The sequence below is a fragment of the Cellvibrio sp. ATLC23 genome, from assembly GCF_057196725.1.
Genome location: NZ_JBXUOS010000001.1, coordinates 57,672 through 115,342 on the forward strand (window position 1 = coordinate 57,672; position 57,671 = coordinate 115,342).

46 protein-coding genes and 1 pseudogene (1 of these 47 only partly in view) are annotated in these 57,671 nt (G+C 47.7%); 32 read left to right on the plus strand and 15 right to left on the minus strand.

Annotated elements, in window-relative coordinates; genetic code table 11:
- Positions 1-179: 179 nt before the first annotated feature.
- The 16 genes from pyrH (at position 180) to AC2CG4_RS00345 (ending at position 18,604) form a co-directional block, all read left to right on the plus strand.
- A complete protein-coding gene (gene pyrH, locus AC2CG4_RS00270; protein WP_062060579.1) occupies positions 180-914 on the plus strand; it encodes a UMP kinase in 735 nt (244 codons plus the stop codon).
- The gene (frr, locus tag AC2CG4_RS00275) at positions 911-1,468 is read left to right on the plus strand and encodes a ribosome recycling factor (RefSeq protein ID WP_062060581.1); all 558 of its coding nucleotides are present in this window, start codon (positions 911-913) and stop codon (positions 1,466-1,468) included. Before pyrH ends, frr begins: the two co-directional genes overlap by 4 nt.
- Before the next feature lie 148 nt (positions 1,469-1,616).
- Entirely contained in the window at positions 1,617-2,351 is a 735-nt protein-coding gene (uppS, locus tag AC2CG4_RS00280) for a polyprenyl diphosphate synthase (RefSeq protein ID WP_484484351.1), read from the plus strand.
- Positions 2,344-3,198, plus strand: a complete 855-nt coding sequence (locus tag AC2CG4_RS00285) for a phosphatidate cytidylyltransferase (protein WP_484484352.1) — start codon at positions 2,344-2,346, stop codon at positions 3,196-3,198. The genes uppS and AC2CG4_RS00285 overlap by 8 nt, the downstream gene beginning before the upstream one ends.
- Entirely contained in the window at positions 3,199-4,398 is a 1,200-nt protein-coding gene (ispC, locus tag AC2CG4_RS00290; RefSeq protein ID WP_484484353.1) for a 1-deoxy-D-xylulose-5-phosphate reductoisomerase, read from the plus strand.
- A gap of 22 nt (positions 4,399-4,420) precedes the next feature.
- Positions 4,421-5,773, plus strand: coding sequence for a sigma E protease regulator RseP (gene rseP / locus AC2CG4_RS00295; protein WP_484484354.1), 1,353 nt, complete (start codon positions 4,421-4,423; stop codon positions 5,771-5,773).
- 72 nt (positions 5,774-5,845) lie between these two features.
- Positions 5,846-8,500, plus strand: coding sequence for an outer membrane protein assembly factor BamA (gene bamA, locus AC2CG4_RS00300; RefSeq protein ID WP_484484850.1), 2,655 nt, complete (start codon positions 5,846-5,848; stop codon positions 8,498-8,500).
- A gap of 37 nt (positions 8,501-8,537) precedes the next feature.
- Complete coding sequence (locus AC2CG4_RS00305; protein ID WP_484484355.1) at positions 8,538-9,050, plus strand: OmpH/Skp family outer membrane protein; 513 nt, start codon at positions 8,538-8,540, stop codon at positions 9,048-9,050.
- 17 nt (positions 9,051-9,067) lie between these two features.
- Entirely contained in the window at positions 9,068-10,093 is a 1,026-nt protein-coding gene (gene lpxD / locus AC2CG4_RS00310) for a UDP-3-O-(3-hydroxymyristoyl)glucosamine N-acyltransferase (RefSeq protein ID WP_484484356.1), read from the plus strand.
- Positions 10,094-10,122: 29 nt separating this feature from the next.
- On the plus strand, positions 10,123-10,560 hold the full coding sequence (gene fabZ / locus AC2CG4_RS00315) for a 3-hydroxyacyl-ACP dehydratase FabZ (protein ID WP_484484357.1): 438 nt from the start codon (positions 10,123-10,125) through the stop codon (positions 10,558-10,560).
- Between the two features lie 33 nt (positions 10,561-10,593).
- The gene (gene lpxA / locus AC2CG4_RS00320) at positions 10,594-11,364 is read left to right on the plus strand and encodes an acyl-ACP--UDP-N-acetylglucosamine O-acyltransferase (RefSeq protein ID WP_484484358.1); all 771 of its coding nucleotides are present in this window, start codon (positions 10,594-10,596) and stop codon (positions 11,362-11,364) included.
- Positions 11,365-11,430: 66 nt separating this feature from the next.
- Positions 11,431-12,576 (plus strand): lipid-A-disaccharide synthase, encoded by a 1,146-nt coding sequence (lpxB, locus tag AC2CG4_RS00325; protein WP_484484359.1) that lies wholly within the window; start codon positions 11,431-11,433, stop codon positions 12,574-12,576.
- A 19-nt stretch (positions 12,577-12,595) separates the two neighbouring features.
- Positions 12,596-13,204, plus strand: a complete 609-nt coding sequence (rnhB, locus tag AC2CG4_RS00330; protein WP_084618153.1) for a ribonuclease HII — start codon at positions 12,596-12,598, stop codon at positions 13,202-13,204.
- A 26-nt stretch (positions 13,205-13,230) separates the two neighbouring features.
- Positions 13,231-16,764, plus strand: coding sequence for a DNA polymerase III subunit alpha (gene dnaE, locus AC2CG4_RS00335; RefSeq protein WP_484484360.1), 3,534 nt, complete (start codon positions 13,231-13,233; stop codon positions 16,762-16,764).
- Positions 16,765-16,950: 186 nt separating this feature from the next.
- Positions 16,951-17,403 carry a CBS domain-containing protein gene (locus AC2CG4_RS00340; RefSeq protein ID WP_484484361.1) on the plus strand — a complete coding sequence of 151 codons (453 nt, stop codon included), beginning with the start codon at positions 16,951-16,953 and terminating at the stop codon, positions 17,401-17,403.
- 253 nt (positions 17,404-17,656) lie between these two features.
- Positions 17,657-18,604 (plus strand): acetyl-CoA carboxylase carboxyltransferase subunit alpha, encoded by a 948-nt coding sequence (locus tag AC2CG4_RS00345; protein ID WP_062060610.1) that lies wholly within the window; start codon positions 17,657-17,659, stop codon positions 18,602-18,604.
- Between the two features lie 67 nt (positions 18,605-18,671).
- Here the strand turns inward: AC2CG4_RS00345 and AC2CG4_RS00350 are convergent, their stop codons facing one another.
- The 9 genes from AC2CG4_RS00350 to yciH all read right to left on the minus strand — a co-directional run bounded on the left by AC2CG4_RS00350 (position 18,672) and on the right by yciH (position 28,414).
- Complete coding sequence (locus AC2CG4_RS00350; RefSeq protein WP_484484362.1) at positions 18,672-20,864, minus strand: protein kinase domain-containing protein; 2,193 nt, start codon at positions 20,862-20,864, stop codon at positions 18,672-18,674.
- Positions 20,865-20,986: 122 nt separating this feature from the next.
- A complete protein-coding gene (locus tag AC2CG4_RS00355) occupies positions 20,987-23,500 on the minus strand; it encodes a YgiQ family radical SAM protein (protein ID WP_484484363.1) in 2,514 nt (837 codons plus the stop codon).
- A gap of 71 nt (positions 23,501-23,571) precedes the next feature.
- Positions 23,572-24,093, minus strand: a complete 522-nt coding sequence (locus AC2CG4_RS00360; protein WP_484484364.1) for an FMN-binding protein — start codon at positions 24,091-24,093, stop codon at positions 23,572-23,574.
- A 62-nt stretch (positions 24,094-24,155) separates the two neighbouring features.
- Entirely contained in the window at positions 24,156-25,382 is a 1,227-nt protein-coding gene (locus tag AC2CG4_RS00365; RefSeq protein ID WP_484484365.1) for a porin, read from the minus strand.
- Positions 25,383-25,609: 227 nt separating this feature from the next.
- Positions 25,610-25,936 carry a rhodanese-like domain-containing protein gene (locus tag AC2CG4_RS00370; RefSeq protein ID WP_484484366.1) on the minus strand — a complete coding sequence of 109 codons (327 nt, stop codon included), beginning with the start codon at positions 25,934-25,936 and terminating at the stop codon, positions 25,610-25,612.
- Positions 25,937-25,974: 38 nt separating this feature from the next.
- Complete coding sequence (locus AC2CG4_RS00375) at positions 25,975-27,060, minus strand: AI-2E family transporter (protein ID WP_484484367.1); 1,086 nt, start codon at positions 27,058-27,060, stop codon at positions 25,975-25,977.
- Between the two features lie 186 nt (positions 27,061-27,246).
- Positions 27,247-27,783: a hypothetical protein gene (locus AC2CG4_RS00380; RefSeq protein WP_062060632.1), complete on the minus strand. Its 537-nt coding sequence runs from the start codon at positions 27,781-27,783 to the stop codon at positions 27,247-27,249.
- Between the two features lie 77 nt (positions 27,784-27,860).
- Positions 27,861-28,082 carry a DUF3820 family protein gene (locus AC2CG4_RS00385; protein ID WP_484484368.1) on the minus strand — a complete coding sequence of 74 codons (222 nt, stop codon included), beginning with the start codon at positions 28,080-28,082 and terminating at the stop codon, positions 27,861-27,863.
- A gap of 2 nt (positions 28,083-28,084) precedes the next feature.
- Entirely contained in the window at positions 28,085-28,414 is a 330-nt protein-coding gene (gene yciH, locus AC2CG4_RS00390) for a stress response translation initiation inhibitor YciH (protein WP_484484369.1), read from the minus strand.
- A 99-nt stretch (positions 28,415-28,513) separates the two neighbouring features.
- Here yciH and AC2CG4_RS00395 point away from each other — a divergent pair, with 99 nt between their 5' ends.
- From AC2CG4_RS00395 to AC2CG4_RS00405, 3 genes are all read left to right on the plus strand, one after another.
- Positions 28,514-29,701: a serine hydrolase domain-containing protein gene (locus AC2CG4_RS00395; RefSeq protein WP_484484370.1), complete on the plus strand. Its 1,188-nt coding sequence runs from the start codon at positions 28,514-28,516 to the stop codon at positions 29,699-29,701.
- A gap of 36 nt (positions 29,702-29,737) precedes the next feature.
- Positions 29,738-29,959 (plus strand): SlyX family protein, encoded by a 222-nt coding sequence (locus AC2CG4_RS00400; protein ID WP_484484371.1) that lies wholly within the window; start codon positions 29,738-29,740, stop codon positions 29,957-29,959.
- A gap of 195 nt (positions 29,960-30,154) precedes the next feature.
- Positions 30,155-32,722, plus strand: coding sequence for a putative bifunctional diguanylate cyclase/phosphodiesterase (locus tag AC2CG4_RS00405; RefSeq protein WP_484484372.1), 2,568 nt, complete (start codon positions 30,155-30,157; stop codon positions 32,720-32,722).
- 17 nt (positions 32,723-32,739) lie between these two features.
- On the opposite strand, the gene AC2CG4_RS00410 is transcribed toward AC2CG4_RS00405, so the two are convergent.
- On the minus strand, positions 32,740-34,224 hold the full coding sequence (locus tag AC2CG4_RS00410) for a M48 family metalloprotease (protein WP_484484373.1): 1,485 nt from the start codon (positions 34,222-34,224) through the stop codon (positions 32,740-32,742).
- Positions 34,225-34,437: 213 nt separating this feature from the next.
- Here AC2CG4_RS00410 and AC2CG4_RS00415 point away from each other — a divergent pair, with 213 nt between their 5' ends.
- The 5 genes from AC2CG4_RS00415 to AC2CG4_RS00435 all read left to right on the plus strand — a co-directional run bounded on the left by AC2CG4_RS00415 (position 34,438) and on the right by AC2CG4_RS00435 (position 43,726).
- Positions 34,438-34,698, plus strand: coding sequence for a sulfurtransferase TusA family protein (locus AC2CG4_RS00415; RefSeq protein WP_484484374.1), 261 nt, complete (start codon positions 34,438-34,440; stop codon positions 34,696-34,698).
- Positions 34,699-34,820: 122 nt separating this feature from the next.
- On the plus strand, positions 34,821-37,715 hold the full coding sequence (locus AC2CG4_RS00420) for an insulinase family protein (protein WP_484484375.1): 2,895 nt from the start codon (positions 34,821-34,823) through the stop codon (positions 37,713-37,715).
- Between the two features lie 451 nt (positions 37,716-38,166).
- Positions 38,167-40,818: a pyruvate dehydrogenase (acetyl-transferring), homodimeric type gene (gene aceE, locus AC2CG4_RS00425; RefSeq protein WP_484484376.1), complete on the plus strand. Its 2,652-nt coding sequence runs from the start codon at positions 38,167-38,169 to the stop codon at positions 40,816-40,818.
- 95 nt (positions 40,819-40,913) lie between these two features.
- Positions 40,914-42,524 carry a dihydrolipoyllysine-residue acetyltransferase gene (aceF, locus tag AC2CG4_RS00430; RefSeq protein WP_484484377.1) on the plus strand — a complete coding sequence of 537 codons (1,611 nt, stop codon included), beginning with the start codon at positions 40,914-40,916 and terminating at the stop codon, positions 42,522-42,524.
- A gap of 188 nt (positions 42,525-42,712) precedes the next feature.
- A complete protein-coding gene (locus AC2CG4_RS00435) occupies positions 42,713-43,726 on the plus strand; it encodes an alpha/beta hydrolase fold domain-containing protein (protein ID WP_484484378.1) in 1,014 nt (337 codons plus the stop codon).
- A 40-nt stretch (positions 43,727-43,766) separates the two neighbouring features.
- Here the strand turns inward: AC2CG4_RS00435 and AC2CG4_RS00440 are convergent.
- The 3 genes and pseudogenes from AC2CG4_RS00440 to mobA form a co-directional block, all read right to left on the minus strand.
- Positions 43,767-44,309: pseudogene (locus AC2CG4_RS00440) on the minus strand (DUF1287 domain-containing protein); the annotation flags it as partial.
- Between the two features lie 56 nt (positions 44,310-44,365).
- The gene (locus AC2CG4_RS00445; protein ID WP_484484379.1) at positions 44,366-44,749 is read right to left on the minus strand and encodes a VanZ family protein; all 384 of its coding nucleotides are present in this window, start codon (positions 44,747-44,749) and stop codon (positions 44,366-44,368) included.
- A 97-nt stretch (positions 44,750-44,846) separates the two neighbouring features.
- Positions 44,847-45,470: a molybdenum cofactor guanylyltransferase MobA gene (mobA, locus tag AC2CG4_RS00450; protein ID WP_484484380.1), complete on the minus strand. Its 624-nt coding sequence runs from the start codon at positions 45,468-45,470 to the stop codon at positions 44,847-44,849.
- A 264-nt stretch (positions 45,471-45,734) separates the two neighbouring features.
- Between mobA and AC2CG4_RS00455 the strand changes: the two genes are divergently transcribed.
- From AC2CG4_RS00455 to tadA, 6 genes are all read left to right on the plus strand, one after another.
- Positions 45,735-49,082, plus strand: a complete 3,348-nt coding sequence (locus AC2CG4_RS00455) for a CPBP family intramembrane glutamic endopeptidase (RefSeq protein ID WP_484484381.1) — start codon at positions 45,735-45,737, stop codon at positions 49,080-49,082.
- Positions 49,083-49,187: 105 nt separating this feature from the next.
- On the plus strand, positions 49,188-49,832 hold the full coding sequence (pdxH, locus tag AC2CG4_RS00460; protein ID WP_484484382.1) for a pyridoxamine 5'-phosphate oxidase: 645 nt from the start codon (positions 49,188-49,190) through the stop codon (positions 49,830-49,832).
- A gap of 13 nt (positions 49,833-49,845) precedes the next feature.
- Positions 49,846-50,823 (plus strand): NAD(P)H-quinone oxidoreductase, encoded by a 978-nt coding sequence (locus AC2CG4_RS00465; protein WP_484484851.1) that lies wholly within the window; start codon positions 49,846-49,848, stop codon positions 50,821-50,823.
- Between the two features lie 22 nt (positions 50,824-50,845).
- Positions 50,846-52,054, plus strand: coding sequence for a CaiB/BaiF CoA transferase family protein (locus AC2CG4_RS00470; protein WP_484484383.1), 1,209 nt, complete (start codon positions 50,846-50,848; stop codon positions 52,052-52,054).
- Positions 52,055-52,064: 10 nt separating this feature from the next.
- Positions 52,065-52,334, plus strand: coding sequence for a DUF1653 domain-containing protein (locus AC2CG4_RS00475; protein ID WP_484484384.1), 270 nt, complete (start codon positions 52,065-52,067; stop codon positions 52,332-52,334).
- Positions 52,331-52,891, plus strand: a complete 561-nt coding sequence (gene tadA / locus AC2CG4_RS00480) for a tRNA adenosine(34) deaminase TadA (protein WP_484484385.1) — start codon at positions 52,331-52,333, stop codon at positions 52,889-52,891. The genes AC2CG4_RS00475 and tadA overlap by 4 nt, the downstream gene beginning before the upstream one ends.
- 344 nt (positions 52,892-53,235) lie before the next feature.
- Here the strand turns inward: tadA and ppnN are convergent, their stop codons facing one another.
- Positions 53,236-54,648, minus strand: a complete 1,413-nt coding sequence (ppnN, locus tag AC2CG4_RS00485) for a nucleotide 5'-monophosphate nucleosidase PpnN (RefSeq protein WP_484484386.1) — start codon at positions 54,646-54,648, stop codon at positions 53,236-53,238.
- A 265-nt stretch (positions 54,649-54,913) separates the two neighbouring features.
- Between ppnN and AC2CG4_RS00490 the strand changes: the two genes are divergently transcribed.
- Positions 54,914-55,582 (plus strand): alpha/beta hydrolase, encoded by a 669-nt coding sequence (locus AC2CG4_RS00490; protein WP_484484387.1) that lies wholly within the window; start codon positions 54,914-54,916, stop codon positions 55,580-55,582.
- On the opposite strand, the gene AC2CG4_RS00495 is transcribed toward AC2CG4_RS00490, so the two are convergent.
- The gene (locus tag AC2CG4_RS00495) at positions 55,583-56,668 is read right to left on the minus strand and encodes a beta-N-acetylglucosaminidase domain-containing protein (protein ID WP_484484388.1); all 1,086 of its coding nucleotides are present in this window, start codon (positions 56,666-56,668) and stop codon (positions 55,583-55,585) included.
- Between the two features lie 429 nt (positions 56,669-57,097).
- Here AC2CG4_RS00495 and pgi point away from each other — a divergent pair, with 429 nt between their 5' ends.
- On the plus strand, positions 57,098-57,671 hold the start of the coding sequence (pgi, locus tag AC2CG4_RS00500; protein WP_484484389.1) for a glucose-6-phosphate isomerase. Its footprint extends 1,094 nt past the window's final position; only the first 574 of its 1,668 coding nucleotides appear in the window; the start codon lies at positions 57,098-57,100; the stop codon falls past the right edge of the window.

Consider the following 57,671-nt stretch of genomic DNA (forward strand, 5'->3'; position numbering starts at 1 on the left):
AAAACCCGCACAGGGTAACTTGTGCGGGTTTTTTGTTGTTGGTGATTTGGCTTGTGTGCTGTGAAAAAGAGACGGAGTGACGCCACCCGATGACGCTTTTTCTGTTACACTGCACCGATTTTTTCGGCCCCCGGTTATGGCGGGCATTAGTGGCTAACTCATTGTTTTGGAGAGCATTTATGTCCACCCCACGGGATAAAAAGTACAAGCGTATTTTGTTGAAACTCAGCGGTGAAGAGCTGATGGGGACCGAGGGTTTCGGGATTGACCCCAAAGTGCTGGACAAGATGGCGCTGGAAATCGGCCAGTTAGTCGGTATAGGTGTGCAAGTTGGTCTGGTGATTGGTGGCGGCAATTTGTTCCGCGGTGCGGCATTAAGTGCAGCGGGCTTGGATCGTGTTACCGGCGATCATATGGGTATGTTAGCGACAGTGATGAATGCCTTGGCGATGCGCGATGCGCTGGAGCGCTCTAATATTTCCTGCCGCGTGATGTCGGCGATCCCCATGAGTGGCGTGGTTGAGCATTACGATCGCCGTCGCGCGGTGCGTTTTTTGAACTCTGGTGAGGTTGTTATTTTCTCTGCCGGTACTGGCAACCCATTTTTTACCACAGACTCTGCTGCCTGTTTACGTGGTATTGAGGTTGATGCGGATATAGTTTTGAAAGCGACTAAGGTTGATGGTGTTTATTCGGCTGACCCGAAAAAAGACCCTACCGCTACTAAATATGATCGTTTGTCATACGACGAAGTGTTGGACAAAAAGCTGGGTGTAATGGATTTGACCGCTATTTGTTTGTGCCGTGAGCACGACATGCCTGTGCGGGTATTTCGTATGAATAAAACCGGCGCACTGTTAAATATCGTTGTGGGTAGCAACGAAGGTACTTTGATTGAAGAGGATAAATCATGATTAATGACATTAAAAAAGATGCTGAAGCACGCATGAAAAAAGCGGTTGAAGTGCTCTCTAACAACTTCAATAAAATTCGCACTGGTCGTGCCCATCCAAGCCTGCTAGATGGTTTGATGGTGAATTACTACGGTACTCCAACACCCTTGGCGCAAGTTGGTAACATCAATATTGAAGATGCGCGCACCCTGTCTATCAGCCCTTGGGAGCGCAACTTGGTTCCTGAGATTGAAAAAGCCATTATGAAATCCGACCTGGGTTTGAATCCATCAACCAACAACGGTTTGATTCGTATTCCACTGCCGATGTTGACCGAAGAAACCCGTAAAAACTTTATCAAACAGGCGCGTGCAGAGGCTGAGAATGGCCGTGTTGCAGTGCGCAACGTGCGTCGCGATGTGTTGGGCGATGTAAAAGCGCTGTTGAAAGATAAAGCGATTGGCGAAGACGATGATCGTCGTGCGCAAGATGAAATTCAAAAAATCACTGACAAATATATTGCGGAAGTGGATAAAGCGCTGGCAGCAAAAGAAGTGGATTTAATGGCTGTTTAGTCCGCATCATTCGATTGGATTTGGCTTGTTTTGGCAAATCCAATCTCGCTAGGTAACACCAGTTACAACACTATTTGACACACCATTACAAAAAGCAAAAACAGGTCATCGATCTCATCGATAAACACCTGCTGCCGGGAGAGTTTGCGTGACTGACAGTAGTCTTCGCCATGTGGCGATCATTATGGATGGCAATAATCGCTGGGCTAAACAGCGCGGTATGGCGGGTGTATCTGGCCATAAAGTGGGTGTTGAGCGCATTCGCGATGTGATGGCCGCCTGTCAGGAAGTGGGCGTAGAGGTGCTTACCGTTTTTGCATTCAGTAGTGAAAATTGGCGTCGCCCGCCGGTAGAGGTGGAAGCACTAATGTCACTGTTTTTGTTGTATCTCAAAAATGAAGCCAAGGCACTCAAGAAAAAAGATGTCGCCCTGCGCGTGATTGGCAATCGCGAGCGTTTTAGTCCTTCTATTCAAAAAGCTATTGCTGCAGCAGAAGAATTGACCTGTGGCGGAAAAACTACCTTGGTTATCGCTGCCGATTACGGCGGCCGTTGGGATATTACTGAAGCGACAAAAAAAATCGCCCAGCAAGTGGCTGCTGGGGAATTGGATCCGGCGTCGATTACAGAAGATTCTCTGCACCAGCATACGTGTCTTGCTGATTTACCTCCGCTGGATTTATTAATTCGTACCGGTGGTGAAGTGCGTATTAGTAATTTCCTGTTATGGCAATGTGCTTACGCTGAGTTGTTTTTCAGTAATAAGCTTTGGCCGGATTTTGATGGCGCTGAGCTGAAAAAAGCTGCAGCTAGTTTTCATGCGCGCCAACGTCGATTTGGCTTGACGGGTGATCAAATCGACGCGGGTGCACTTAATGCTTAAGCAACGTGTTATTACCGCTCTGGTACTTGCCGCTATTTTTCTTGCGGCTCTATTTGGGCTGCCGTCAGGTTACTTTTCGTTTTTTATCGGTGCCGTATTATTAGTTGGTGCGTGGGAATGGGCTAATTTGTCTGGTTTTCCTGCTATTTGGCAGCGACTCGTTTATTCGTTGGTTTTATTGGTTTTGCTAATCGGTACTTCACTTTATCTTGGCTTTGAGGGTGAAGCGAGTCCGCGCCTTAATGCTCTGGCAATCCGCGATGTGTTAATTGTTGGTTGTGGTTGGTGGGCGCTGGCGCTGTTACTGGTTCAGGGGTATCCCAGCAGCAGTGTACTGTGGGGGCACAAAGCTTTGCGGCTGATGATGGGCGTGCTGGTGCTAATCCCAACTTGGGTTGCCTTGGTTTATGTGCGCCAACAGGATAATGGTGCATGGTTGGTGCTCTTATTGATGTTGGTTGTTGCAGTGGCGGATAGTGGTGGTTATTTTGCCGGGCGTCGTTTTGGCAAGCATAAATTAGCGTCTGCGGTTAGCCCGGGTAAAACCTGGGAAGGCTTTGCGGGCGGATTTTTAGCGAACTGTTTATTGGCGGTTCTGCTTAGCCAGCTATTAAATATGAGTCTGTTGTTGATGCTCGTATTGATCGTTCCCACCAGTTTGGTTTCGGTGCTGGGTGATTTATTGGAAAGCATGGTCAAACGTCATGCGGGTGCAAAAGACAGTGGCAGCATCTTGCCGGGGCACGGTGGCATCCTTGATCGTGTCGATGGCATAACTGCAGCTGCGCCGGTGTTTGCGTTGGCACTCTTGGCTAGTGGCGCTTTTACAGCGAGTGCGGGTGTGTAAATGCAGGTTGCTCCTCAGCAAATTACCGTTCTTGGCGCTACCGGTTCAATCGGCGTTAGCACCTTGGATGTTATCGCTCGTCACCCTGATCGCTATCAAGTTTTTGCATTAAGTGCAGATCGTCGCTGGCAGTTATTGGCCACACAGTGTCTGATGCATAAGCCGCGTTATGCCGTATTGAATGATCCTGCCGCTGCGCTTGAATTGGAGCGTGAACTGCGCCATCAGGGCTGTGCGACCGAAGTGTTGCAAGGCGCCGATGCCTTGGCCGCTGTTGCCGCCCATGAGCAAGTTGATATGGTCATGGCGGCTATTGTCGGCGCAGTTGGTTTATTGCCGACGTTGGCTGCCGTGAACGCAGGTAAAAAAGTTCTGCTCGCCAATAAAGAGGCTTTGGTGATGGCGGGTGGTTTGTTTACCCGCGCGGTTGCTGAGCATGGTGCGGTTTTGCTGCCGATCGATAGCGAACACAATGCTATCTTTCAGTGTTTGCCTAATCATCGCGCTGACTACCTTGCCGATGGACTTAAATCGAGTGGTGTCAGAAAGATCCTGTTAACCGCCTCTGGCGGCCCTTTCCGTAATACTCCCATTGTTGATCTCGCCAAGATGACGCCTGAGCAGGCTTGTGCGCATCCCAATTGGAGCATGGGGCAAAAAATTTCGGTTGATTCGGCCACTATGCTGAATAAAGGCTTGGAGTTGATTGAGGCTTGCTGGTTGTTTAATACCCGGCCACAACAAGTGCAAGTGGTGATCCATCCGCAGAGCGTTATTCATTCGATGGTTGAGTATATCGACGGCTCGGTACTGGCGCAGTTGGGCAACCCGGATATGCGCACCCCTATCGCCCATGCATTGGCGTGGCCGGAGCGGATTGAGTCAGGTGTTTCCAGTCTCGATTTTATCGCTACTGCCCGGTTGGATTTCAGCGCTCCGGATTATGAACGCTTTCCCTGCTTGCGCTTAGCGCAGGAGGCGGCAGAGGCATCGGGTACTGCGCCGGCGATTTTAAATGCGGCCAATGAAGTGGCTGTCGCTGCATTTTTGCATCGCCGTATTCGTTTTGATCAAATAGCACAGGTGATTGATCATGTGCTTACCCATTTGTCACCCAGTGAACCACATAGCTTGGAGCAGATCCAAAGTGCTGATGCTGAAGCTCGCGCTATGGCTCAGCAGTTGATTGCTCGCTGGTAATTCTTATTCTGAGGCTGTATCCATGGAGTTAATCCAGACGATTGTGTCTTTTCTGGTGGCGTTGCTAATTCTGGTTTCAATCCATGAATTTGGTCACTTTTATGTTGCGCGGCGTTGTGGCGTCAAGGTGCATCGTTTTTCTATTGGTTTTGGCACAGTGCTCTGGTCTTGGCGCGATAAGCAGGGCACTGAATACGCCTTGGCTGCGCTGCCTTTAGGTGGTTACGTGAAAATGCTGGATGAACGCGAAGGTGAGGTTGCACCAGAAGAGCGTCATATGGCATTCAACAACAAAACCGTTTGGCAACGTATCGCAATTGTTGCGGCTGGCCCACTGGCGAACTTTTTGTTGGCGATACTCTTATTCTGGGGTTTGCTCTTACAAGGGCAGCGCGATTTGATTCCGGTCATTGATAGCATTGCTCCAGGCTCTATAGCGGCGCAAGCGGGCTTGGAAAAAGGGCAGGAAATTGTAGCGATTGATGGTCAGCCAACGCCTACTTGGCAAGCCCTCAATAGAGCACTGCTTAATCGTTTGGGTGAGTCAGGGAAGATTAGTTTTAAGGTTTCTTATCCAGATTCCAGTTTTAATTATGAATCCGAAGCTCAGCTTGTCGATTGGTTACGCGATTCTGCTGATCCTGATCCTGTAGCGGGCATAGGTATTACTTTATTCCTTCCTAAAATTCCACCCGTTATAGGTGAGGTTGTTGCGTCAAGTCCAGCAGAAAAAGCAGGGCTAAAAACCGGAGATAAGATTCTTCAGGTAGATGAACTCACGATCACTGATTGGCAATCATGGGTTGAATATGTGCGTCAGCGTCCAGGCAATGCGTTACAAGTAAGCTTGGAGCGAGATACTCAGGTATTGCAAATTACCCTTGTTCCCGAATTAGTGGAGGAACAGGGGCAGCGCCTCGGGCGTGTTGGTGTTGGAGTGAAAGCCTACACACTTCCTGAGGATATGATCAGATCTTATGAGTACTCTGTGGTCGGCGCTTTTGTTGCTGGCGTCAATAAAACCTGGGAAACCTCGGGTTTTGTTCTTTTATCAGTCAAAAAATTGATTCTTGGCGAAATTTCCACGAAAAACTTGAGTGGACCGATAACCATTGCTAAGGTGGCGGGCTCTTCAGCCGAGGGTGGCCTGCGGAGCTTTATTGGTTTTGTCGCCTTGCTCAGTGTATTCCTGGCAGTTTTTAACCTTTTACCTATCCCGGTATTGGATGGTGGGCACTTATTTTATTACTTGATTGAAGTAATTAAGCGGAAACCGGTGTCCGACAAAGTGCAGATGCTGGGGTATCAGGTTGGGCTCTTTCTGGTGATCAGCCTAAGCGTGCTAGCACTGTATAACGACATAATGCGGCTTTGATCTGGCAGTTCTGTGCCGGGCTGCGACCAACATTCATTTATGATTAGAACAGATTCTATGAAGCGAGTTTTGATGCGAGTTATTGGCTGTTTTCTAGCGCTTTTCCTGTCTTTTGCGGTGCAGGCGCAAACCTTTCGTGTAAGCGATATCCGTGTAGAAGGTTTGCAGCGCGTATCCGCAGGTACTGTTTTTAGTGCGATGCCTATCCGGGTGGGCGATGTTCTAAATCAGGCCGATATTCAAAATGCGACCCGCGAGCTATTTAAAATCGGGTATTTCTCCGATGTTGCCATCAAGCGCGATGGCGACGTGCTGGTATTGGTGATCAAAGAGCGCCCAGCGATTAATAAAATCGAGCTGAAGGGCAACAAAGCCATCAAAACTGAAAACCTGATGGATAGCTTAAAAGATAATAATTTGTCCGAAGGGCAAATTTTTCAGCGTGCGACGCTGGAAGGTATCACCCAAGCATTACAGCGCGAATATGTAAACCAAGGCCGATATGGTGCGAGCGTTAATATCGAAATTGAAGATATGCCACGCAATCAAGTTAAGGTTCTGGTCAAGATTGATGAAGGCAGTCCTTCACGTATCAAGCAAATCAATATCATTGGTAATAACAGCTATACAGAAGAAGAATTAATTGATCTGTTTGAGTTAAAAACGACGGGTATGTGGTCGTGGATTTCCGGTAACGATAAATATAATAAAGAAAAGCTGAAAGGTGATTTAGAGCGCCTTGAGTCTTGGTATATGGATCGCGGTTATCTGAATTTCAAAATTGATTCATCGCAAATTTCATTAAGTCCCGATAAGGCAAAAATTTTTGTCACGGTCAATATCACCGAGGGCGACATTTACAAAGTCAGCGATATTGAATTAGCAGGTGACCCTGCTATTGATGAGCAAATCATCCGCAGTATGATTTTGATGCGTAAGGGTCAAACTTTCTCCCAAATTCTGATGACCACATCAGAAGAATATGTGACTAAGCGCTTAGGTAATGAAGGTTATACTTTTGCCAAAGTTGAGGGCATGCCAGAGCGTAATGATGCTGATAAAACGGTAAAAATTACCTTTTTTATTGATCCGGGTAAGCGTGCCTATGTAAACCGTATTAATTTCCGTGGCAACACTAAAACGGTAGACGAAGTTTTGCGCCGTGAAATGCGTCAGATGGAAGGTGGTTCTGCTAACACCGCACAAATTGAAAACTCTAAAGTACGCTTGGAGCGTCTTGGCTTCTTTAAAGAAGTAAAAGTAGAAAATAAAGAAGTACCAGGTACATCAGATCAAATTGATGTTGAGTACACAGTTGAAGAGCAACCATCGGGAAGTATGGGTTTGCAGGTTGGTTATGCCCAGTATTCCGGTCTTTTATTTTCGGCAAGTATTCAACAGAACAATTGGTTTGGTACCGGTAAACAAGTGGGTTTCAGCTTTAGTCATAATCGCTACCAAACCGCGTACAACTTTAATTACAACGATCCTTACTTCACCCCTGATGGCGTGAGTCGCGGTGTAAGTTTGTACTATACCAAGAGTGATTATGGTTCATACAATGTCACGCCCTACAGTACCAACATCTATGGTGGGAAGCTTAACTTTGGCTACCCAATTTCTGATATTGAACGTATCGGTTTTGATATAGGTTTGCGTAGCCTTGAGGTGGAGCCTACGGGATATTCATCGCAAGAGATTATCCGTAGCCCGTCTTGGAATTCAGATATTGGATATATTACTCAATCTGAAAACTACGATTTGGTGCAACGCTTTGTGCAAGGGATTGATTACCCCAGTGGCAGCTATGAGCGCAAGCCTTTTACTGAAGATATGCTAGGTGCGCCAGGATTTCTGGATATCTACGGCGATACCTTTAATGATGCCCAAGTCAGTTTGTACTGGTTGCGCTCAACCTTGAACCGTGGAGTGTTGGCTAACCGCGGTGCTTCACAGCAATTTACATTTGAGTTGTCTCTACCGGGCGGTGATCTTCAATATTACAAGTTTGATTATACGGGTCAAATTTTCGCCCCTTTGACTCGCTCCCTTACTTTGCGTTTGCATACCCGTTTGGGTTACACCGGTGCCTATGGTGACTTGGACGACTTGCCATTCTTTGAGCATTATTATGCCGGCGGCTTTGGTTCGGTTCGTGGTTTTGAACGAAATACTCTCGGTCCACGCAGCTCACCACAGAGAACTGCAGTTGGTAACTCAACTGTTTGGGATGACTTGAATGCTGATGGTATACAGCAAGCGGGTGAGGTTGGCGGCTATGCCTATATTTTGTGTGAGGATCCTGAGGTGCCAGGTGTAGGATCTAGCAATCAAAATGGTGTGGTTCGTATATGTAATCCTGGCGAGTTGATTAGTGATGCTATTCTCGGCAGTACTTACACTAGCCGTACTCGTGGCGCATTCGGTGGTAACGTATTGATTCAGGGCGGTGCAGAAGTGTTGTTCCCGCTACCCTTTATCAAAGATCAGCGCTCTTTACAGACTACTTTCTTTTTGGACGTCGGCAATGTATTTGATACCAACTGCGGTGCGACTCAGTTAAATTGTTACGATGTGGACATTAATCACCTGAATGCTTCGGTTGGTTTTGGTTTAACTTGGATTTCCGGTTTCGGACCTATGACGTTTAGTATTGCCGAGCCGTTTAGGGAGAATGATTATGATCGTACAGAAGTGTTCCAGTTCTCCTTGGGGCAAACCTTTTAACAATAAGTTTTTAATATCATTTCAAGAGGAATAGATTGTGGCTGCTACACAAAAAATGTTTGCTGTTATTGTATTGTCACTCATGTCAGCTGTTTCATGGGCGCAAGGTAAAATAGTTGTGCTTGATCCAACTGCTGCAGTGATGGGTACCGCGGCTGCAAAAGCGAAATTTGAAAAACTGCAAAAGAGCGCTGAATTTGCAGCGGCTAAAGCATCATTAGATGGCTTGGCGGCGGACATTAAAGCATTGCAGGCTGACTATCAGAAAAATAAGTCAGTGTGGAGTGCTGAGCAAATCGCTGAAAAAGAAAAGAAATTACAAAGCCTCGGCCAAGATTATCAATTCCAAGGCAAAAAATTGCAGACTGAACAACAAGCGTTGATGCAGCAAGTTATGCAAGAGCTGGGCCCAAAAATGGAAACGGTCGTTAAGCAATTGGTAGAATCTGAAAACATCAGCATGATTGTTGATGCAAAAGCTGTGATGATGTCAAAGCCTGAAAACGATTTGACTCCCAAAGTAACCGCACTGCTCGATAAAGCCAAGTAAGTTAGGTTCTGCTGTAGATGAAGCGTTCTTATTTATTGGCTGAATTGGCGCAATTGCTAGGTGCAGAGTTGCGTGGCAATGCGGAGCAAGAAATAAGCGCGCTCGCAACTTTACAATCTGCTAATGCGACAGATTTAAGTTTTATCGCTAATCCTGTATACAAAAAATATTTATCGTCCACCAAAGCGGGTGCGCTACTGATCAATGCCGAACTTGCTAATGATTACTCTGGCAATAAGTTAGTAGTGAATAATCCCTATGTTGCCTATGCCCGTTTGTCGGGAATATTTGAATTTCTCCGCGCCCCTTACTCAGGTATTCATAGCACTGCAGTTGTGGGAGCGGATTGTGTTCTGGGAAATAATATTTCCATTGGTGCTAACGCGGTCATTGGCGATGGTGTGACTTTGGCAGATGGAGTGGTCGTCGGCTCTGGCTGTTACATTGGCAATGATACTAAGGTAGGCGCCAATACTAAGCTTGCAGCTAATGTCAGTATTTATCATGGCGTAAGCATCGGTGCTGATTGTATGTTGCATAGCGGCTGCGTTATAGGTGCTGATGGCTTTGGTTTCGCACCTGACGCCAGTGGTTGGATAAAGATCCACCAGCTCGGCAGTGTCCAGATCGGCAATAGAGTAGAAATTGGCGCTTGCACTTGTATCGATCGTGGTGCGCTTGATGATACCTGTATAGGCGATGGTGCTATCATCGATAATCAAGTACAAATCGGCCACAATGTTCGTATAGGTAAAAATACTGCTATTGCTGCACATACTGCTATTGCGGGCAGTACAACTATTGGAGCGAACTGTACCATCGCAGGTGCAGTTGCTATCGCTGGCCATTTAACGCTGGCGGATAAAGTGCATATTACCGGTAAGAGCATGGTTTCGGCCTCAATTACTGAGCCAGGTTCCTACTCATCAGGTACTCCCTTGGCACCGACTAAAGACTGGCGTAAAAATGCAGCGCGTTTTCGTCAGTTAGATTCATTGGCAACACGCTTAATAAAACTCGAACGCACTCATGGTGCGGAATAATTTTTCATAGATTGCTTGGGGTTTGTACCATGATGGATGTTAACGAAATTCGCGAATACTTGCCGCACCGCTATCCCTTTTTATTAGTGGATCGCGTAGTGGAGTTGATTGAGGGCGAGTCAATTATCGCGTACAAAAATATTACTGTTAACGAAGAAGTCTTTAATGGTCACTTCCCACAAAGCCCGGTATTTCCGGGTGTGATGATTATTGAAGCTATGGCCCAGGCGTCGGGAATTCTTGGCTTTAAAACCATGAATAAAAAGCCGCAGGACGGTTCAATTTATTTATTTGCCGGTGTAGATGATGTGCGCTTTAAGCGTCAGGTAATCCCTGGTGATCGTCTGCAGTTAGAGTCACGCGTGATTTCTGAAAAACGTGGGATTTGGAAGTTTGAATGTAAAGCCAGCGTTGAGGGTGTATTGGCAGCATCTGCCACTATTCTCTGTGCAGACCGCAAAATTTAATTCGCGTTAGCCTGAAATCAGCGAGAACATATTTTGATAGATTCCTCTGCAATTATTCACCCTAATGCAAAACTGGCACCTGATGTCGAGGTTGGCCCTTGGACTATTATAGGTCCAGATGTGGAAATTGGTGCGGGCAGTATTATTGCTTCCCATGTTGTGATGAAAGGGCCAACAACGATTGGCAAACATAATCGCATTTATCAATTTTCATCTATAGGTGAAGATACCCCTGACTTGAAATACAAAGGTGAGCCGACACGTTTGGTTATTGGTGATCACAATGTGATTCGTGAAGGTGTCACTATTCATCGCGGTACAGTACAAGATCGCAGTGAAACAACAATTGGTGATCACAATTTACTAATGGCTTATGTCCATATTGGGCACGATAGTGTGGTTGGCAATCACTGTATTTTGGTCAATAACACCGCACTTGCTGGCCATGTACATATTGGCAACTGGGCAATTCTAAGTGGTTTTACTCTGGTTCATCAGTTTTGCAAAATTGGTGCGCATAGCTTTTCTGGTATGGGCAGTGCGATTGGCAAAGATGTCCCAGCCTATGTGATGGTCAATGGCAGCCCTGCCGAAGCAAAAAATATTAATGTTGAAGGCCTGCGCCGACGCGGTTTTACAAAAGATGATATAGGTTTGCTTACCAAAGCCTACAAAACCATTTATCGTCGCGGCTTGACCTTAGATGAAGCGTTGGCAGAATTAAATCCATTAGCTACTGAATCCCCTGCGCTGCAGGTGTTGATTGACTCTCTCAATAGTTCGACTCGCGGTATCGTTCGTTAAGTATTTTTGTGCAATTACTTATCTAATTTATCCCTTCGAAATACACACTAAAAATCTGGAGGCTGAGTGTCTGATCACATACACATAGGTATTGTAGTCGGAGAGGCCTCCGGAGATATTCTCGGCGCGGCGTTGATGCAAGAGCTGCGCAAGCATTTTCCTACGGCAGAATTTTCCGGTATCGGCGGCCCGCGTATGTTAGCGCAGGGTTTTCACTCATATTTTCCTCAAGATCGCTTAGCGGTGATGGGGCTGATCGAACCCTTGAAACGTTTGCCGGAATTGCTGCGTATCCGCAAATTTTTACGTGAACATTTCATCGCGAACCCGCCCGCAGTTTTTATTGGCGTGGATTCGCCTGATTTTACGCTTTCGCTGGAAGAATCACTCAAAGAGCAGGGTATTAAAACTGTTCATTATGTGAGCCCATCGGTGTGGGCATGGCGACAGAAACGTATTATTAAAATTGCGCGCGCGGTAGATTTGATGCTGACACTGCTGCCCTTTGAAGCGAAGTTTTATCAGGATCACAATGTTCCAGTAGAGTTTGTCGGGCACCATCTTGCCGATGAGATTCCACTATCAGTCGATAAAACTGTTGCGCGTCAATCACTGGGCTTACCTGAAGAAGGGCGCATAGTCGCACTTTTACCTGGTAGTCGCGCGAGCGAAGTAGATCGCATGGGCGAGCTATTTATGCGAACTGCCGTTTATTGCTTGGAACAAGATCCGAACTTACACTTTATTATTCCTGCGGCTAGCCCTGATCGCTATCGTCAATTGCATATCGAAATGACTGATTATGTCGATTTTCCTATTGAGTTGCTTAACGGTCACTCTCATGAGGCTATGGCCGCTGCTGATGTGGTTTTATTGGCATCGGGCACGGTTACGCTTGAAGCTTTACTGTTGAAAAAGCCAATGGTAGTCGCTTACAAAATGGCTTCTCTGACCTTCAAAATTTTATCCTGGTTGGTCAAAACTCCTTGGGTTTCATTGCCTAATTTATTGGCACAAAAAATGTTGGTGCCAGAATTATTGCAGGACAAGGCAACACCTGAAGCGCTCAGTGCGGCAGTAATGAACTATTTTGATAATCCTGATGAAGCGCAAGCACTCAGTCAGATGTTTGCAGAAATGCATATCGAATTAAAGCGCGATGCCAGTGCGCGCGCAGCTGATGCAGTAGCGCGTTTAATTCGACAACAATAATTTATTAGCAGGTGGTTTTGTGCTTGAGCCTTTTGTCAGTGTTTACCAAGGTTTTTTGTTTGCCGGTTGTGATGAAGTAGGGCGCGGGCCACTGGCGGGTGATGTTGTTGCGGCGGCAGTGATTCTTGACCCGGAAACTCCTATTGCAGGTTTGGATGACTCCAAAAAACTCACCGAAAAAAAACGTGAGCAATTGTTTATAGAGATTCAGCAGAAAGCCAAGAGCTGGTGTATTGCACGAGCCTCTGTTGCTGAAATCGATAAAATTAATATATTGCAGGCCAGTTTGTTAGCTATGACTCGCGCCGTACAAGGTCTGCATATTCAACCTGAGCATGTACTGGTTGATGGCAATAAATTACCCAAGTGGGCCTATACCGCCGAAGCTGTAGTAAAAGGTGATAGCCGCGTAGCGGCGATAAGTGCCGCATCTATTCTGGCTAAAGTGACGCGCGATCGCGAGATGATTGAGTTCGATAAAATCTATCCGGGTTATGGTTTTGCCGGTCACAAAGGTTATCCCACGCAAGTCCATATGGATGCATTGGACAAATTAGGTATTACCCCGATTCATCGCACCTCCTACGCTCCCGTGCGCGCTAAAATCGAACAAATGAAATTATTTTAATCTTTCGACTCACTTAGAAAACGATTATGCCTGCTGCTAATTTTGTCCACCTGCGTTTACATACCGAGTTTTCACTAAGCGATAGTTTGGTGCGAATTAAACCGCTGGTGAAGCGCGCCGCAGAATTAAACATGCCTGCTTGTGCGATCACCGACCAAACTAATTTTTACGGTCTGATTAAATTTTACAAAGCTGCGCAGGGTGCAGGAGTAAAACCTATAGTCGGAAGTGATTTTTGGATTGCGAGTAGCGATAGCGAAGGAAAGCCGACACTCATCACCTTGTTGGCGATTAATGATCGCGGCTATAAAAATATTATCGAATTAATTTCGCGTGCTTGGCGGCAGGGGCAACAACAGGGAGTGGCTTATGTGCAGCGCGAATGGATCAGCGAATTCAGCGAGGGTGTGATTGCTCTTTCTGGTGGAAAATTCGGTGATGTGGGCATGGCCTTGCTGGGGGGCAGAACACCGCAAGCTAGTGAGTTATTACAGGGTTGGATGAAGGACTTTCCCAATCGCTTTTACTTGGAGTTGCAGCGCACCGGGCGCGAGAATGATGAAAATCATCTGCATGCAGCAGTCGCACTTGCTACTGAAATGAATTGCCCGGTGGTGGCGACCAATGATGTGCGTTTTTTAAAAGCCAGCGAATTTGAAGTGCATGAGGCGCGCGTGTGTATTAGTGAAGGGCGCGCACTGGATGATCCACGTCGCGAGCGTCGCTACAGTGATCAGCAATATTTCCGCACGGCAGAAGAAATGACGGAATTATTTAGCGATATTCCCGAAGCTATCGCCAATACCATTGAAATCGCCAAGCGCTGTACGGTGACGATTCAAATGGGCAAATACTTTTTGCCCGAGTACCCTGTGCCTGAAGGTTTAACCGAGGCGGAGTTTTTTTGCAAAATTTCCTTCGAAGGTTTGGAGCAACGGCTTGAGCGCATCCTGGATAAATCCGCACCGGATTATGCTGAGCGGCGCAAGGTATATGAAGATCGTTTAACATTTGAGTTAGATATTATTAACCAGATGGGATTCCCTGGTTACTTCCTTATCGTAATGGACTTTATTCAATGGGCGAAGGATCATGACATTCCCGTTGGTCCCGGCCGTGGTTCGGGTGCGGGTTCGCTCGTTGCTTACTCCTTAAAAATTACCGATCTCGATCCGCTTGAATACGATTTACTCTTCGAACGCTTTCTAAACCCAGAGCGGGTTTCCATGCCGGACTTTGATATCGATTTCTGCATGGATAATCGCGACAAAGTTATTTCGTATGTCGCCGACAATTATGGTCGCGATGCGGTAAGTCAGATTATTACCTTCGGTACCATGGCGGCCAAAGCAGTGGTGCGCGACGTGGCGCGGGTTCAGGGAAAATCTTACGGTCTTGCCGATAAACTTTCCAAAATGATTCCGGCAACACCGGGCATGACCCTTGCGCAAGCGCTGCAAGAAGAGCCACAACTCAAAGAATTTATTGAACAAGACGGCGATGCCGGTGAAATCTGGGAGATGGCTGTTCAGCTTGAAGGCCTCACGCGCAATGTCGGTAAACATGCCGGTGGTGTGGTGATTGCGCCCACCAAACTTACCGATTTTTCACCGCTGTATTGCGATGAATCCGGTGGCGGTTTGGTAACTCAGTTCGATAAGGGTGATGTAGAAGAAGCGGGTCTGGTGAAGTTCGACTTCCTCGGTTTGCGTACCCTCACTATTATCGATTGGGCGCGCATTATGATCGATAAGCAGCGCCTTAAAAAAGGTGAAGCGCCGCTGGATATCAGCGCAATTCCACTCGATGATGCCAAAACATTTGGTTTATTAAAACGCGCAGAAACAACGGCGGTATTCCAGTTGGAATCCCGCGGCATGAAAGATCTGATCAAACGTTTACAGCCAGATAATATCGAAGACCTGATTGCATTGGTGGCGTTGTTTCGCCCCGGTCCACTTGAATCGGGCATGGTGGATGACTTTATCAATCGTAAACACGGCCGCGCACAGGTTGCTTATCCCGATGCAAAATTTCAGCATCACACCTTAAAGCCAGTACTTGAGCCGACCTATGGCGTTATTGTTTACCAGGAACAGGTAATGCAAATCGCGCAGGTACTCGCCGGTTATACACTTGGTGGCGCGGACATGCTGCGCCGTGCGATGGGCAAAAAGAAACCGGAAGAGATGGCCAAACAGCGCGAGGTTTTTGAAACCGGTGCAAAAAATCAGGGTGTTGATCCTGAGTTGGCGATTAAAATTTTTGATCTGGTAGAAAAATTTGCGGGCTACGGTTTTAACAAATCTCACTCTGCGGCTTATGCAATTGTCTCTTATCAAACCGCTTGGTTAAAAGCGCATTATCCCGCGCATTTTATGGCGGCGACTATGTCATCGGACATGGATAAAACCGATAAGGTGGTTACCTTTATCGAAGAATGTCGCACCATGAAATTAAAATTGTTACCGCCGGATGTTAACTCCGGCGAGTTTCATTTTACGGTGGATGATGCCGGCCGAATTATTTATGGCTTGGGTGCAATTAAAGGTTTGGGTGAGGGGCCAGTTGAATCAATTATTGCCGCGCGCAATGCGGGCGGTCCGTTTAAAGATTTATTCGATTTTTGTGCGCGTGTTGATCCGCGCAAAGTTAATAAGCGCGCAATGGAAGCGATTATCCGCTCCGGCGCCGCAGACAATCTCGGGCCTACCAGTAATACTCCGCAACACAATATTGATCACGACCGCGCCGTCATGTTTGCCGCTATGGGCGAAGCGGTTAAAACTGCAGAGCAGGCGATGGCGAATACCAATGCGGGTATGATGGATTTATTCGGCGCTGTGATCGCCAGTGATGATTCCAGTATTGATGTTTACAGCGAATTTCGCCGTGTGCGTACCTGGACGATGAAAGAGCGGTTGAATGCAGAAAAAGAAACGCTCGGTCTCTATCTCACTGGTCATCCGATTGATGAATATGAAAGCGAACTGAGCCATTTGGTTAGCTCGCGTATCGCCAATTTAAAACCTGAGAAGAGTACCCAAACCATTTCCGGTTTGGTTATTTCCCAGCGCATTGTGCGCACCAAGCGCGGCGACAACATGGCGATTCTGACCATTGATGATCGCACTGGGCGCATGGATATCACACTCTTTGCCGAGACTTTTAATAATTCCCGCGATGTGTTGTCAAAAGACGGTTTGCTGGTGATCAGCGGCCAAGTTCGCTATGACGACTTTAGCGGTATGTTAAAAATGAGTGCCGACAATATTCGTCTGCTGGCCGATGTACGTCAGGAAAAAGTGCGTGAACTTTGGCTTGAGCTGGAATCGGGCGCGCTGCCCGCCAGTTTTTCCCGCGATTTGAGCGAAATGCTAGACCCTTATCGTCAGTCACCTCAGCAAGATGCACGCTGCGCTATTGTAGTGGATTATTTACGCAGCGACGCGCGCGCGCAGCTGCGTTTTGGCAGCCAATGGAATGTGCGCCCGGAAGATGAACTGCTGCAGCGCTTACGCGACAGTTACGGTAGCTCCAAGGTGAGATTGGTTTATTAATTGTTTCGAACTTTTTTATGATGCAAAAGGCTGCAGTTGCGGCCTTTTTATTGTCTGCCTATTTTTCTTTAGATTAACTCGATCTAAAAAAAGATCATCCCGAGATCGATTTCGTCTTTTGTCTCCGCTCTGCCCATCTAGACTCTAAGTGAAGGGTTAAAAAATTGAATGATGGAGGGCAGTAATATGTCATCAATTCTTGTTAAAGATTATATGCAGGCCAATGTATTAGCCGTGAAATCCAATGCCAGCGTGCGGGAGGTCGTCGAGTACTTGCTTAAATGGAATATTACCGGCGCACCTGTGGTTGATGAAGACATGAAGGTTATTGGGTTTGTGTCGGAGCAGGACTGCATGAAAGAGATGTTAAACAGCGCTTTCTATGCTGAAGACTCTACTCAGGTTACCCATATTATGCGGCCCGATGTGCTTAGCGTAGCGCCGGATACCAGCATTTTGGAGATTGCTGAAATCATGCTCGGCAACAAACCCAAGAACTATCCTGTTGTCGAGAACGGTAAGCTGGTGGGTTTGATTAATCGCCGCCACATACTGCAGGCGCTCAAGCAGCACAACGGTAGCTATTTTTCGCCGGCCCGTGAGCGCCCTAGTTTTGCAGTAACATCTTCCTTAGTCTGATACTGGCTCATCGCAGCTCCGGATTTGTTCTGGTTAGAGCAAATCCGGTGTGTTGCACCAATCCTCGTTTGTTTTTGCCGCATATTCCATCACTTCATTTTCACTGGAAAAGATCGACTAAATCGCCCATTTCGCGTAAGGTAGCGCCCCAATTGTGCTACCTGTTGGACTGTTCAAAAAGTCATCACATCAGGCTCCAGCACTCACCCTATAAGTCAAAATGGTAGTTTGCTACCCGGATCAAGAGCTCGCTATGAATCTGAATTATCTGGATTTTGAACAGCCCATCGCCGAACTCGAAGGCAAAATTGAAGAATTACAACTGGTCGGCAACAGTTCCGATGTGAATATCGCCGATGAAATCGCCAAGTTGCGCGAAAAAAGTACCAAGTTAACCGAGTCTATCTATTCCAAGCTGACTGCTTGGGATATTGTAAAGGTCGCGCGTCATCCGCATCGCCCTTATACCTCTGATTACATTTCCCGCGTGTTCACCGATTTTGATGAGTTGCACGGCGATCGTCATTTTGGTGATGATGCGGCCATTATTGGTGGTGTTGCCCGTTTAGATGGCAAACCAGTGATGGTGATTGGTGAAGAAAAAGGCCGTACTGTCAATGAAAAAGTGATGCGCAATTTCGGTATGCCGCGCCCCGAGGGCTACCGTAAAGCCTTGCGTTTGATGGAAATGGCCGAGCGCTTCAAACTCCCCGTATTAACCCTGATTGATACCCCCGGTGCCTACCCAGGTATTGACTCGGAAGAGCGTGGCATTTCTGAATCTATCGCACAAAACCTTGCGGTAATGTCGCGTTTGCGCACGCCTATTATTTGTACCGTAATTGGTGAAGGCTCCTCTGGCGGCGCATTGGCAATCGGTGTGGGCGATCAGCTCAACATGCTGCAGTATTCGACCTATTTTGTTATTTCACCTGAAGGTTGCGCCAATATTATTTGGAAAACTGTTGCCAAAGCGCCGGAAGCGGCTCAGGCGATGGGCGTTACCTCTAAAATTTTGCAAGACTTGGGTATTGTTGATGAAACTATCCCTGAGCCACTGGGCGGTGCGCATCGCAATGTCGATGACATGGCCAAAAAACTGCAAGAGCGTTTAGTTGCTCAGGTCGATCGCTTAAGCAAAGAGCCGCTTGATGCTCTACTTGAGCGCCGTTATCAGCGTTTGATGAGTTACGGAAATTAAACGCGCATAAAACCGATGAAAATAAAAAAACCGCTGATGAGAGTCAGCGGTTTTTTTATTAGTTGAATTAATTATCCCGTTTGAAAATGCTGTCAGTAATTTCCCGGAAGATATTGCGCCTACGTGGTCTTTGCTCATTTTTAATTGCATTATTTTTTTGCGCTGTTGGAATGTCTTGCGCCAGCCTGAAGCCAATAGATTTACGCGATTTATTTGCGCTAATCCCAACTTGAGAATAAGCGGTAATAGCCTCTACTTTGCTTGCAAATGAGCCGCCGCGCACCGCGCGTTTTAGGCACGCTGGCGCAGGTGTTTTATCGGCACAGTCGTTAACCCATTCGGCAACATTGCCAGCGGTGTCGTGAATGCCGAAATCATTTGGCGGAAAACTTCCCACGGGTTTGGTTTTGTTATCAAAAAAACTTGCCAATAATGATTTGCAGCCATGACGGCAGTTGGCTCGTTCTTTTGCGTCATCTTCATTATTGCCCCACCAATAACTACTGGTGGTATTGCCGCGTGCGGCATATTCCCATTCGCTTGCGGTAGGTAAACGGTAATATCGTCCAGTGGTTTTACTAAGCCAATTTGCATAGGCCATAGCATCATCCCAACTAATATTCACCACTGGCCGTTCGCCGCGGCCCCAGCCCATATCATCAGGTAGTGCCCGATTGGTCGCCAGCGCAAAAAAATCGTATTCATTAAATGTGATTTCGTAGCGGCTGATTAAAAAATCCTTATCGATACGCGCTGTTTTGGCCGACTCGGTAGTGGCGTCGCCCATTAAAAATTCACTAGCATAAACATCGACCATTTCCGGAAGCGGGAGTTGATTTCCATTCGCGCTCAGGTTTGATTTTTGTAGCGCTATTTCCCAGTGTTGATTGTGTGAATTGAGCCTTATCCACTTGGTTTTAGTGATGTAGCCGGGATGGCTTATTTCAATGTGATAAGCACCAGGAGGCAAACTTACCCCTTGGGAATATTTTTCTTTAATATTGAGTATGCGAACCCGCGCTTCAGCAGGGATAGGATTAATACTTAGCGATAAGCGCTTAGTGTCCTGCGGTGCGCTAGTCGAGTTGCTTTTGCTGCTGCCAGACAACTGCGCCCACTGTTCGCGTGTACTGTTGTTGGGGCGATCGCTAAAAAAAACAAACCCAATGATTATTAATGTGAGAAAACCGAGTGAGCCATAACGCCAGTTTATGTGTCTACGTTTATCGGTTAATTCAGCTGATACTTGTTCGTTAAGATGATTGGATGGCGCTATTAATGTTTGATCTAGTTGTGATCCGGCTATGAGCCTAGGTTCTGCTGCGATGTTGAAAAATCTATTTTTTATTTGTTTGATATTTGCAGTAGCTTTTTTTGAAAAAACAATAAGGTTTTGCTGAAGATGATTTCCCAAACTTGCTAATAAATCCACTGGCCTGGTAGTGCTGCTGGTGACGAGTAAGGATTTATTATTGTTAATGATAGGGTTAAGCCTATCTATTAACTCCCGTGCTGTTTGAAAGCGTTGTTCCGGATTTTTGGCGAGCAACTTATCCATAATGGGTTGCAAAGCAAATAAACGCAGCGGAAGTTTCGGTGCCTGTTCATGAATATGTTTTATGCCCAGCGCAAGCGAACTGTCCGCTTGAAATGGGCGGCTGCCAGTGAGCATCTCATAAAGCACTACACCAAGGCTGTATAAGTCTGAACGACCGTCGCTGGTTTCTCCTTTTGCTTGCTCTGGGCTCATGTAATAGGGGGTGCCGATTACCGCGCCCACTTGCGTCATGTTGGCTTTCGATTTAATGGTACGCGCTATACCAAAATCAGTCAGTACTGGTGACTCGTCTTCGCGGAATAAAATATTTTCCGGTTTGATATCGCGATGCACATAGCCCTTGCTGTGGGCATGCTCCAGTGCGGCGGCAATTCCCAGAGTAATTTTTAATGCGGTTTGTGTTGTGATTCCTTGCGCGATTTTTTCATCCAGAGAGCCTTTTGGTAAAAACTCCATGGAAATGTAATTAAATTCCTGATGCCGACCAATATCGTAAATTGGAATGATATTCGGGTGGGAAAGCTGGCCGATAATGGTTGCCTCCCGCTGAAAGCGCTGGTGAAACTCAGGGTCTTTATCCAGCGATGGTTTCATTATTTTTAATGCGACCGTGCGTCCAACACTATGCTGGGTTGCAAGGTAGACAGTCGCCATACCACCACTGTTAATTTTCTTGATAAGGGTGTAGCCAGGGATTTGCATGGTTAGAAATAAATCAGATTTAAGTGGGCAAGTGGGGGATGTAAGGGCGGCCAGTTTAACGAAATTTTCTGAATGGAAACTGGCTAATTTGCACAAATCCTTTTGTGCAAAGTGATGATTTTTTATTTTTTAGGTGTGCCCGGTTTACTGCGGGAGTTTTTTCCTGCGGGGCGATTATTGCTATGTTGCGGCTTGTTTGTTTTGCTGCCAGTAAATTCTCTTTTCGCTGGTGCACTAGCACTTTTAGCTGTGGTGGTTTGTGCATTGAATTTTTTTGCACTTTCAAATTTATCACCAAAGGCTTTTGCTGCCGGTTTGCTGGCTGTTTTAGCGCTAGTTTGTTGATGGCCGCTTTTGCTCGCAAATTTTCCTGCTGGTTTCCCTTGCTTGCGAGCGTTGGGGTTGTGGCCGCGGCCAGTATTGCGCGCATCGGCCTGCTCATCTGGAATCAATGCTGAAGCGCTATTGCCGATCAAATGCGGTTTGCGCATGGCGCGCAGGGCTTCACGGATAATCGGCCAGTTGGCTGGGTCGTGGTAGCGCAGCAGGGCTTTTTGCAATCGACGCTGTTCTATGCCGCGCGGGATATTAATTTTTTTGCTCTTGTAGGTGAGTTTTTTCAGCGGGTTGCGCTCGCTCACGTACATCGCCGTGGCGAGTGACATAGGCGATGGATAAAAGGTTTGCACCTGATCCACTTCAAAGTTGTTTTTCTTTAACCAGAGCGCAAGGTTGAGCATATCTTCATCGCGCGTGCCCGGATGCGCGGCGATAAAGTAGGGAATTAAAAATTGTTCCTTGCCCGCTTCTTTCGAGAATTGATCAAACATGCGTTTGAACTCGTAGTAGCTGCTCATCTTCGGTTTCATCATTTGCGAGAGCACACCTTCCTCGGTGTGCTCCGGTGCGATTTTTAAATAACCGCCGACGTGATGAGTCACCAATTCTTTAACGTATTCCGGATCGAGCACGGCCAAATCATAACGTAAACCCGATGCAACCGACACCCGTTTAACGCCGCGAATTTTGCGCGCTTCGCGATACAAGTTAGTGGTGTGTTTATGGTCGGTCGTTAAATTTTTACAAATGGTTGGATATACACACGACAAACGACGGCATTTAGAAAGTGTCGGCATATCTTTGCAAGTGAGGCGATACATATTCGCCGTGGGGCCGCCCAAATCTGAAATGTGGCCGGTAAAGCCGGGCACCTTATCGCGAATATCTTCAATTTCTTTGAGGATCGATTCCTGCGAGCGGCTTTGAATAATGCGCCCCTCGTGCTCGGTGATCGAACAAAATGTACAGCCGCCAAAACAACCGCGCATGATATTGATCGAGGTTTTGATCATCTCGTAGGCGGGGATTTTTTGTTTGCCATACACCGGATGGGGTACACGCGCGTAAGGCAAATCAAACACACCATCGAGCTCGTCGGTTTCGAGCGGGATCGGCGGTGGGTTAATCCAAATTTCGCGGTTCTCGTGTTTCTGAATCATCGGCCGCGCGTTGTAAGGGTTTGCCTCTTGGTGCAAAACCCGTGAAGCGTGCGCATATAAAGTTGGGTCTTTGCGCACCTTATCGAAGGAGGGCAGGCGCACGTAGACTTTTTCGTTATCCACCAAATCACTGCGATTTTGCAGCGGCATCGGAATAATGCGAATGGGTTGCGGTTCATTCGGGTCAAAGGCTCTTTCGCTTTCAATGCCCTGCGCTGGGCAGCCTTGGGTGGCTAATTGATTGGCAGCTTCCGGGTTCAGCGCGGCGATCTGCTCGGCCATTTTTTCCGGATCGAGCTGGCGCAACCCTACTTGCGAATTGTTGATGTCAGTTTGTACGACATCGACTACGGATTTGGCGTTGTGTTGATACTCATAGGGGTTAGGCAATTTATCGATATTGCCCGGCCAATCGATGCGGGTGGAATCAATTTCGGTCCAGCCAGCGGGCGGTTCTTTTTTGATAACCACGGTGCCGCGAATACTGTCCAGCTCTTTCACACTTTTGCCGGCAGCGAGTGAATGCGCCACTTCGGCAATGGCGCGCTCGGCGTTGCCGTACAACAAAATATCGGCGGTGGCATCGATCAGCACTGAACGGCGCACCTCGTTACTCCAGTAATCGTACTGGGCGATACGGCGCAAGCTGGCTTCGATACCACCGAGCACAATCGGCACATCTTTATAGGCTTCTTTGCAGCGCTGGCTGTATACGGTCACGGCGCGGTCGGGGCGTTGGCCGCCCATGCCGCCGGGGGTATAGGCATCGTCGGAGCGCATGCGTAGGTCGGCGGTGTAGCGGTTGATCATCGAATCCATATTGCCCGCGCTCACCCCAAAAAACAGGTTGGGTTTGCCGAGGGCTTTAAAGGGCTCGGCGCTGCGCCAGTCGGGCTGGGCGATAATGCCCACACGAAACCCTTGGGATTCGAGAAAACGGCCAATCACCGCCATACCAAAACTCGGGTGATCCACATAGGCATCGCCGCAGACGACGATAATGTCGCAGGTCTCCCAGCCGAGTTTGTCCATTTCGGCACGGCTCATCGGCAGAAAGGGCGCGGGCTTATAGGTTTTAGCCTGGGCGTGGATATTGGGTTTTGGGTAGGAGAAAAGGTGTTTGGCGGTACTGTTCATGCTGGGGGCTGCGCTGGGTAAGAATCAGGCGGCCATTGTCCCAGAAATAGACCTTTGGCAGTAGGTTTTTCTCAGTTATCTGTATTAACCAGAGCCTGTTGATGCAGGTAGAGAGCAAGTGTGGCGATTTTTTTCATCGCACGTACCGATAGGGTTGCGCCAGAGATGCCATCGATATTGCGATCCAGATTGCGCATATCGTCCTGCAGTTCGGCGTCTAGAAACTGTTTGGTGAAAAAATCGTAGCGAATTTCACCGCCACGGCTTTCGCGGTATTCCATGACTTTAATGGTCTTGATGCGGTTGTCGGTGATAACTACGCCGATGGTAATAGGTTGTTCTTTGCCTATCTCTTGCAGTACCCAGAGGGTCGTGTCGTCGGCCTGTTGATAGCTAATACGTAGAGGTAATTTGCGTTTCCAGATGGCTTCAGCTGTGGTGCGCTGCTCGCCTTGTAGCCAGAGCGTTTTGGCGGTTGCCGAGGGCAGATATTGGGCGATAAGTTCGGCTTCAGTAATGTAGCTACCGCGCTGGGCAAAAACATGTTGCGCGCTGAAGAGCAATACCACTATGCACATCAAAAACCGCATCATTTACCTCTGCAAGATTTGCTGTAAGCAGAACCAGAGGTGGCTCTGGTTCTGCGATCTACAACTTAGAAGGAGTAGCCAACACCCAGGTTGAAACCGGCGTATTCATCTTTACCTGCTGGAACTTCTTGGCGCATTAGGTCAAATTTGAACACAGTAGTCTCGCTGAGCCAGAAGTTGGCGCCCAAATTCCATTCGCTGTAGTTGGAATCGGCACTGTCACCTGCTTGGTTGTCCCACTCGTTGTAGCGAGTGAAAATACCCCACTGTTCGTTCAAACGTAGAGATGGCTCTATGTACCAGCCCGATTGCTTATCGGCGCCGCTGGCGACGGTATTGATGGCATCATCGATATTCCATTGGGCATAGAGCGCACGCAGGCCAAAGGGGCCGTTTTGGTACACGGCGTGAGCTTCAAACAGGGTTGCACCAATTTCGGTGGCCCCGGCACCTTGAGTGAAATCTTCCTGCAGCTGCACACTGGCTGCGAGCTCTAAACCGGGAATCGCTGTGTACTTCAAACGACTGGTATAAGCGAAAGAGTCAGCTTTTGCTTCCGATACTTTTTGGCGGCCATCGCGCACCTGGAACTTACCGGTAGCCAAAGCCAAACCAGAGTGAGCGGCAAAGTCGTAGCTTAAACCCTGTGCCAGTTCACCAGTGAAAGCAACGCCACCCTCCCACCAAGTGCTGGGGATGATTTTGTTTTCTACGCTGTTGCGCTCTACACCGTAAAAAGTGTCTGGCTCATGGGTTTCATTGATGATGCCTACAGGTACTAAAAACACCCCTGATTTGAGGCTGTGTTTAGCGGAATAGTCCCACTCTACATAGGCTTGCTCTAATTCAACTTCGCCTTTTTTACCTTCACCAGCTACGCCATGCTCCAGCTCAAATTCGGAGAAGAAGCGCACTGTGTCGCTGAATTCGTGGCTGAACAACAATACAAAACGGTGAAAATCCATTTCTTTTTTATCGCTGCCGCCGGGCTTATCGTTATTCCAACGGTTTAAATGCAATTCGCCATAGCCACCAATAACAGTTTTGTTTTGATTGCTCGCGGTGCTGCTCAGATCTAGAGCTGCGGCAGTTGATTCGACTTTTGCATCGGTCGCATCGGCTTTTTTAGCGGTTTCTTGTTGTTTTGCCTTGAGTGCATCTAACTCGGCTTGCTGTTCTTTAATAATCTCCCAGAGTTGAGCGTTGCTAGGCGTTTGAGCCTGTTCATTGGCGGCGCTGGCGTTGAATGCCACTAGACCTAGAGAAAGTGCCAGCAAAGACTTTTTAAACATAGTTTTACCCTTAAACGTAAAAAGAATGATTCGTATTTGCGCTCATCTTAATTATTTCGAGAGTTAATATCAACTGAGATTGCATCTCAGTCATACAAAGTTCGTGTTACGAGGTAAATGGCTGTTTGAGCAAATTTGAGCGAAATGGTGCTGGAGGGATGGATCTGACGATACAGAGGAGATGATGACAAGGAGCCGTTACAGGAGATAACGGCTCCGCATTAAGGCTAATCTTGAGCTTGTCTGATTAAAATTTGTTCGTAGCCGCCTTCGTTCACGGTGTTGGTAAAACCCATGGTTTGCAATGTTTGTTGGGCAATGCCGGAGCGATTGCCTGAGCGGCAATAGAGATGAATTGTTGCGTCTTTGTCGGTAGTTACTTCAGTTATACGCGCCGCAATTTCCTCGTAGGGAATATGCACCGCACCGTCAATATGACCTGAGTTAAATTCGTCGGTGGTGCGGACATCGATCCAAATATCTGTAGCGAGTGTGAGGTTAGACATAATCAGTAAAAGCCCTGTGATAAATAAACGGTAGAAAGTGTTAGGCATAACAATGTCCTTCATCAAGTGTAATCGGTTGATGATAATTATTGGTCATCGCCAGAGTGTGCATGAGTGACTTCTTGTACGGCGATAGGCCATGCATAGAGAATAGCTTTTACCAGTGTTGCAAGCGGGATTGCAAAAAATATCCCCCAAAAGCCCCATAGCCCACCGAATACCAACACCGCGAGAATAATTGCGACCGGGTGTAAATTGACGGCTTCAGAGAAGAGCAGGGGAACCAACACATTGCCATCCAACGCTTGAATTACGGTGTAGGCCAGCATCAAGTAAATAAATTCCGATGACCAGCCCCATTGAAAGTAGGCGACCATGGCAACTGGCAAGGTAACTACCGCAGCGCCTACAAACGGAATCACAACCGATAGTCCAACCGCAATCGCCAGCAGCGCCGCATAGTGCAGCCCGAGCAGTACAAACACAATATAAGAGACGGCGCCCACAATTAAAATTTCGATCACTTTGCCGCGTACATAGTTGGCAAATTGTTGATTCATTTCTTGCCAGACTTTGGTCATCATCGGGCGATTTTCGGGAAGGAATTTGCTGCCCCAGTTGATGATGACCTGGCTGTCTTTGAGAAAAAAGAACACCAGTATCGGCACTAATATCAAATAGATTAATAAGCCGATCAGCATGGGAATATTGGTCACGGAAAAACTGACAACACTTTGCCCGAGACTGCTGATCTCCGTTGTCATAGAGCTAAACACTTGTTCTAATTGGCGCTCGCTAATCAGTTTTGGGTATTTTTCTGGCAACAGCATCAGCAGTTGCTGCCCTTCGATAAACATGCGAGGTAATTCGCTAAAAAAACGAACCAACTGGTTCCATAAAATGGGCAATACCAGCAACAAAAACGCACTCAGCATTAACATGAGCACGGTAAAGGCGATACTCACCGCCAGCCAATGCGGTGCGCCCCAGCTGCGTAGGTGTACAACTAAACCCTGCATTAAAAATGCAATCACAATAGCGGCGATCATTGGTGCTAACACTTGCCCCATGCTAAGTACTGCAATAAGCCCACAGGCAAGCAGGAGTAAAAGCAGGATGGCTTCTTCATTGGAGAAATATCGATCAAGCCAGTTGCGAAAAATTTTAATCATAGCGATTGGTGTGCCTTGGAGGATTAACTAAAACTCAGCTGGGTATATAGCTTTAAGGTCTTTAGCATAACAAGCTTGGGGCGTTCCCGCGCGCTAAAAAATGTAATGCCTTGGCGGTATCTGGCGATCAAAACAACTGCGCCCGCAAGAGCGGGCGCAATCTGGCATTTCTGATGAGAGGAGATATCAGGCGCTAGCGAGTAAACGATCGTATTTGCGGCTGAGCATATCGTAAAACTGCTCGCGGACTTGCACTATGGTGTTTTTCAGCGCGGTTATCTGCTCCAGTGAAATATCCTTGCGGCCAATATAAACCTGCTTGCGGTATACCGCGATCTTGGCGCCGTACAAACGCAGGCTGCGCTCCAGATTTTTTTCTCCCAGCATCAATAATTTAGCTTCGGCTTCGGCCAATTTTTTAAATTCGGCGACCAGTTCGCTGTTGACTGCATCCAACTCGGCGCGGCGTGCCTGTGGCCAGCGCTCTCCAAATTGGATGGACTCCACCACCAGCGACGAATATTTGGCGAAGATGTGGGTGACCGTACCCACTTGGGTGGATACGTCTTCCAGTATCTGCAAGCGGCGATTGTCGCGCGCGCTGGCGACCGGTTGCGGGTTGCTGCGGCGCAGTACAACCCAAGCAGTTGCAGCGGCGATAATCGCTCCCAAGCCGATTTTTAATGAGGTGTCAGTAATTTGTAGAAAAAGCTCGCTATTCATATGTTGGTGCCCCTCTGTCAGAAAAACGGCGGTTTTGATTCGTTAACAGAGGTTTAGCAAGAAATAGGCCAGCCATCTCAACGAAGCGGTTTTAATAATGGCTCCAGCCCATTCAAACGAATCTCATACATTAACCCCAGCAATTGGCCGAGTTTGCCTTTGGGGAAGCCCTCGCGCCCCATCCACATCAAATAATGTTCGGGGATGTCGGCAATCATATGACCGGCATATTTACCGTAGGGCATAGGGGTAGTGACTAATTCTTTGATGAGTTGGGGGTCAAACGGAAACTCGTCCACGCTCAACCGCCTGCCAATTTTACGGTGAAACCGCGTTTTTCCAGCTCGGCTTTGAGTTTGTCGCGCTGGTCACCTTGAATTTCGATTACGCCATCTTTCAATGAACCGCCTACGCCACACGTAACTTTGAGGGCTTTGGCGAGGTCTTTTAGGTTGGCTTCATCCAGCGGCACGCCGGTAATGGTGGTGACGCCTTTGCCATTGCGACCGGCGGTCTCGCGGCGGATGCGCACTATGCCATCGCCCTGAGGGATGGTTGCAGCGGGTCTGTCTTCTTTGATGCGGCCGGTCTCGGTGGAATAGACAAGGCGGGAGTTTTTATCTTTGCTCATGATGATCGCTCGCAGGAAACTAGCTGCCAATTCTAACCTCGGGCACTGGTAGAATGCGCGCAACTTTTTATTCGTTCCTCATTTGATAGAGATTTTGCTATGACAATTAACGGCCAATGGTTGCCGCAGTGGCAACCGCTTGTCGATGCCTTTGCCGCTAATTTCTCCCCAGAACAAGGCGAGGAGGGTGCCGGGCTGGCGCTGGTGCACCGGGGGGAATTGGTGGTGAATGTGTGGGCTGGCCAGCGCAGTAATAAGCTCGCTGGAATAGAGCGAGCCGATTGGAGTGAGGATACGCTGGTCAATATTTTTTCAGCCGGTAAAGGTCTGGTGGCTTTGTGCGTATTGCAGCTGGTGGCCGAGGGCAAGTTGCAGTTGGATGAGCCGGTCGCCAGCATCTGGCCTGATTTTATACAAGCAGACAAAAGCTCAATCACTTTGCGACAGCTGCTGTGCCATCGCGCAGGCATGTCGGCGTTTCATCAGCATATAGCCAATGAGCAAATTTTTACTTGGGATGTAATGGTAAATGCCATCGCTGCCGAGTCGCCTTGGTGGGAGCCAAATACGGCGCAGGGCTATTCGCCGTTTATGTTCGGTTGGATTTTGGGTGAGCTGGTAAAACGCGCCAGCGGCTGTGCAAGTTTTAACGAGTATTTCCAGCAGTATGTGGCGCAGCCTTTGAACGCGAATTGTCATTTTGGTGTGCCAGACTTTTTATTGGATAGTGTTGCGGATACCGGCCCACTTAAACGCCCCTTGGGGGTGATGGCGAGTTCTACCGGCGCCGATAGCATCGCGCTTGGGAAATTAATGAAAGCTGATCCGCGCGGCGTCACCAATCGCGCTTTTTCTAACCCGATCGGTTTAATGACCGCGACTAATTCGCGTGAATGGCGGCAGGCGCAAATTCCGGCGGCAGGCGCCCATGCCGATGCGCGCGCCCTCGCCACTATTTACGGCGCTTTAGCAAATGCGCAGCAAAACTTATTAGCTGAATCTGCATTGCCTTTGTGCTGGCAAGAGCAGACCTTTGAGCAGGATTGCACCCTCGGTTTGCCATTGCGTTTTAGTCATGGATTTATGCTTTCACAACCGGATCGCGCTGATTGCCGCTACGGTCGCGGCGCACGCGCCTTTGGTCACCCTGGTGCGGGCGGTTGTATCGGTTTTGCCGATCCGGATTTTGAATTGGGTTTTGGTTACGTCACCCATCGCATGGGCAATAGAATTTTAATCGACGAGCGCGCGGTGCGTTTGATCGATGCCGCTTACGCAATTCTCTGATAAAGCAGTTCTCGAATAGAGAAGAGGAATTAAAAAATGTCTGATATTGAAGAGCAATTAATTGATGTGCAAACCCGTGTTGCTTACCAGGAAGATACGCTGGCGCAACTAAACGAGGTGATTACCAAGCAGGATGCCGAGATAGTTCAGTTGAAACAGCAGATGCGCCTGCTCGCCCAGCGCTTGGATGAGCTGGCGCGTGACCCTGCGCAGGGAGGAGATGTTGAAATTACCAATGAGAGGCCGCCGCATTATTGACAGTTGTTTTTAATGATTTCACCACTCTTTTTGAGAAGCAATTATTTGGCGGATATTGGCAGCTGTAATGGCGCTTAAATTTGCACAAATAATAATAACGATGAACTAATGCTTTATGGCAGCGCAATCAAAAAAATCTTGTCTACACTTTGTATTTGACAAGTCTTAATTGCGCACAGGGCGACTTCATCCACTATGCAACACTCCAATTCCACGAGCGGCACAGCAAACCGATTGCCGAGTGATCTCGCCATTGAGCGCGTGCTGAATTCATCCAGCATTGCGTCTTGGAATATGGATGTCATTAGCGGCGATTTGTACATCTCGCCTGAGCTCATTGAATCACTGGCTGAGGTCGTGCCGATATTGTCGCGCCTAGCTGATTTGTTGGTGCTATTGCCCAAAGCTGATAGATACGTGTTTCTACAGGCCTTCAATACTGACCCTCAGGATCAGGATACAGAGCGCCTGCGCTCTTGCGATGTGCGCTTGACAGGGATTGTGGGTGAGCCTCGTGTGCGATTTGTCGGGCGCTTGCAAATAGATCCGGATACCGGCATGCGTCGTTTTACGGGCATGGTTATCAGTGCTCATCATCTCCTTGCAGGAGTTGGTGAGGAGTATGCGCTGCAATTTTTGTCCGGCTTGTTCGCCGAAAGCCCCATTCCTAGTCTCATTACTGATCGGCACGGTGTCATTCTTCATCTTAACCAGGCGGTAGAGCGATTATTCCACCTATCCCATCGTCAAGCTGAAAGCGCTGCGGGTTTTTATTCTGTTTTGCGCGATAAGCGAATTGCTGCTGATACGGAATTATCGGCAGCGCTTCGCTCGGTTTATTTTGAAGGGGCGATACAAACACTGGAGATGAACTATTCCTTAGGCAATATTCATCGCAGTCGCTTTATTTGCGATAAAAATTTATATTTTCGCGCAAGTTTTTTACCTATTCGCGATCGGCACGGCAATGTCGAGCGGGTATTAATACAGCTGCAGGATTTGTCGCGCGAAAAAAGTGCGCGCGATGCATTGCAGGAAAGCGAGGCCAGCTACAAAGCATTTATTACCAACAGTTCGGAGGCTATCTGGTGTTACGAAATGCAACCTCCAGTTGCGATTAATTTGGAGTTGGAAATACAGGTTAAAAAAATCGCCCAGAGCGCGAGTTTGGTTGAGGCAAACAATGTGTTGTTGCGTATGCTCGGCGCTGATTCATTGGACGATATATTGGGTATGGGATTAATGGAGAGCGGTTCAACCAACTATGTATTTGATATCCATTATTTGGTGAATAGCCAGTACAAAATGATTGATCACGACATAGTGCGGCAAGATCATCGCGGGAAAAATTATTATTTCCAGATTTCTTGCACGGGCATTGTTGAAGATGGCTACTTAAAGCGCGTATGGGGGACTACTAAGGATATTACTGCGCGCAAACGCTACGAAGAAAGGTTGCGCTACCAATCTTTTCACGATGCGCTCACCTCTCTACCCAATCGTGAAAAGCTTTACGTGGATATGGAAGAGTGTTTTGCACAGCGTAATGCCGATCAAATCAGCGCTTTGTTATTAATCGATCTTGATCGCTTTAAAGAAATTAACGATACGCTTGGGCACAATGTGGGCGATCACCTGCTGCAATTGATTGGCCCGCGCTTAGCGAATGAAATGGCTGAGGTGCCTGGTACAGTGGCGCGTTTAGGTGGCGATGAATTTGCTGTGTTTTTGCCGCGTATTCGCAGTAGTCATCAAGCAGTAGTGTTCGGGCATCGACTATTGGATGCGCTCGCACAGGAATTTGATTTAGATGGCTTTACCACGCAAATATCGGCGAGTATTGGAATCGCAATCTCACCGCAGCAGGCGCAAGATCATCATAGTTTGATGCGTTATGCCGATATCGCAATGTATTACGCCAAGAGTCAGATGCTGGGCTTATCGATTTACAATCCCGAGTATGATCCACACTCAACCAAGCGTCTGGCGATGGTTAGTGAGCTGGGGCGCGCCATTCGTGAAAATCAATTGTGTTTGTACTATCAGCCTAAAATATTGTTGGGCGATCAGCGTTGTTACGGATTTGAAGCGTTGATCCGTTGGATTCATCCCGAATTAGGTTTTGTTCCTCCCGCTGATTTTATTCCCATTGCCGAATTAACCAGTTTGATTCATCCGCTGACTGCATGGGTGTTGGAAAATGCGATCGAGCAGTGCCGCCGCTGGCAGAATCAGGGGATGTCGTTAAGTATTGCGGTGAATTTATCGGCGCGTAATTTAATGGACGACAATATCACCAAGTTGGTCCAGCGGCTCTTAATTAAATATCAGTTGCCTCCTTCTCGTTTGGAGTTGGAAATCACTGAAAGCTCTATTATGACTGACCCGGCGCGCGCTTTACGAAATTTAGATGCACTGCATGAATTGGGGGTGCACTTGGCTATTGATGATTTTGGCACGGGTTATTCTTCTCTCGCCTACCTTAAGCGTCTTCCAGTACAAACGCTAAAAATAGACAACTCTTTTGTGCGCAACATGTTGGAGGATTTACAGGACGAACTGATTGTTAATTCCACCATTCATCTCGCCCATAATTTAGGTTTAACGGTTGTGGCTGAAGGGGTGGAGAATGAAGAGTTACTGGTGCGCCTCAGCGAAATGGGGTGTGATGAAGCGCAGGGTTATTTTATTGGCAGGCCTATGGCCGTGATCAATGCCGATGAATGGATAGTTGAATCCGGGTGGATAAAACAGCCATCGTAATAGATGGCTGTGTGAAATCAGAAACCCTCGGCTTGCATTTGCGCGGTAACATATTTCAACCGCTCTTCAATTAATGCAGTGCGATAGCTGTTCCCTTGTGTCATTTTCAAAGCGTTGCGCAATTGGATTTGTGCGCGGTCATACACACCGTTCAAAATAAAATATTCTGCGCGTGCTTCATGCACTCCGAGAATATTGCCTGCTAAGCCATTAACCTCAGCCAGCAAATACCACACATAATCATCATTGCTGCGTTTGCGTGAGTAGCGATCCAGAATGTCTGCACATTGCTGGTAAAGGCCTGCTTTCATTAGTGCTTCCGCATGGCGAATAATTAACGGGTAGCTATTGGGATGCTGTTTTAATTGCGTCTCAAGAATATCCAACCCGGCCTTGTAGCGCTCGGCGGCGACTTCAATATCTGCCCGCATAATTTGATAGGTGACACGGGTAGGATCTTTTTCAAGTAGTGGCGCGAGCGCATTGCGGGCAGCATCAAACTGGCTGGCCTCAGTTAGCGCTAACGCCAGCCCATAGCGGCTGGCATCCGGGTTGTCACTTTCTTTATCCAGTTCACTTTTGAACATTCTTGCCGCAAGTTGCGGTGTTTCTTCTGCCTTAACTCTAACGCGGGTGCGCACCAACAAAAACTCAAGATTATCTTCTACTGGCTTGCGTTCGTACTGCATTGCGCGGTTGCGCGCATCGGCCACACGGGTTTCGCTTACCGGGTGGGTGAGCAAATATTCTGGTGGGCGGCGATTGAGACGGTTGGCGCGCACCATCTGCTCGAACATATCGGCTGCTGCGTAGGGGTCCAGGCCGGCTTCAACAATTATCTGCATACCAATGCGATCGGCTTCTTGCTCATTTTGACGGCTAAACGCAAGTGAGGCCTGCTGTGCGGCAGCTTGAGTGCCCATAATGGCAGCCATACCTGCATCGCTATTGCTATTTGCGGCTAATACCAAGCCAGCGAGCATGCCGGCCAGCATGGGCATCATCATGTTTTTTTGCTGTTCCAGTCGCCGTGCATAATGGCGCTGACTCAGATGCCCCAATTCATGCGTGAGCACGGCGGCTAATTGGTTTTCAGTTTTGGCATACATTAGCAGGCCGGTGTGTATACCAATGATATTTCCGGGTACCGCAAAGGCGTTAAGCGTGTTATTTTCGGCGACAACCAGATCTATCCGCTTCTCACTCAGCTGGCTGTGAGGAATCAGACGTGCAAACAGTTGCTCCAGATAGTCGATAATCATGGGGTCAGATGAAGTAGGTACTTGGCTGCGATAGGCTCTGAGCCAGCGCTGCCCCAGCATTTTCTCCTGGGCGGGTGAAATCATAATCGAACTGGTATCGCCTAGATTGGGTAGTTCTATCTCCGCACGGCTTGTAAGCGGGTTGGCAATTAAGCTGCCAACCAGCATAAATGCAAGACTAACTGGTGTTAGTAAGTGTTTGCTAATGGTCGAGATATGGTGCTGAAACGAGGTTAACACAGTGCTGATCGACTCCTGCTGGAATCCGCCTTGATAGATTTGGCGGCAAAAATTAGGGCGTAACTCTAGCCTTTTTGATGCGTAAAGACTAGGTTAGCAACCTTTTATGACCATAAGCTTGATCGCTGGTTCGATTCCTTTGGCAATAATTGCCGATAGCGGCTTAATGGTTGGTTCGTAAAGGTTCTTTGCGCTCTATATAGGTAGCATGTTTTGACTGACATTATTGACTGCTATACACACCCTGTCGCTCGACAGTTGGATACCTGTGGCCTGCGCTGCCCGTTGCCGCTGCTCAAAGCAAAGCAGGCTTTGCGCGATATGGCTACTGACCAAGTATTGCGAGTATTGGCAACCGACGCAGGTTCAGTACGAGATTTTCAAGCTTATGCCCAGCTAAGTGGGCAGACATTATTAGCGTTTGCAGAGCGGGATGCGGTGTATTGTTATCTGCTTAAAAAAACTGCGGCTTAGCGCCAGCGCGTGAAAATTGATTAATCAGTAGGTTGTCGTACAGAGACTACTGATAGCTAAGTGAGTTTGTTATGGTGAAATTGTGGTGCAGATGTAATCTGAGATTGTGTGCCTCTAAATTGGTGGCAGTTGCATTCCTGTTCGCCAGCCAACTATTGGTGGCTCAAGGCGGCAGTGTAGAAAACAGTAGGGCGCAGAGCAGTGTTAATTCCATCTTTAACGCAACCATCGATCTTAATACCACCAGGGGTGTTATTAAGAGTGAAAACGATAAACGTTCATATCGCTATTTAGTATTAGATAATCAACTGCGGGTGCTTTTGATATCGGATCCTGCCACTGAAAAATCGGCCGCCGCATTGGACGTGAATGTCGGTGCAAATCAAAATCCTGAAGATCGCGCTGGTCTCGCTCATTTTCTTGAGCACATGCTATTTTTAGGAACTGAAAAATACCCTCTCGCAGGTGAGTATCAAGAATTTATCTCCCAGCATGGCGGCAGTTTTAATGCCTATACTGCAGCGGAAAACACCAATTATTTTTTTGATATCGATAATGATCAACTGGATCTTGCGCTAGATCGTTTTGCGCAATTTTTCATCGCCCCGCTGTTTAGTGCTGATTATGTTGAACGCGAACGCAAAGCGGTAAATTCTGAGTATCTCGCTAAATTAAAAGACGATGGGCGGCGTGAGTGGGATGTATATCGTGAACTGATGAACCCTCAGCATCCCAGCGCAAAATTTTCTGTTGGTAATTTGATGACGCTGGCGGATAGAGATGGGCGTCCAGTACGCGATGATATGATTGCGTTTTATCAACAACATTACTCATCGCATCTGATGAGTTTAGTCGTGCTAGGGCGCGATAGTCTGGATGCTCTTGAAGGCGGAGTCCGTGCTCGCTTTGGTGCTATTCCAAAGCGGGACATCAATATTTCCAGTCATTATCCTTCGCTGTTTGATAAGCAGCGACTGCCTGCCAGTGTCGCCATAAAGCCAGAGAAAGAACTGCGTCAGCTTTCTTTTAATTTTCCTATTCCTAATCCAGATCAGTTCTACGAAAAAAAGCCATTTGCCTATATCGCCAATCTCTTAGGAAGTGAAGCGGAAGGTAGTTTGTTGTCGCTGCTCAAACGGTTGGGCTGGGCCGATGCCCTCTATACCAGTATTGGTTTGCAAAGCCGTAAAGATGCGGTTTTTCAGTTGAATATTCAATTAACACCCCAAGGAGTACGTGCTCGCGACCAAATTGTATCCTTGGTGTTTCACTGCATAGAGCAGATCCAGCAGCGCGGAATGTCGTCATGGCGCTATAGCGAATTGCAGCAAATGGCTGATTTAAATTTTCGTTTTCAGGAAAAGAATGCACCAATTCAAACGGTTAGTGCATTGGCTGAATCGATGAAGGTCTACACACCGAGAGATATTTTACGCGGCGACTATCTGTACTCGGTTTATGATGAACGATTAATTAAGAAAAGCTTGTCGTATTTGAGTAGTGATAATTTACTCTTGGTATTGACTGCGCCAGATGTGGAGCCCTATCGCATATCGGCATTGTACTCTGCGCCATTTGTAGTGCGCGCCGGCATTCCTGAATTGCTGGACTTAAAGCCAGCGGTGCGCAAAGAATTATTTTTACCAGAAAAAAATATTTTTTTACCGAAGCGATTAACAGTGAAACCCGGCTCTCTTTTGGATGAGAGCAGTGTAGCTGATGCCCAGCCGCAGCTTATTTTAGATAGTAAAAATATGCAGGTGTGGTATGCGCAAGATCAGCAATTTATGCAGCCGCGCGCAGCGATTAATTTGCGCATAAAATCACCACTGGTTGCCAGTAGCGCAGAAGGTGCTGCACAGGCGCAATTGTTTGCTGCCTTGATTTCTGATCAGCTTAACGAATACGCATATCCGGCAAAACTGGCAGGCATTGATCACAATGTAGTGGCAAATTCGCGCGGTTACGACATTAGCGTTTTTGGTTACTCAAGTCGTCAAGGCCTGCTGATGAATAAAATCATGGAAGTCATGCGCACCAGTAAATTTAAAGAAGAGCGGTTTTATCTAATTAAAGAAAGTTTGTTGCGCGCTTGGCGCAATCAGAACAAAGATTTGCCTTATCAGGTTCTTGCCAAGCAAATACCAGTATTACAGTCCGCGCCTTACTGGAGTAATGCGCAACTAATCGCAGCACTGGAAAATAAAACATCTGAGCAATTCGCTCAATTTTCCAATCGACAGTTAATTGATGCAAAAATGGATGCGCTTTTTTATGGTAATTATTTTCGCGCTGAAGCGCTAAAGCTTGCAGTTTTGGTTGAGCATGAGTTATTAGGTCGCCAGACCGGGCGCGATTTACCCCCCACAAAGTTATTGCTCTTACCTAAAGGTACAGATAAACCTTGGCTTTATACTCATCCGTTAGAGCATGGCGATAAAGTGGTTGAGCTGCTTATTCAAAGTCCATCTCTGTCAATTGATGATACAGCGCATATGATGCTTGCACGGCAATTACTGCAGCCCGCGTTTTATAATCAGTTGCGCACAGAGAAACAATTTGGCTATGTCGTGGCCGCTGCGGCAGCGCCACTACTTAATCTTGAAAATAGTCTGCTTGTTGTTCAATCCCCTAATGTGACTGAACAAAAAATCATTCAAGAAATTGATCTGTTTTTAGATGAGCAATACGCGCAATTACTAGAGGGTTTTAACGCGAATCAGCAGTCACTGGTAAAAAAATTGCGCGAACCTGCGCGTTCGCTGAAAGAGCAGGGCGAGCGTTACTGGAGCGTAATTACTACCTTCGATAGTCACTTCTCTCGCCGTCTTGAGCTTGCTGATGCAGTAGCGCGCATCACACCTGATTCGCTCGCTGATTTTTATCGCGTGGTATTTATGGATAAAAACAGAAGGCTCTGGTTAACATCGAATGCTCTTTTGGAGCGTGAAAAGTTTTTTCGTGTTGATGATTTGCTGATCCATAAACGGCAGATGCAAAGTATTGCACTGCCCTGATGGGTGCATCCTGGGATATATACAGCCCGTAGTGCTAAGTTCATTTGTTCTAATGCCGTTTTTTGGTGCAAGCAAAAAGAAATTTATCATTATTTTTACTGATAACTGCTTGGTGAATCACAAAACTTTGGGTAATAATGCCAGCCCTGTTGCGAACGTGTTTTTTTAACAGCGTAGCTGTATTTAAAGCGCTTGGTTCAGCGATTTGTGCACTAAAGTTGTGCCCCTCCAGAGTGTTACCAAATTGGCTAGGGCTGGTAAAAAATTCCCATTTATGCAAGAATTCGGGGATTTTTTACACAAGTAAAAGGAATATTCCTCCTGTAACTCCATGAAATTTCTGCTCATTTTTCAGTGAGTGAGTGAATTTTGTGCGATGCCCAGATCCAAATTCCTGTTTAGATACTACTGCTACGTGATATGCGCTATGCGCATAGCTGAGGAGATTTGAATGCTACAAGATATTGATGCCATTGAAACAAAAGAGTGGCTGGACGCCCTAAAGTCAGTCGTACGTCACGCCGGTAAAGACCGCGCTGCTGAGTTGTTGAAATCACTGTCTGAGTCCGCCGTTAACCATGGCATTGAACAGCCTTCATCTATTCGTACTGCCTATCGTAATACCATCCCTGTCGAACAAGAAGTTGATTATCCCGGCGATTTGAAAATGGAGCGCAAAATCCGCTCAATCATCCGCTGGAATGCTATGGCTATGGTAATGAAGGCCAACGACAATGATGATGGTTTGGGTGGTCACATCGCTTCATTTGCGTCTTCCGCTACTTTATACGATGTAGCATTCAACAACTTTTTCCGTGGTAATGACGGTGAAGTTCCCGGCGACTTGGTGTACTTCCAAGGCCACGTGTCACCTGGCATGTATGCCCGTTCTTATGTTGAAGGGCGTCTTAATGAATCCCACTTGGATAACTTCCGTCGCGAAGTGAACGGTGGCGGTTTGTCGTCTTATCCTCACCCATGGTTAATGCCGGACTACTGGCAGTTCCCTACCGTGTCTATGGGCTTAGGGCCAATTAAAGCAATCTATCAAGCGCGTTTTAACCGCTATATGGAGGCCCGTGGCCTTACTCCGGTAAGTGACCGCAAAGTATGGGCATTCCTGGGCGATGGCGAATGTGACGAGCCGGAAAGCTTGGGTGCAATTTCTCTCGCGGCGCGTGAGAAGCTCGATAATCTAATTTTTGTGATCAACTGTAATTTACAACGTTTGGATGGCCCGGTACGCGGCAACGGCAAGATCGTGCAAGAGCTCGAGGGTGTATTCCGCGGTGCTGGCTGGAACGTGGTTAAAGTTCTTTGGGGCTCTGGATGGGATCGCTTGCTCGAAAAAGATAAAACTGGCCTGTTGCAAAAGCGCATGGACGAAGTGGTCGATGGCGAGATGCAAAACTACAAGGCTAATGGCGGCGCTTATACCCGTGAGCATTTCTTCGGTAAATATCCGGAACTGCTGGAGTTGGTAAGCGATATGTCTGACCAAGATATTCTATATCTTGCGCGCGGCGGCCATGATGTTAAAAAGGTCTACAACGCTTACCACAATGCCGTGAATACCAAAGGGCAACCTACGGTTGTGCTTGCTCAAACCGTTAAAGGTTACGGTATGGGTTCATCGGGCGAAGCGATCAACAAAACTCACTCTGCCAAGTCTTTGGCGGTGGAGGATTTAAAGAAATTCCGCGACCGTTTTGAGTTGCCGTTTAAAGACGAAGAATTGGCTGCACTGCCTTACTATCGTCCAGCCGACGATAGCCCTGAGATGCAGTATATGCACTCTCGTCGCAATACCCTGAATGGTTATTTGCCATCGCGCAAAGCGGACTTTGATCCAATTGTGGCGCCTGCGCTGGAGGCTTTTGCTGCCCAGCTGAAGAGCACTGGCGAACGCGAAATCTCTACCACCATGAGTTTTGTGCGGATTCTGTCGTCCCTGGTGAAAGACAAACAAATCGGCAAACAAATTGTGCCAATCGTACCGGATGAAGCGCGTACCTTTGGTATGGAAGGTATGTTTAAAACCATCGGTATTTATTCATCCGAAGGTCAAAAATATACTCCTCATGATGCTGGCCAAATGATGTCTTACCATGAGTCGGCTACCGGCCAGATTCTGGAAGAGGGTATTAACGAAGCAGGTTCTATGGCCTCGTGGATTGCTGCAGCAACTGCTTACAGCAACTACCGTGTACCCATGATTCCGTTCTACATTTACTACTCCATGTTTGGTTTCCAACGTATCGGTGACTTGGCATGGGCAGCGGGTGACTCGCAAGCGCGTGGTTTCTTGCTCGGTGCTACCGCTGGCCGTACTACTTTGAACGGGGAAGGCTTGCAGCATCAGGACGGCCACAGTCACGTAATGGCGAATACCATTCCTAACTGCCGCACCTATGACCCAACTTATGCTTATGAGTTAGCGGTGATCATTCAGGACGGCATTAAGCGCATGTATCACGATAAAGAGAATGTGTTTTATTACATCTCTTTGATGAATGAAAACTATCAACACCCTGAAATGCCAGAAGGTTCACAAGAGGGCATTATCAAAGGTATTTATCAATTGGAGAAAGGTACTGGCAAAGCCAAAAACCGTGTTCAATTGATGGGTGCTGGCACTATTTTGCGTGAAGTGCGTTTTGCCGCAGAAATCCTGCGCTCTGATTTTGATGTTGAAGCCGATGTGTGGAGCGTAACCAGCGTGAATGAACTGACTCGCGATGGTCAGCGCGCTGCCCGTTGGAATCTATTGAATCCGACTGCAACTCCACGCAAACCTTATATCACCCAAGTGTTGGAAGCAGCTGAAGGTCCATTCATCATCTCAACCGATAACTTGAAAACCTATTCTGAGCAGTTGCGGGCCTTCATTCCAGGTTCCTACACCGTGCTGGGTACCGAAGGTTTTGGTCGCAGTGATACCCGTACCCAATTGCGTCATTTCTTCGAAGTAAACCGCTACTTTGTGGTGATTGCAGCACTTAAATCTTTGGCAGACCAAGGCAAGATTAAAGCCGATGTGGTCGCCAAGGCCATCAAGAAGTTTGGCATTGATCCGGAAAAAGCGGATCCAATGAGCGTATAAAACCGTCGCCCTCTCACAAAGAGGGCGATGTTGTTTGTATCCGTCCAAAACATTTATCAAATGTAGAAATAACCGATTAGCGAGGAACTACTACAGTGGCAATTCAAACAATTAAAGTGCCTGATATTGGCGGCGCAGAAGGCGTTGAAGTTATCGAGATCTCCGTAAATGTAGGCGATGTTATCGCTGAAGGCGATTCGATTGTCGTGCTGGAAACCGACAAAGCTTCAATGGAAATCCCGGCCGATGTTGCAGGCAAGGTTGTCGCTATTAAAGTAAATCTTGGCGATAAAGTATCGCAAGATTCAGTATTGCTCGAAGTGGAAGCAGAAGGCAGTGCCGCTGCTGCTCCCGCCCCACAAGCGGCTGCTTCGGCGGCTGCACCTGCTGAAGCCCCTGCGCCAGCTGCTGCTACAGCATCGGCTGCCGGAACCGAAGTGCAAATGGTAGTCCCGGACATAGGTGGCGCAGAAGGCGTTGAAGTGATCGAGATCTCGGTAAATGTTGGCGATGACGTTGACGCTGGCGATTCATTGATCGTGCTCGAAACCGATAAAGCCTCAATGGAAATTCCGGCTGAAGCTGCCGGTAAAATTGTTAGCCTTGCGGTAAAAGTGGGCGATAAACTTTCTCAAGGTTCAGTAATTGGCGTGCTCGCCACCAGCGGCGGCGCTCCTATTGCAGCAGCAACTGCGGCTGCACCGGCTAAAGCAGAAGCAGCTCCTGCCGTAGCACCCGCTCCGAAAGTAGAAGCACCAAAGGCGGTGCCTGCACCAGTTGCTGATGTTGCTCAAACCGGCGATGTTTATGCTGGCCCAGCGGTGCGTAAACTGGCTCGTCAACTCGGTGTTGATATGGGCAAAGTGTCTGGCACTGGTCCACGTGGTCGCCTGTTGAAAGATGATGTGCGCGCTTATGTAAAACCTATAGTGCAAGCCGCACAATCCGGCGCATCGTTTGGTGGTTCAGGTATTCCTGCATTGCCCGTTGTCGATTACTCCAAGTTTGGTGAAATCGAAATCGTGAAAATGAGCAAAATTAAAAAACTGACTGCCGATGCCATGACGCGCAGTTGGTTGAATGTTCCGCGCATCACCCAGTTTGACGATGCTGATATCACGGATCTGGAAGTTTTCCGCAACAGCATGAAAGCCGAAGCAGAAAAGCGTGGCAGCAAACTGACTCCATTACCATTTATTGTGAAAGCAGTTGCCGCCGCTTTGGTTGCTGAGCCTTCATTCAATGTATCGGTGCATCAAGATGGCGAGAGCATTGTGCACAAGAAATTTGTCCACATTGGTATTGCAGTAGATACACCTAATGGTTTGTTGGTTCCGGTTGTCCGCAATGTGGATAAAAAAGGCCTGTTTGAGTTGGCCGATGAAATTAATGTTCTCGCCAAAAAAGCACGTGATGGCAAGTTGACTCCAGCAGAAATGCAGGGCGGTTGCTTCACCATTTCCAGCTTGGGTGCAATGGGCGGTAACGGCTTTACACCAATGGTATCGGCACCAACTGAAGTCGGTATTTTGGGTGTGTCTCGTGCACAGATGAAACCTGTGTGGAATGGTAAAGAGTTTATCCCACGCAATATGCTGCCACTGTCACTGTCTTATGATCACCGCGCAGTAAACGGTGCTGATGCCGGTCGCTTTATGACTTATCTGGTATCGGTAATTGGCGATTTGCGTCGTTTGTTATTGTGATAGCTTGAATTTGAGTTCGTGTAGCTAAAAAAGGGTCGGCAATTGCTGGCCCTTTTTTGTTTGTTTGTTTTTGCTGTTTGTTTGATGTTTTCATCAGTTTTGCTTTTTGGGCATGGCTCGTTAAACTTGTAAAAAAATTATTTCGGCAATTATTTGGTCATGTGAATTCTCTACTGAGTGATATAACGATGACCTATCTAACTAATATTCCGCGCTTTTCAATCATGCTGTGGTTTTCGGCTTTAATTGGCTGCCAAAGCATTACCCAAGTTGATGATCCCACCAATACTTATACACCGGAAACGACCTACAAAAAACTGATTGGCGAATTTCCGTTTATTGATATTGCCAGCCGTACTGTGCCTGAGTCTGTAAGGGAAATTAAAAATATCACCTATGTTCGCTATGGTAAGCGTGTATTGCAGTTGGATTTGTATCTACCTAAACCCGTATCGGCTCAGCAAAAGCCGGGCATTGTGTTTGTTCACGGCGGTGGTTGGCGTGCGGGTTTCCGCACGAATTTCACCCCTATGGCAATTGCTATGGCGGAGCACGGTTATGTGGCGGCAACCATCAGCTATCGCTTGTCACCGGAGGCACAATATCCTGCGGCGATTCACGATGTGAAGGCGGCGATTCGCTGGCTGCGCAAAAATGCTAAAAAATATGGCGTCAATCCGGATCAAATTGCCGTGGGCGGTGGTTCGGCGGGCGGGCAAATTGCCAGCTTGACGGGAATGACCAATGGTTTGGAAAATTTTGATCCGCAAGCAACAGAGTCGTCTGTTTCAAGTGCAGTACAAGCGATTGTGAATATAGATGGTCTGTCTGATTTTACCTCGGAAGCGGCACGTTTCCATGAGGATGACCCGCGCAAGAATCCTTCGGCAGCGGGCGCCTGGTTTGGCGGGCGCTACGCTGAAAAAACTGCATTGTGGCATGAGGCATCGCCAACTTTTTATGTAAACCAAAACACGCCGCCGATTTTATTTCTAATCAGCGCGCAAGAGCGTTTTAGTGTTGGGCATAAAGAGATGATTGAAAAAATGAAGCCTTTTGGTATTCCCTACCAAGTAGCTCAAATTCCGAATTCACCACATTCTTTTTGGCTGTTCGATCCCTGGCTGCAGCCTTCGGTGGAGGTTGTAGTGAATTTTTTAGATCGGCAGTGCAAAACAGCGCGTAGCGATAATGCCCACTAATCTTGTAGTCAAATAACATATCTTCAAGCTGTGGGCCTGCGCCAATGTTGTGGACAATTAATGGGCGCAGACCATCGGCGGAAAAGCGATTCGTTACAATGCCAATGTGCGGCAAGTTCCCCGGCAGCATCCAAGTGACTAAATCGCCTGCTTGATAGGCTTGTGCTTGGTTTGATATTGCGAGCTTTTTGCCGTGGCGAGTAAAAAAAGTTTGTAAATTGGGCACGCGGCGATGATCGATATTGGTATCCGTTTTGTTTTGTCCCCAATTCTTTTTTGCTGGATAAAGTGCAAAGTTTTTGCGCATATCTTCATGCACTAATTGTTGCAGATCGATCCCAAGCTTGCGGTACGCGCGAATAATTACATCAGTGCATACACCGTATTGCGCCGGTACATCCCCCATGGGGTAGGTGATTTTAAAGTAGGCTCCGTTGTAGGTTACCCGCTCTTGCGTTTGCGCCACTGCTGCTGCAATTAGTTGCTGGGTCTTATCTGCGTGCGCGGCAATATTTTCTGCGTTGCAATATTGTGCGGCGAGAAATATCAACCCGCTGAGAAAAGATGTTAATAATTTAGTCATCGGACTTATTCTTAAGTTTAAATTACGTATAGGGGTTTACTCTTCAGTCTGGAGGTTCATTGCTGAGTTTTGCTGTTCCAATACAACAGCTTGGCAAAAGGCGCTACTGTTTTTTCCAAAAGCATAATTATCGTTAACCCCAATAAAACGCCGCCGCTATTGGCAAGAATATCCATTCCGCTAAATGTGCGCGGCGGATTGAAATACTGTCCGACTTCAATCGCAATGGAGTAGACGATTAAAAATGCTGCGCGTTGCCATATAGGCCAAGTCGGCCGTGCAAAACTAATCGAAAATGCTGCAATACAGTAACCCGTAAAGTGCATCAGCAAATCGTTGAAGACGGGAACGGAATTTTCAGGGTGGGGTGTTAAACCCAGGTAAGTATAAATCGCTAACAAGCCATAAAATTGCATCACGCACAAACAACGCCAAAGCATAATTCGCTCTCCGTAAAAGTTCGGCAGAGCATAACAGCTTTTTGAAGTGGGCTGATGCAACGATTGCGTTTAGCAACAGGGTTATTGCCGGGCTAATTTACTTGACAAGTGCGACTAGCGGTTCTGCGGCGTACAGGTCTTGCGGGACATTAATATTAAAAAAAGGATCGTAGTTTTCTACTGTAAATTCTACTTCCACCAGCTTTTGTTGTTTGATCCAATCCTGTAGGCGGGGTGTATCGCCCGTTTGCAGTTGTTGATCAATCTTACCCAACAGCGATGCATGCCAGAGTGCAAAAATAGGGTGGGTACGATCCTGAGATTTGGCGACGGCGAGCTGCGCATGTTGGCCTGTGGCAGCATCTAATAAACGAGTAACCAAATCGGCAGGAAAGAAGGGCGTGTCCGATGCAAAGCTGGCCAGCCATTCCGCATCCGGGTTCTTAGTTTGCATCCAGGATAAACCCGCGTGAATACCTGCCAGCGGGCCGAGATTGCCGGGGTAAACATCTGGAATCACCGGCAGGCGAGTGCGGGCAAAACGCAGGCTATTGCCGTTGGCGTTGAGTAGCAGTTGGCTAACTTGTGGCTGGGCGCGCTCGACAGTCCGTTGTAGTAGTGTTTTGCCAGCCAGAGGCAGCAGGCATTTATCACCCCCGCCCATACGCTTGGCAAGTCCGCCGGCAAGAATAATACCGACAACGGATTGGAAATTACTCATAGGTGTTTTTGACTGGCTCAGAATTATCGTTGGCGATTAATCTGGTGCACATCCTGGTGTTTGGCACATTAATCATTGTTTGCATATAGTGTCTAGTGTAGCTGTTGAGTGAGCGCATCACCATGATTTTTATGTGAAGTGCTGACCAGTGTGTGGATTTGCCACAAACTTTCCCTCCTTTGTAATTCCCTATAGGATTCGCACCTTGTCTATTCAATGTGTTTCCGTGATGGACAATATCACGATAATCAATAAGGAAAATGGATGATGCAGGTTTCTTCCCAGCACTTTTTTTCATTTCAATCCCGGTTGTTCTGGGCGATTTTTTTAGTCGCTGCGCTGATTGCAGCTGTAGCCGCCATCAAGTTGATGTTTGTCGCTGCACCGGGTCTCAATGTCGATATCACCTTTTCCCGCGAACAAGCCGTTGCCGCTGCGCAACAGTTCCAGCGGCGTCAATTTCCGGAGTTAACCACCGAGCGCTCTGCCACTGTGTTTGTGAGTGATCGTGGCTTGCAAAATTATGTGGAGTTGGAAGCGGGTGGGGTCGCTGCATTTCAACAGTTGATCCCGCAGTTGGATGCGGTGACGCACTACTGGAAAGTGCGCAATTTTGCAGCGGGGCAAGAGGAAGAGTTAATTATGGCGTTCAGCCCGCGCGGCGAGCCAATCTCGTTTGCGTATTTGATGCCAGATAAAACACCGGGAGCCGCGTTAGATGAGTCTGCTGCGCGTGAGCTTGCCGAGGCGGGCGCACGCTCTTTTATGGGCGAGCGTTTCAACGCTTATAAAACCTTGGAGACTAAACAAAAACGCCAAGCGTCCGGGCGTGTGGATTACAGTTTTACCTATGAGCACAGCAGTCTTAGTGCAAACGAGGCGCGCTTTCGGCTGGAGTTGAAAGTGGCGGGCGACAAATTAATCGCCGTCGATACCTTCAAACATATCCCCGAGGCTTTTGATCAGCGCTTTAATGAAATGCGTTCGCTCAACACCCAGATTAGTCAAATCGCCAGTTATTTTATGGCGTTACTGTTTGGCTTGGGCGGTTTGGCAGGTGGCGGAATCTGGTTGTTTCGTCGCCACCAACTTCGCTGGGTAAATGCGTTTTGGCCGGCATTGGTGGTTGGGGCTGGTCTGGCCGGCGCTGTATTTGCCAATTTGCCTATGGCCTGGATGAACTATCAAACCACTAGTTCGGCGCAGACATTTTTATTTCAACAGCTGGCGCAGGCCGGGGGGGTATTGGTATTTGCCAGCCTCGCATTTGCGACGATTTATGCAATCGCCGAGGGTTTGACGCGCATGGCATTTGCCGATCATCCGCGTCTGTGGGATATGTTTCGCCCAGCAGCTCTATCGCCAGAAGTACTTGGGCGTGTGCTGGGTGCCTATGCATGGACGGGATGCTTTCTGCTGTATGCGATGGTGTTTTATTGGTTTAGCTCAACGGTGTTGGGCTGGTGGCAGCCTGCTGGAATGAATTCTGACCCCAATATTCTTGCCAGCTGGCGTCCGGCACTGGCACCTATTTTTACCGCGTTACAGGCGGGAACTTGGGAGGAGTGCGTATTTCGTGCGATTCCGTTGGCGCTGGCGGTCTTGATTGGCAATCACTTTGGCATACGCAATAAATTGGTGATTGTCACCCTGATTTTGCAGGCGCTGATTTTTGCAGGTGTGCATGCTAATTATCCCAACCTGCCAGGCTACAGCCGTCTGATTGAATTGTTTATTCCAGCGCTTGCATTCGGCTTGGTGTATCTGCGTTTTGGTTTGATGATCTGCATGATCACCCATTTTGAATACGATTTGGTGTTGATGAGCTTGCCGATTTTTACCGCTGATGACGCCAGTCTTTGGTTTGACCGCCTGCTGGTGATTCTCGCTGGCGCTGCGCCTTTGCTGGCATTGGCATGGGCGCGTTTGCGTGGTGGTCGGTGGTCGGCGTTGGGCAGCGAATGGCGCAATGGAGCACCGGTTGATCTGGTGCCAGACGCATCGCCAAGTACCCCAGCTGAAGCGTTCAATATAGGTGCGCCACTCAGTATTAAACCTCTGTGGCTGGCCGTTATCGCCCTTGCGGCGATGGTATTGATCGGCCTGGGTGCCAATCACACATCGCGCCTGGAGTGGCCGCAATACGAAATTGATCGCGCCCAAGCTGGCCAGCAAGCCGAACAATATTTACAGGAGCGTGGTGTGCTATTGGAAGGTGAATGGCGGCGAACAATTACGACGCACAATGGTGAATACCAGACCCGCAATTTTGTGTGGCGTCAGGCTGGAGCTGAGAAAACCCAAGAGCTCATCGGTAAATATTTGGATACCCCCTTCTGGGTCGTTACCTGGCGTAAATTTGACGGCCCGGTAGAGGATCGTTCCGAGTATTGGCAGGCGTGGATTTATCCCGACGGGCGTTTGCACGAACTGGTACATCAATTACCGGAAGGGCGTACCGGCGCTAAGTTGACGCGCGGCCAAGCGAAAGCCAAGGCAATGGCCTGGATAATTGAAAAAGGCTGGGGAAATCTAGCCACACTGGAAGAAAAATCAGTTGAAGAAATCCTACGTCCGGCGCGCCGTGATTGGGAAGTGACTTATCTCGATAAGCAGGCGTTTGATCAGGGTAATGGACGGGCTGCCATTGTTATCAAGTTGGCGGGCGACGAGGTGACCAGCTATGTCCGCACTATCGATATCCCACAGGAGTGGACCCGCGCCGAAACTGAAGCCTATTCCCGCGAGCAGCCCTATAACATTGTCTCCAAGTTGGCTTTATTGGTTTTGGTGGGGCTCGCGGTAGTGTGCTTTTTCCGCAAATCCAGCGGGCGAAAATTCAGCCTTATCGCTGCATTACCCTGGGTGCTGTTGATCGTGTGTGCCAATACTGCTGTGTCACTGCTCTGGATCGATCAAGCGTTGGTTAATTTCCAAACCACTATGGGCTGGTGGATGCAAATCGGCATGTTGTTGGTTGGTTTAGGCATAGGCGCCAGTGTGATAGGGGCGTTGGTGTTTTTCATCGCACAAGCGCTGCACACCGAGCGTCCGCGGATCGGTGCAAATTTGACCGGTGATTTTGTGCTGGGAGTCGTCTTGGCCTTGGCCTTGGTGGCTTATCGCGCACTGGTAGAGTTGCTATTGCCAACTATTTGGGCGCCTACTCCTTACTCAGCTGATTTGGCGACAGCTGTACCTTGGCTTACTGTAGTGCTCAATGGTGTTAAAGCACTCTTTCCAAATCTAATGATTTTGATGCTGGTGCTCGGATTGTCCCGCTTTTTAACCAAGACCTGGCGCTGGTGGTTAGTTGGGGCAATGGTTGCGTTATGGTTGATTACATCATCGTTGGCGAGCAGGGAATTTATGCTTACCTTTGCCTATCAACTGTTTAGCTTGATGATGGCTGGTCTTGGTTTCTTGTTAATTCGCCGTCAGCAATTAGGCGTCGCGCTGGCAATGCTAGGATCTATTGTCGCGTTGAATCAATTGGGGGTAATGCGTGCAATTTATTCAGATGCTATGTGGCAGGGTCTATTAAGTTTTGTGATTTGTCTTGCTCTTACCTACGTATTACTCCGGCATTGGTATACACGTGGGGTAGAATAGCCCACATTGCATAGCGTCATCGAAAGGCACTGCAATCAGTGCCTTTTTTGTTTATCGCCTTTTTGCGGGTGCTTGTTGCGCTTGGTCTATATGAGGAGCAGTAGTATGGAATTAAATCTCGACACTTTTCGCCGCGAATACACCCAAGGTGGATTGGAGCGCGATGACTTGTTGGATAATCCCCTTGAGCAATTTGACCGCTGGATGCAGCAGACAATCAAAGCAGGTATTCCCGACCCGAATGCGATGACTATCGCCACGGTGGATGCGGTTGGACAGCCATCGCAGCGCATAGTGCTATTAAAACATCTGGATGAAAAAGGCTTTGTGTTTTACACCAATCTCAATAGTCGCAAAGCGCAAGAGCTAAAACAAAATCCCAAAATCAGTTTGCATTTTCCCTGGCACTTTTTGGAGCGACAGGTAAAAGTGTGCGGTGTGGTAGAACAATTGTCGAAAGCAGAAGTGTTGAAATATTTTGTCTCGCGCCCGCGCGATAGTCAGTTGGGAGCTTGGGCTTCACAGCAGAGCCGCCCGATTTCGTCGCGCGCGCTCTTGATGCAGCAATTTGAGGCCATGAAAAATAAATTTGCCAAGGGTGAAATTCCGGTTCCAGACTTTTGGGGCGGATTTAGGGTTAAACCTCATCAAATTGAATTCTGGCAAGGCGGTGCTGCGCGCCTGCATGATAGTTTTCAATACAACTTGCAATCCGATGGCTCTTGGTTAATTCAACGCCTTGAACCATGATGCATTGGCTATGATGAAATTTATCGCATTAAAAAATCCTGGTGGCGTTGAGCAGTTGGAATTGCAAACCATGGTGGTTCCGCAGCCAAACGCCGATGAAGTATTAATCCGTGTGTATGCTGCAGGCATTAATCGCCCGGATATTTTACAGCGGCAAGGTGCGTATCCAGCGCCTGCCGATGCATCACCTATTTTAGGCTTGGAAGTGGCGGGTGAAATAATTGCCTGCGGTTACAATGTAAAACGCTGGCAGCTTGGCGATAAGGTTTGTGCGTTGGTCAATGGCGGTGGTTATGCGGATTATTCGCTGGCACCTGCCGCTCAGTGTTTGCCAATACCGCCGGGGTTTTCCTATGTGCAAGCTGCCGCGCTGCCCGAAACTTTTTTTACGGTTTGGCATAACCTATTTCAGCGTGCGCACTTAACAGCGGGCGAAAGTGTGTTAATTCACGGCGGTGCAAGTGGTATAGGCACGGCGGCAATTCAATTGGCGCGCGCTGCAGGCGTGCACGTATTTGCAACGGCCGGGTCAGCTGGAAAATGTGCGGCAATTAGTGCGCTTGGTGCAATTCCCATTAATTATCATGAGCAAGATTTTGTTACTCTCATTAAAGAACACACGCACGGGCAGGGCGTGAATGTGATTTTAGATATGGTCGGTGGCGATTTTATCCAGCGCAATATTTCGGCCGCTGCAAAAGAGGGTCGTATCGTGAATATCGCCTTTTTGCAGGGCAGCAAAGCCCAAGTGGATTTTATGCCCTTGATGTTAAAGCGGCTCACCTTGACTGGCTCCACACTGCGCGCTCAATCCACAGCAACCAAAGCCGCGATTGCCCGCGAGCTGGAAGAGAAAGTCTGGCCACAATTAAACAACAAAACTATTGAGCCGGTGATTGATTCAGTATTTCCTTTTGCGCAGGTTGCCGCTGCACATATGCGTATGGAATCGAATCAACATATAGGGAAAATTATTCTTAACTTAGAGTGAGCACTTTGTAAGGTGAAAATAAATGATTAACTCTTCGCAGGCTCGTCGCCCTCTCGATGGCATTCGCATAATCGAAATCGGCCAGTTACTCGCTGGGCCTTTTGCGGGCTGTATGCTTGGTTATTTCGGTGCGGAAGTAATAAAAATCGAGCCGCCGGAGGGTGATCCTATTCGCGGTTGGCGGGTATTGGAAAATGGCACATCGCATTGGTGGCGTAGTATCGGGCGCAATAAAAAAAGTATCACGCTGGATTTAAAAAAAGCGGAAGGCCAACACATTGCGCGACAATTGATGGATAGCGCCGATGTGGTAATCGAAAACTTCCGCCCAGGGGTGATGGAAAATTGGGGGCTGGGGCCCGACGAGATTAAAAAAACGAATCCCAAGCTGGTATATGCGCGCATTTCCGGTTACGGTCAAACAGGCCCCTATGCCAGCAAACCGGGTTTTGCCTCTGTCTGCGAAGGTATGAGTGGTTTTCGCTATGTAAATGGTTTTCCCGATCAAGCACCGGTGCGCCCCAATTTGAGCATTGGCGATACGATTTCCGGCATTCACGCAGCGCTTGGTATCGCATTGGCTTTATTGGAGCGCGAGCGAAATGAAAACGGCGCAGGGCAGGTGGTAGATGTTGCCCTCTATGAATCTATGTTTAATTTAATGGAAGCCGTGGTGCCGGAATTTTCCGGTGCGGGTGTGATTCGCGAGCCTTCCGGCACCACGGTGACGGGCATTGTGCCTACCAATACTTATCGCTGCAAAAATGGTAAATACGTAGTGATTGGTGGCAATGGTGATTCGATCTTTCAGCGCTTGATGGAAATTGCCGGTCATCCGGAAATGGCCAATGATCCGCGCATGGCTAATAATGCAGGGCGTGTTGCGCACGAATTGGAGATTGATAATGCATTGGCGGCATGGTGCATGAGTAAAGATGCCGATGAAATTTTGCAATTGTTGGAACAGGCGCGCGTGCCCGGTGGGCCAATCTACAATGCGCAAGATATGTTTGCTGACCCGCACTTCAACGCGCGCGGTATGTTTGAGCAGGTCGAAATCAATGGCAAACCCTTAAAGATTCCGGCAATACTGCCTAAGTTGGCCGACACGCCCGGGCGCACTGACTGGCCCGGTGGTGAAATCGGCAGCCACACGCAAGAAATCTTGCAAGCGATATTAAATTTATCGCCAGTGCAAATTGCTGAGTTAAAAACCGCGGGTGTTATTTAAGGTAATCACAATGAAATTGAAATCCGGTTTGTATCGTCACTACAAAGGCAATGACTATTTTGTATTTCAGGTGGCGACGCACAGTGAAACCCGTGAACCTATGGTCTTTTATCGCTGCTTGTACGGCGACTATTCCTGGTGGGTGCGCCCATTAGAAATGTTTATGGAAACGGTTGAGCTGGCGGGCGAAACCATACCACGCTTTCGTTTTGTGCGCGCATTAACCGAGCAGGAACTGGCAAATTATTTGGCGCCTTTAGTGGAAGTAAAAAATTCGTGAGTATTGTTGATCAAGAACATTATCCCGAGAGTGGCAAAAAATTTTCAGCAGAAGATAAACGTTGGATGGAATACGCCATCGCGCTCGCCGCAAAAGGTGAGGCGATTGGCGAGGTGCCGGTAGGCGCGGTCATTGTGCGGGATGAAAAAATCATCGGAGAAGGATTTAATCAACCAATAACCAGCCATGATCCAACTGCCCACGCAGAAGTTATCGCACTGCGCCAAGCAGCAAGTCAGGTTCAAAATTATCGTTTGGTGGGCGCAACCATTTACGTCACCCTCGAGCCTTGCACTATGTGTGTCGGAGCGTTAGTGCATGCGCGAATTGCGCGTTTGGTATTTGGTACAACCGAAACTAAAGCGGGCGCAGTGGTGAGCAAATCGCAATTATTGGATCACGATTATTTTAATCACAAGGTGGATTTTGCAGGCGGTTTGATGGCGCAACAGTGTCAGCATCAACTCAGTGATTTTTTTGCGGCGAGGCGGGAGCAGAAACGTAAAGAAAAACAGGCGCGGCGAGAATTGGATTCGACGGGTTCCGTCGACTTGTGATGCGTGCTATTTAATTAAAAAGCATGGCTCAGAAATGAGTAGGGGCCACAAAAGTGACCCCGTACAGTTACTATCCCTAAGTAGAAGTAGTCAATTTGCGTCGACTTCCTTTCGTATCCCTGACCGCCTTTCCTCTTGCGCTAGTGCAATCCTTTGATGTCATCCGACATCGCGTCCCTAACAGGTGGGCGCATCCATTGACCTTGCCTGGCCAGTGCACATCATTGTCTACTTCCTTGATGTGATCATTATCTCCCTAAGGCTAGCGGCAGAATAGTCGCTAAAGTCGCTAGTTGTTGTGAGACATTGACTACACCCTAGATCACTTAAGTCTAGCCGAGCACTTACTTTATAACTTTATAGCAGGGAATATACTCGCGCCCAGGTAATTTCATCCGGTTTTGGCGAGCAAAGGATTCCAGTAACTCGTCGACCGGGTGCATGATTTCGTAATCCCCGTGCAATTCAAAGTGACCGTGTTGTTCGATGGCGAGAATACCTTCTTCTTTGACATTGCCTGCCACAATGCCGGAAAACGCCCGGCGCAGATTAGCGGCCAACTGGTTGACTGGCTGGTTCTTATGCAGTTCCAGATTGCGCATATTCTCGTGGGTTGGGGCAAAGGGCTGTTGTAGGTCTGGGCTGATTTTTAACTGCCAGTTAAAATAATAGGCATCGTCGCTGTGCTTGCGGAATTCGCGTACTTTTTTTATGCCCTCTTTCATTTCGTGGGCGACAGCAGCGGGATCATTAACGATAATTTTGTAGTGCGCTTGCGCCTCTGGGCCAAGTGTATCGCCAATAAATTTATCGATGCGAGCGAAGTATTCCGCTGAGCTTTCTGGGCCGGTAAAAATAAGCGGGAAGGGGATATCTTTATTATCGGGATGCAACAATAACCCCAGAATATATAAAATTTCTTCGGCGGTGCCTGCGCCACCGGGGAATACAATAATGCCGTGACCAAGACGTACAAACGCTTCGAGGCGTTTTTCAATATCCGGCATGATGGTGAGTTTATTCACAATCGGGTTAGGCGCTTCGGCAGCGATAATGCCCGGCTCGGTGATACCAATGTAACGGCCATTGGTAATACGTTGTTTGGCATGGCCGATGGTCGCGCCTTTCATTGGCCCTTTCATCGCGCCTGGGCCGCAGCCGGTGCAAATATCCAAACCGCGCAAACCCAATTCATAACCAACCACTTTGGTGTAGTCGTACTCAACGCGATTAATTGAGTGGCCTCCCCAGCAAACTACCAAGTTGGGATCAAGGCCGGGTTTCATCAAATTGGCATTGCGCAGCATGTGAAAAACTGCATCGGTAATGCCTTCCGATGTTTGCACATTAAATTTAGGATTGCCGTAAAGTTCATCATTGTTGTAAATCACATCGCGCAATACGGTAAATAAATGCTCGCTAATACCGCGAATCATTTTGCCGCCGACAAATGCATTGCCAGGTGCATTTTTGACAGACAGTTTTATGCCGCGCTCTTCTTGTACGATACTGATATCAAAATCTTTGTAACGCTCCAGCAGCTCTTTGCCGTTATCGGTATCGTTGCCGGTATTGAGTACGGCAAGTGCGCAGCTGCGAAATAGTTTGTACAAGCCGCTTTGGCTGGAATCTAATAATTTGGTGACTTCTACTTTAGATAAAATATTCAGTTGGTCGATAGGGGCAATCAAGGCGCTGACGGTTTCAAGTTTGTTGGCTTCTTGAGTGATAGCTTGGTTGTGATTTTGGTTGCTCATAGTATTCCTTAGTATCGAAGATGCAGTAATTCCGGCTAGCCGTAGCAATCATTAGTTGTTTTTGCCTTCAATCGGCTATTCATTAATTTCGAGGTGATTAATAGTTCCGATATGTGGTTTGTTAATCCTTGAGTCAAGTGTAGTGGGATTTTGCGGGTTGTGTGTAGCGCTCTACTTGCTCAATCGCGAAATTGTCAGCAATATTACCGGCCAGTAATTTTTTTGAGTAAAAATTAAACAATATTTCAGTGAAAAGAGAGTGGTTATGGAGTATTTACCTTGTGTTGAAGTTCTAAGCCAACCCCATCTTCCAGTGGTCGCCAGTGTTATTTGGCTCCATGGTTTGGGCGCGGATGGAAATGATTTTGCTCCATTGGTGCCCGAGTTGCGCTTGCCCAAGGATTTGTCGGTGCGTTTTATTTTCCCCCATGCGCCACAAATGCCGGTAACGATTAATGCGGGTTATGTGATGCCTGCCTGGTACGATATTTTAGAAATGAATCTGGAGCGCAAAGTTGATGAGACGCAACTGATTGCCAGCGCTGAAGCGGTTCAGTCTTTAATTGAGCGCGAAATTTCGCGCGGTGTAGCGAGTGAAAATATTATTCTGGTAGGTTTTTCTCAGGGCGGTGCAGTGGCTTACCACGCTGGGCTGACCTATGCAAAACCGCTGGCGGGGCTGTTAATTTTGTCGAGTTATTTTGCCACTCACGCCAGTGCCAGTATTGACCCTGCCAACCAGCACACGCCGATCTTAATTCAGCATGGCAGCCGCGATCCGGTTGTGAATGAAACGCTGGGTCAGCGGGCATATCGCCTGTTACAAGATCGCGGTTGCAATGTGGCTTATGAATCCTACCCTATGGAGCATACGGTTTGCATGGAACAAGTTGCCTCTATGTCAAAATGGATTCAATCGCTGTTACTGAAATAGTTATTCAGTCAAACAAGCTGGGTCAAATTGGTATTCATCATTGAGCCAGGCAAGTATTTCTTGTGCGTATGGGCTGTTATGAAATTGTCGATAAGTCACGCGCAGATTTTGTCGTTCTTCTTGCGTAAGTTTTTTTAATCCCCGATCTTGTAATTGATGTATATCCCGTTGTAATTGCTCTGCCAGTTCCGCACCGCAAAGGTTGTTACAAATTTGAGTAAACGCGCTACTGGTGGAGTAGTGTGTTTGCTCGCGATAAGCTAGCGGCAAGCTGGCCAAGGGGATTTGTGATAACCAGGGTTGATTCATCGGGTTGACTGCATGCCCGGCAACTTTGTCGGCAAGCTGGCTGTGGCTCTGATCAAATGCGCGCAGCTGCAGTAGATTGGATTTTACTGCGCCGTCGTTAACAGGGTAGTTATCCCACAGAAATGGCTTGCGGCCGATTAGCTCAGTTACTTGCGCCAGGTGTTCGGCGGAGTATTGTGCCGAGCAAACTTTTTCACCAGTCCAAAATATATCGATACTTTTATCCAATTGTTGCGCAAAAGTTTGCCAGTAATTCTCTGGCATAGTGCCGAACACCTTTTCTAATACTGGATCAAAACTGTAATAGGTTGGGCAAAAAATAATTTTTTTTGCATTGCTGATCGCTGCTGCTTGATGGGCGATATCCGTTTGAATCTGCGCGAGTTGTGGAATATCACCGCGCATGTCATCAAATAAAATACACAGTATGTCTGGCGCTAACTGGTTGATCTGTTCAATGCGTTGATTGAGCTGTGCGCGTTGATCGCGTGAGTCGCTCAGATAAATTTCATGGGGGCTAAGGCCAATGCCAAAGTCCACATTCGCGCTGCGATAAAACTGACGTAAGTTAATCAACTCTTCTTTTGTTTTCGCAGACCAATCTTGCTGCCAATCCATGCGTAAATTTTTGTCGCTTTTTGGTGCATAGATGTAAAAATTGTACTTATTTAGCGCAAGAAATTGCGCGTAATTTTTTCGATCTTCCCAGCTCCAGCTGCGGCCAAAAAAACCTTCGATAACTCCAAGAAAGGGAACACTGTTTTTATTTATTTGCATGCAAGGGGCCTAAGGGCTGTACGGTTAATAGTTGCTGCGGGATTTTTAGTGGTTAAGGGGATTTTCACATCATTTCAATATATTTATCGCTTTAGTAAACACTGCGCTTTAATTGACACTCAAAACCCATCTGCCTATCATAGCGGCCTTTTTAAACAGCGCAATTCTCGCAGCAATTATGCTGTTTTTGTGTTGTTGTCACGCAATGACTGCTGCTTTTATTGAGATGAATGTTCGGCGCATTCGTAACTTGCCAGTTTGGTTTGCGCTGAAACGCTTAATTCTAGGATGGTAAGCATATAACTTTGAAACTGGTAGGAAGGTTATCCTTCACTACTTGTCGGAGTCGGGTCGGACTCAAACCAACAGAATAGAAATCAACCACTTGTTTAGGTATATCGCCTAGGCATTTTTGTTTGTGGAGTAGAAATGACTAACCCTGATGTGCGTCCTACCGATTTGCCCTCGTGGAAAACCCTTGCTGCCCACGCAGCTCAAATGAAGTCCCAGCACCTGAAAGACTTGTTTGCCGCTGACGATAACCGTTTTGATAAGTTCTCCCTGCAATTATCCACTCTACTGTTCGATTACTCCAAAAATTTAATAACCGATGAAACCAAAGCCGCATTGCTCGCGTTGGCGAAGGAGTCGAATGTTGAGAGTTGGCGCGGCAAAATGTTTGCTGCTGAGCACATCAATGCCACAGAAGATCGCGCTGTTATGCATGTTGCCCTGCGCGATAAATCCTCCAATCCTATTGTGATTGACGCGGCTGATGCCCGTCCGGCGATTAATGCCGAGCTAGAGCGTATGCGCAAACTGAGCGAAAAACTGCGTTCAGGCGAGTGGATCGGTTTCACCGGCAAAACCATTACTGACATTGTTAGTATCGGTATTGGCGGTTCCAATTTAGGCCCGTTGATGGTCTGTGAAGCGCTCAAGGATTACAGCGATAAACGCTTCACCATGCATTTTGTTTCCAATATTGACGGGGTGCAGATTG

Bases quoted from the DNA above. Each gene is read 5' to 3' on its own strand.
- pyrH (WP_062060579.1), top strand. From the start codon at position 180: ATGTCCACCCCACGGGATAAAAAGTACAAGCGTATTTTGTTGAAACTC.
- frr (WP_062060581.1), top strand. From the start codon at position 911: ATGATTAATGACATTAAAAAAGATGCTGAAGCACGCATGAAAAAAGCG.
- AC2CG4_RS00285 (WP_484484352.1), top strand. From the start codon at position 2,344: ATGCTTAAGCAACGTGTTATTACCGCTCTGGTACTTGCCGCTATTTTT.
- ispC (WP_484484353.1), top strand. From the start codon at position 3,199: ATGCAGGTTGCTCCTCAGCAAATTACCGTTCTTGGCGCTACCGGTTCA.
- rseP (WP_484484354.1), top strand. From the start codon at position 4,421: ATGGAGTTAATCCAGACGATTGTGTCTTTTCTGGTGGCGTTGCTAATT.
- bamA (WP_484484850.1), top strand. From the start codon at position 5,846: ATGCGAGTTATTGGCTGTTTTCTAGCGCTTTTCCTGTCTTTTGCGGTG.
- lpxD (WP_484484356.1), top strand. From the start codon at position 9,068: ATGAAGCGTTCTTATTTATTGGCTGAATTGGCGCAATTGCTAGGTGCA.
- fabZ (WP_484484357.1), top strand. From the start codon at position 10,123: ATGATGGATGTTAACGAAATTCGCGAATACTTGCCGCACCGCTATCCC.
- dnaE (WP_484484360.1), top strand. From the start codon at position 13,231: ATGCCTGCTGCTAATTTTGTCCACCTGCGTTTACATACCGAGTTTTCA.
- AC2CG4_RS00340 (WP_484484361.1), top strand. From the start codon at position 16,951: ATGTCATCAATTCTTGTTAAAGATTATATGCAGGCCAATGTATTAGCC.
- AC2CG4_RS00345 (WP_062060610.1), top strand. From the start codon at position 17,657: ATGAATCTGAATTATCTGGATTTTGAACAGCCCATCGCCGAACTCGAA.
- AC2CG4_RS00350 (WP_484484362.1), bottom strand. From the start codon at position 20,864: ATGCAAATCCCTGGCTACACCCTTATCAAGAAAATTAACAGTGGTGGT.
- AC2CG4_RS00355 (WP_484484363.1), bottom strand. From the start codon at position 23,500: ATGAACAGTACCGCCAAACACCTTTTCTCCTACCCAAAACCCAATATC.
- AC2CG4_RS00360 (WP_484484364.1), bottom strand. From the start codon at position 24,093: ATGATGCGGTTTTTGATGTGCATAGTGGTATTGCTCTTCAGCGCGCAA.
- AC2CG4_RS00365 (WP_484484365.1), bottom strand. From the start codon at position 25,382: ATGTTTAAAAAGTCTTTGCTGGCACTTTCTCTAGGTCTAGTGGCATTC.
- AC2CG4_RS00370 (WP_484484366.1), bottom strand. From the start codon at position 25,936: ATGCCTAACACTTTCTACCGTTTATTTATCACAGGGCTTTTACTGATT.
- AC2CG4_RS00375 (WP_484484367.1), bottom strand. From the start codon at position 27,060: ATGATTAAAATTTTTCGCAACTGGCTTGATCGATATTTCTCCAATGAA.
- AC2CG4_RS00380 (WP_062060632.1), bottom strand. From the start codon at position 27,783: ATGAATAGCGAGCTTTTTCTACAAATTACTGACACCTCATTAAAAATC.
- yciH (WP_484484369.1), bottom strand. From the start codon at position 28,414: ATGAGCAAAGATAAAAACTCCCGCCTTGTCTATTCCACCGAGACCGGC.
- AC2CG4_RS00395 (WP_484484370.1), top strand. From the start codon at position 28,514: ATGACAATTAACGGCCAATGGTTGCCGCAGTGGCAACCGCTTGTCGAT.
- AC2CG4_RS00400 (WP_484484371.1), top strand. From the start codon at position 29,738: ATGTCTGATATTGAAGAGCAATTAATTGATGTGCAAACCCGTGTTGCT.
- AC2CG4_RS00405 (WP_484484372.1), top strand. From the start codon at position 30,155: ATGCAACACTCCAATTCCACGAGCGGCACAGCAAACCGATTGCCGAGT.
- aceE (WP_484484376.1), top strand. From the start codon at position 38,167: ATGCTACAAGATATTGATGCCATTGAAACAAAAGAGTGGCTGGACGCC.
- AC2CG4_RS00435 (WP_484484378.1), top strand. From the start codon at position 42,713: ATGACCTATCTAACTAATATTCCGCGCTTTTCAATCATGCTGTGGTTT.
- AC2CG4_RS00445 (WP_484484379.1), bottom strand. From the start codon at position 44,749: ATGCTTTGGCGTTGTTTGTGCGTGATGCAATTTTATGGCTTGTTAGCG.
- mobA (WP_484484380.1), bottom strand. From the start codon at position 45,470: ATGAGTAATTTCCAATCCGTTGTCGGTATTATTCTTGCCGGCGGACTT.
- AC2CG4_RS00455 (WP_484484381.1), top strand. From the start codon at position 45,735: ATGATGCAGGTTTCTTCCCAGCACTTTTTTTCATTTCAATCCCGGTTG.
- pdxH (WP_484484382.1), top strand. From the start codon at position 49,188: ATGGAATTAAATCTCGACACTTTTCGCCGCGAATACACCCAAGGTGGA.
- AC2CG4_RS00465 (WP_484484851.1), top strand. From the start codon at position 49,846: ATGAAATTTATCGCATTAAAAAATCCTGGTGGCGTTGAGCAGTTGGAA.
- AC2CG4_RS00470 (WP_484484383.1), top strand. From the start codon at position 50,846: ATGATTAACTCTTCGCAGGCTCGTCGCCCTCTCGATGGCATTCGCATA.
- AC2CG4_RS00475 (WP_484484384.1), top strand. From the start codon at position 52,065: ATGAAATTGAAATCCGGTTTGTATCGTCACTACAAAGGCAATGACTAT.
- ppnN (WP_484484386.1), bottom strand. From the start codon at position 54,648: ATGAGCAACCAAAATCACAACCAAGCTATCACTCAAGAAGCCAACAAA.
- AC2CG4_RS00490 (WP_484484387.1), top strand. From the start codon at position 54,914: ATGGAGTATTTACCTTGTGTTGAAGTTCTAAGCCAACCCCATCTTCCA.
- AC2CG4_RS00495 (WP_484484388.1), bottom strand. From the start codon at position 56,668: ATGCAAATAAATAAAAACAGTGTTCCCTTTCTTGGAGTTATCGAAGGT.